Raw genomic sequence first — 54,412 nt, forward strand, 5'->3', positions numbered from 1 at the left:
CGCGTGCGCGAGCTGATCCAGGAGTGTCTCCTGGGATGAGCGCGCCGTTCGCCTTTCCGCCGAGCTTCCGGCGATCGCTGATCGCAATCGGGGCGACCGCGCTCTTGTTCGCCTTCGCGCCGCTGGTGGCGGGCAGCTTCGCGCTACATGTCCTCACCATCAGTCTTTACTATGTGATCCTGGCCTCGAGCTGGAATCTGCTGGCGGGCTACACCGGCCAGTTCTCGCTCGCCCATCATGCCTTTGCCGCGATCGGCGCCTACACCTCGGGCCTGCTGGGTTACCACTACGGCATACCGGCCTGGATCGGCATTCCGGCAGGCGTGGCGGTGTCCGCCCTGTTCGGCCTCGTCCTCGGCCGTCTGGTGCTGCGCATGCGCGCGATCTATCTCGCCATTGCGACCTGGGCCTTTGCCGAGACGGTGCACATCTACCTCACGGCAGACTACCAGTTCACCCGCGGCGAGCTGGGGCTGTCGGTGAAGCCGTTGTACGGCAATGTCGATCCGCTGCCGTACTACTTCACGTTCCTCGTCCTGACGGCCGTGGTGCTGGTCGGCCTCCGGGCCTTGATCGATTCGCCGCTCGGCTATTTCATGCGTGCCATCAAGGACGACGAGTTGCGGGCCAAGAGCCTGGGCATCGACACGACGCGCGTGAAGATCACTGTCTTCTCGATCTCGAGCGCGATCGCCGGTCTTGCCGGCGCGTTCTACGGTCACTTCATCGTGCTTCTGAGCCCCCAGATGATCGACTTCAGCGAGATGGCCAAGATCGTGATCATGGTTGTGATCGGTGGCTTTGGAACGTTTCTGGGGCCGGTGATCGGCGCGGCGCCGGTGCAGATGATCATGACCTACCTGCAGAAATACGGCGAATGGAATCTCGCGATCTTCGCGCTGGTGGTGATCGTGCTGATGCGCTTCAGCATGGAGGGGCTTGCCAGCCTGTTCGCGCCGCTGTGGCGGCGGATATGGGCGCGCAATGCGTGACACCGAATGGGACGTGGTCGTTGTCGGGTCGGGTGCGGCCGGCCTGTCGGCTGCCCTGGCGGCGTCGGTCGACGGGGCGGCGGTGCTCGTGCTCGAAAAGGCCAACGTGCTTGGCGGCACGACGGCGATGTCGGCCGCCGGCACCTGGGTTCCGGCCAACCATCATATGCTGGCGGCGGGCATCGAGGATTCTCCCGACGAGACCCTCACCTATCTGCGCGCGACGGCGCCGCCTGGCTGGCAGGAGACCGAGGACGAGCTGTGGCGGGCGCTGGCCGAGAGCTCGGCGCCCATGCTGCGTTTCATCGAGGACCACACGCCGCTGGTCTTCGAACTGGTCAACCATCCCGACTTCTACGTCGAGGCTCCGGGCGGCAAGCTTTTCGGCCGCATGGTCTCTCCGACCTTGATCAGCCGTTACAGGCTTGGAAGGTGGTGGAACCGCGTGCGCAAGTCGGTGAAGCCGCAGTTCTTCACCTACAAGGAGATGGTCGACGGCGTGCTGAAGGACCCCGTGCGTGCCGTGCTCAAGCTCGGCCCGTCGCTTGTCTGGCGCGTGGCCGCAGGGCAGGTGGGGCTCGGCAATGGATTGATCGTTGGCCTGACGAGCGGATGCCTGAGCCACCACTGCCGTATCCTGCTCAACGCCGATGTGAGGAGGCTCGTTCTCGACGGTGGCAGCGTCACCGGGGTGGAGGCGATAGTCGACGGCAAGCGTACCAGCTTCCATGCTCGCAAGGGTGTGGTGCTGGCGACCGGCGGCTTCGACTGGTCCTCTGACTATATGCCTCGATACTTCCCGGGCATCGAGCTCATCGGCGCACCGCGCACCAACACCGGCGACGGGCAGCGCATGGCGGCCGAGGTCGGGGCGGCGCTCGCGCACATGGATCAGTCCAACATCGCGCCGGCGACCTTCACGCGATACGAAGGCCAGCGGCATGCGCAACCGCTCTACGAGACCTATGCGCCACACTGCATCCTGGTGAACCGCGAGGGCAGGCGGTTCGTGAGCGAAGGCAGTCCGGCGCTGGGCGCGGCGATCGACGAGCGCGGACCGGACGGCAAGCCGAAGCACATCCCGGTCTGGCGCATCTTCGATTCGCGCTACGTCAATCGGCTGTCGACGATGTACGCGGCCAAGGATCCGGCGTTCGTGCGCACCGCCGATACGATCGAGGCGCTCGCAAACAAGATCGGCCTCGACCCGCAGGTGCTGAGGGCGACGGTGGAGCGCTTCAACGGCTGGTCGAAGGAGGGTGTCGACCGCGATTTCCATCGCGGCGAGACCGCGTGGGAGCGGTACTATACGAAGGACCGCGCGCTGGCGACGCTCGAGAAGCCGCCGTTTCATGCGGCGCCCTTTCTCTACGTCAGCCTCGGTACCAAGGGCGGCACGCGTACCAATCGCCATTGCGAGGTGCTGCGTCCGGACGGGAGCGTGATCGGCGGCCTTTATTGCGCCGGCATCGCCATGGCCAGTCCCATTGGCACGAAGGCGGTCGGCGCCGGCACCACCATCGGTCCTTGTCTCACTTTCGGCTATATCGCCGGCAAGGCGATCGCTCGCCGCAACGTGTAGGGCGCGCCCGTCGGCCGCATGCTAGCGTGCGGCATGCTCGGACGCCTGCCGGCCTTGCTGGCCCTTCTTCTGCCGCTTCCGATCGCAGTGCCGGCGCAGGCGCAGCCCGCGTCGCCGCCCGACTGCGCGGCCGATGTCGGTCTCGGGGCCGAGGGCGGCCTGAAAATCGCCGTCGACTATCGCTGCCGGTCCGACTCGCCCATCACCTTCCGGACAGCCGGCGAAGCGGCGACGGCGCACATAATTGGCGTTGCCGATGGCGGCGGCCGGTCGCTGCGGCGGTCGGCTGGCGCATGGCAGATCGAGCCATCGAATGGCAGGGTCGAGCTGCGCTATCGCTTCGATCTGATGGCCTATGCGCGGGATGTCGACTCGCCCACCATCGCCATTGCGCGCGGCGATGGCGTGCTCGCGCTGCTCGAAGGCTGGCTGCTGGAACCGCGCGGCTTTTCCCGTCTGCCTGTGATCGACATCCGCGTGAAAGCGGCCGATGGGCTTTCCTTCGCCTCCGGCCTGACCAGGATGGGCGACGCCTGGCGGCTGCAGGGAACGCCGGTGCGCTTTGCGGGCTACGCCGCATTGGGCAAGTTTGCGCTGCAGGAGATCCCCGTGCCGGCGCCCGGCTCGCTGCGTCCCGGACAGGCGAGAAAGGAGGGCGTGCTCCGCCTTGCGATGCTCGACGGGTTCTCGGAGCAGGGCCGCGATGATCTCGCCGACTGGGTGCGGCGCACGGCCGAGGCGGAAGCGAATTACTGGCGCGGCTTCACCGCTGACCGGCTGATGCTCGCAATCGTTCCGATGGACATGGCGCGCAGCGTCGGCTTCGGCCGTACCGTGTCGGGTGGCGGCGCCACCATCATGCTCGAGGTGGGCCGGCAGGTCGACAAGCGCCGCCTCTACGATCAATGGACATTGGTGCACGAGCTGATCCATACCGGAATGCCCTACGTCGAAGGACGCGGCACATGGCTGATGGAAGGCGCGGCAACCTACGTCGAACCCATCATCCGCGCCCGCGCCGGCTGGAAGACCGAGGACGAGGTCTGGAAGGAGTGGATCGAGAACATGCCGCGCGGTGTGGCCGTCTTTGATGCCGGCCTCATGAACGCGGTGGGCCAGCAGAACTACTGGGGCGGCGCGATCTTCATGCTGTTGGCCGATCTCGGCATCCGCCGCGCGACCGGCGGCGCCAAGGGGCTGGAGGATTGCCTGGGCGGCGTCCTGTGGAGCGGGCTCGATGCCACAACGCGCGTGACTGTCCAGGGCTTCGCCGCCGCCTGCGACCAGGCGACGGGCAGCAACGTGATGAGCGAGCTGGTACGGCGTCACTACGCGGCGCGGGAGCCGGTCGACCTCGCAGCGCTCTGGAAGCGGCTTGGCGTGACCGAGGCGAAGGGCCGTATCGTCTACGACGACAAGGCGCCTGACGCCGAGTGGCGCAAGATGATCGTCATGGGGCCCGCCAATCGGCCGCGCTATCCGGTGAAGCTGCCATGGCAGTCGTAAGGCGATGAAAGGCGTGTGGCTCGAGGACCTTGCCTGGCCCGAGGCGAAGGCGTGGTTCGCGGCCGATCCGGTGGTGGTTATCCCGGTCGGCGCCGCTGCCAAGGCACACGGCCCGCACCTGCCGCTCAAGACGGATGCCCTGACGGCGCGGGCGCTCGCCCAAGCGCTGATCGAGCGCTTGCCGGTGATCGCCGCACCTGTGCTGGGCCTGGGCTTCTATCCGGCCTTCAGCTCGTTCGCCGGCAGCCAGCATCTCGGCGCCGACACCTTCAAGGCGGTCGTGGGCGAACTGATCGCTGGCCTCGCGGCGCAGGGTGCGCGCCGCGTCGCGCTCCTCAACACCGGCGTCTCGACCGAGAAGCCGCTCGATGAGATCGCGGCGGCCTTCGACGACGTGCTCGTCCTGCATATGCGCCTCATGGGGCGGTCGGCCGAGGCGCTGATCGAAAAGAGGGAAGGCGGTCATGCCGACGAGCGTGAGACTTCGGTCGTGCTGGCGCTCGAGCCGCGCAGCGTGCGCCTGGACAAGCTCGCGCTCGACGGTCCGTTCGAGGCCACCGGCGCGACCGGCGATCCGACGCGCGCCACTGCGTTCAAGGGCGAACGGATACTCGCCGCCCGCCTCGACGACCTCGTCGCCGCGCTCGTGAAGCGCTGGCCGGATCTTTCATAGGAGCGCGCCGCAATAAATCGCGCCACTGGAGCTCACCGGCCAAGGGCAGACCCTCGGGAACGAGCAAGTGCTTTTTTGGTAAGGCTGTGTCATCCCGAGCGGAGCGAGGGATCTTTGGTCGGCGTCGCGAAAGATCCCTCGCTCCGCTCGGGATGACACGACACTGGTTGGCGGCTGATTTTGTTTCTTGTTGGTGGCGCGCTCCTTTGAGTTCATTGGAACGCGCAACTCCAGTTGCGCTCACGTATGCGAGGATGCGCCAGGGAGACTACTGCCGCTGCTCGTCGGCGATCCGCTTGTTCAGGGTCCAGCGGAAATGAGCGAGCGGTGCGTCGGCGCGGATCGCCAGCATCTTGAAGTCGGGATCGACGTCGACGACCACCTGCTGGTCCTCGATGATCGCCTTGTCCTCCAGGAAGCCCTCGACCATGCTGTCGTGCAGCGAGCGCGCGATGTCGGGATCGTGCAGATCGTAGTTGTGCAGGTAGTTCCAGAAGAAGTGCGTGGTGCGCTCGGTCTCGGGCGTGATGAACTGGCAGTTGCGATACTGCTTGGCGCTGTTGCTGACGCTGCCGTTCACGCCCATGCCGGCCGGCGAGAAGCCGGTCTCGAGGAAGAAGATTCCGGGAATGTACATGGTGCCCACGTTCCAGCGGTCGACCGGGTCGTCGTTCTTCACGACCTTGCGATGGAAGGGCGGCGGAGCGGCGTTCATATGCCCGCGCCTGACCCGGAATCCCCAGTCCGCCTTCTCGATCTCGGCCGGCTTGGTCTTGTAGGCATATTCCTCCGAGCCGCCCAGCGTATTGGTGTGGACGAAGGCGAGGTGCGCGAAGTCGCTGAGATTGTCGACGATGAAGAGATAGTTCGCCTTGTAATGAAGATAGTCTGGGATGCCGCGCCAGCCGGGATCGCGCAGATAGGGGAAGTCGACGATCTTCGCCGGATCGGCTTTCTCCCTGTCGCCCATCCACACCCAGATGAGCTGGTCGCGCTCGAGCACGGGAAAGCTGCGCACGCCGAGCTTGGGCGGGATCGTATCCTGGCCCGGGATCTGGATGCACATCCCGTCGGCGTCGAACTTCAGCCCGTGATACATGCAGCGCAGGCATTCGCCCTCGCGCCGGCCCTTCGACAGCCTGGCACCGCGGTGGCAGCAGCGGTCTTCCAGCGCCACGACCTTGCCGCTCTCGCTCTTGTAGAAGACGATCGGCTGATCGCAGATGGTGCGCGCCAGGAGCTTGCCGTCGATCAGCTCGTAGGACCACGCCGCGACGTACCAGCAGTTCTTCAGGAACACGGCCAATTCCTCCAACTCTTGTGTGCAATTCAGGGCCAGGAAAAAACCCGAGTCAATGTCAGCGCCGCTCGAAGTCGATGCGTTCGTCGACGGGGAGGTCGCCGAGATGGCGGCGCAGACAGTCGAGGCCAAGCTCGGCGGTACCGATGCGAACCCAGTCGCGGCCACCCACCAGACGGGCCTGCCGCGCGACCGTGCCGGCCGAATCGGCAATGGCGACGAAGATCGTGGCACCGAAATCAGGCCTGTCGGCGCCCTCGTCGAGCTGCATCAGAACGGCCAACGCATGGCTTGCACCGCTCTCCTGGCGTAACCCGGTCGCGACCCGAACGGCCGCCTCCTTGGAGGCGCCACCCGCCGGTAACATGCGCGTGATCGTGCCGCGCTTGAAAACCATTTCCGCTCCGGGCAGCGGCGACAGGCGGGCAGCGATCGCACCGCCGGTGAAGGTCTCGGCCACGGAGAGCGTATGACCGCCCGCGACCAGAGCGGCGACCAGCCCGCCTTCCAGCGTTTGATCGTCCTCGGCCACCACGAAGTTGCCGAGGCGACGCCGCACCTCGGCCTCGACCGGAGCGAGCTTGCGCACCAGATCCTCGGCATCGGCGCCGCGCACGGCGAGCTTGGTCTCGAGCTCGGGATAGTGAGCCTGGAAGCCGAGCTTGATCTCGCCGTCGATGGCGAGGCCGGGGATGCCGGCCAGCATCTCGTCGGCGCGCGACTCGCCGATGCCGAAGGTGTGGAAACGCTTCAGCCGCGTGACGCCGGTGATGCCGCCGAGCTTCAAGAGTCGGGGGATCACCTGCTCGTCCAGCATGCGCCGCATCTCGCGTGGCACGCCTGGGGTGAAAAAGAAACGCGCCTTGCCGATGGTGACGGCGAAGCCGCAGGCCGTGCCGATCGGATTGTCGATCAGCTCTGCTCCCTCGGGCAGCATCGCCTGCTTCTTGTTGTTGACCGGCATCACCCGCCCGCGGCGGGCGTAGGACTCGGTCATACGCTGCAGCCAGTGCTCGCTCAGCACCAGCGGCACGCCGCAGGCCTCGGCGGCCACCTCCTGGCTGAGATCGTCGACAGTCGGGCCGAGTCCGCCGTTCACGATCACTGCATCGGCGCGCGCCGCGGCCTGGCGGAAGGCGGTCAGAAGGCTGGCTCGGTCATCGCCGACGGTCGTGCCCCAATGGACGTCCAGCCCCACCTCGACGAGGCGGCGGGCGATGTGGCCGTAGTTGGTGTTGACGGTCTTGCCGGTCAGGATCTCGTCGCCCGTGCACAGAATCTCCACACGCATGTCCGCCGGCTGCCTTTCCTTGGTGACATGTCAGTATCGCGACAAATGCGCTGCGCCTCCAGAGCTGTCGCACCCTACAATGCGCACCGAAGGGAGGGATGGCATGAGGGCGGGAAACCTTGGTCTGGTCGGCGCACCGTCGCTCGCGCTCGACAGCGACGAGCTGGCGCGCGACTACGAGCGGATCAGCGCCACGCGCCAGTTCCAGTCGGGTCAGCGGCTGGCGGCGGATCTCGGCATCCTCCCGGGCGAACGCGTGCTCGATCTGGGTTGTGGCACGGGCCTTCTGGCGGAGCACATTGCCGACATCGTCGGTCCGCAGGGCAAGGTGGTGGGCATCGATCCCCTGCCGCTGCGTATCGAGCTCGCGCGCAGCAAGCGGCGTGACAACCTCTCCTTCGAGGTGGGCGACGCCTATCACCTCGACATGCTGGCGGACTCCTCGCTGGATGTCGTGATCATGAACGCGGTGTTCCACTGGTTCCCCGAAAAGACCCGGCCGCTGCTCGAGTGCGCGCGCGTGCTGCGGCCGGGCGGACGTGTCGGCATCGGCACGGTGCTGAAGGGCCATCGCACCCGCATGCACCAGATCGCGAGCAGGGTGCTGGCCGAGCCGCCGTTCGACCGCTTCCCGCGGCCGCGTGCGCAGCTCACCTTCCCGGTCGATGCCGAGGAGATGCGCGCCTTCTTCGAGATGACGGGCTTCTCGGCCTCGCTGATCGAGGTGCGCGAGAGCACGCGCATGTGGCCTTCGCCGGAGGCGGCGATCCGCTTCTCCGAAGCCAGCTCCTTCGGCAATTTCCTGGGCCATCTGCCGCCCGAGCTGAAGGCCCGCGCCCGCACCGCCATCCGCCAGCGCCTGCAGGGCCTGATGACCGCCGACGGCATCATTCACCATGGCCGCCGGCTGGTGGCGATCGCTGTCCGACGGTAGCCCACTGACGTGAGTGGGCAGGGGATGACGCTCACTTCCGCGGCTGTCTCTCGACCGGGATCAGCGTGCGCGTCTCGACCACGCCGCCGCGCAGGACGGAGACGACCGTCTCCTTGCCGATCCGTGACGCGTTCAGCAGCCGCACGAGATCGTCCGCTCCTTCGACGGCGATGCCATCGAGCGACAGGATCAGGTCGCCTGCCAGCAGGCCCGCGGCAGCCGCCGGACCGCCCGGCACCACCTCGCTGATGCGGATGGCGCGCCTGCCGGCGCCCGTGGCAAGGCCGATGCGGCGCGGCAGCGGCACGGTCTCGGCGGCGATGCCGATATGGGCGCGGCGAACGCGCCCATGAGCGATGAACTCGCTCACCGTCACCACCGCCGTGTTCGACGCCACGGCAAAGCAGATGCCCTGGGCGCGAGCGATCATGGCGGTGTTGATGCCCACCACCTCGCCGGTGCTGGACACCAGCGGACCGCCCGAATTGCCGGGATTGAGCGCGGCGTCGGTCTGGATCACGTCGTCGATCAGCCGGCCAGACGTGGCGCGCAGGGATCGGCCGAGCGCCGATACCACGCCCGCCGTCACCGTCGATTCGAAGCCGAGCGGATTGCCGATCGCCACCACGAGCTGACCGCGCCGCAGCGCCTTGGAATCGCCCAGCACGGCAGCCGGCGTGCCGGCCGGCAGGTCGGTGCGCAGCAGTGCGAGATCGGTGTCGGGATCATCGCCCATCACGCGCGCCTCGCGGCTGGTGCCCTCGGCGAAGGTGAGCCGCATGCGCGTCCCACCGCCCACGACGTGCGAGTTGGTGAGCACCAGCCCGTCACCCGCGATCACCACGCCGGACCCGGTGCCGCCAGTCGGCCGTCCAGCCTCGGCCAGCCGCTCGACGCGCACCACCGCCGGGCCGACGCGGTCCACGACCGAGATCACCGCATGCGAGTAGGCGTCGAGTAGGGAGCTGTCATCTGGCGGACGGGCGTCGTCGAGCGGCATCGAAACCTCCGGGAAGGGAGGGGCTATATGGGGAGAGGGAAGCGAGATTTCATCCGCCAAAGGGGGGCCGCTCCGCTACTCCACTTTCACGTCGATGCTATAGCGGGCATTGCCGCGTGTGCTGCCGATGACGATCAGGTAGGTGCCGGTGCGGGGCAGACGGCCGCTCCAGCGCGTGGCGTCGTCGCCGTCGTCGGCCGCAGGCAGCGCCTTGCCAATGATCTCCAGCACGCCGTCGGGGTCGCGCTGGACCTTGGTCCCAGGCTCGTAGATCTGGAACACGGCATTGCCGTCCGGCGCGGTGATGGTGACAGTGAGCAACTGTCCCTTGGCGGCGGCGAGCGAATAGAGGTCGCGGTTGCCGCGCAGCACGTGGCCGCCGACGGTGCCGCCGGTCGAGCCCTTGGGGAAGAAGATCGGCCTCGCCTTGGGCGCGGGCTGCGGCGCCGGATCGGCGGCGAACGCCGGGCACAGGGACAACAGCAGCGCCAGCCCGACCGACAGAGCCAGCCTCATGAACGAAGCGCTACTCGGCGGTCGCAGTCTCGAACTCCGCTGGCATGGTGATCTCGAGCACCTCGAAATCGTCGGAGTGGGCGATCTCCTTGTGCTTGATGCCCGGAGGCTGGTAGACGGTCGAGCCGGCCATTAGCTTGTGCTCGCCATAGCCTTCGTACTCGAAGATGGCCCAGCCCTTCAGCACGTAGACGAACTGGAAGCTCAACGCATGCGTGTGGCGCGGCGCGTCGGCATGATGACCCGGCTTGGCGCGGATCACATGGGCGCCCACCTTGCCGCCCGTCAGCTTGTCGAGGCCGAGCGGCCGGTACTCGAAGAAGGGCCTCAGCCCGTCGGGCTTGAAGGAGTCCGGACCGAGATGATTCACGATCTCCGGCTTGGCGGTGGCATGGCTGTCTGGCATGGTCTTCTCCTGCATCGCGGCCGCAAACCTTTTGAGCTTAAGGCCTTAGCGGATTCTTCCTTTATTCATCCACAACGCCTAGAATGCCTCGCTTTCCCGCCTTTTGGCATCAGGAAAGCATATGGCCCATATCAGACTGAACACGCACCCCTCCCAGGGCGGCCAGGCGGCTCCCCCGGTGAACTGGGGTGCGCGCGATCCGGACTTGCGCGGACCGGTGGTCGGCACGGTGGCCGATCCGGCCAGGCGCAACGCGATCGGCGTGCATTCGGGGAGCTACGGCATCTATCGCGCGCTCGCGATCGCGGCGCAGGAACTGAAGCCCGGCCACCGCCCCGATCTCACCAATACCTCGCCGGCCGAGCCGATCGGCCCGTTCGAGAGCTGGTTCGATCCCCGGAAGATCGTGTCGCTCGATCCCTGGGGGCACATGGTGGCCGAGGTGTTCGCCGACAAGCTCGCGGCCGGCTGGGACATTCGCCCGACCATCGCCGTCACCAAGGCGCGCGTGCAGATGCCCGAGATCCGGGACGCCGTCGCGGCCGGCCGGCTGAAGCCCGACAACGATCTGCTGATGCCGAACGGCGATGTGCGCGTGACCAAGGCGGCGGTCGAGCCGGTATGGTGGCTGCCCGGCATCGCCGAGCGCTTCGGCGTCAAGGAGACCGACCTGCGCCGGACGCTGTTTGAGCACACCGGCGGCATGTACACCGAGCTCGTCACGCGTTCCGACCTCGAGATCTTCCTGCCGCCGATCGGCGGCTCGACGATCTACTTCTTCGGCGACGTGACGAAGCTCGGCAGGTCCGAGACCAGGATCGCCTGCCGGCTCCACGACGAGTGCAACGGGTCGGACGTCTTCGGCTCGGACATCTGCACCTGCCGACCCTATCTCGCGCATGGCATCGAGATCTGCATCGAGATGGCCCAGAAGGGCGGCGTCGGCGTGGTGGTCTACAATCGCAAGGAAGGCCGGGCGCTGGGGGAGGTGACCAAGTTCCTGGTCTACAATGCCCGCAAACGCCAGGCCGGGGGCGATTCGGCGGCGCAATACTTCAATCGGACCGAGTGCGTGGCCGGCGTGCAGGACATGCGCTTCCAGGAGCTGATGCCCGACATCTTCCACTGGCTCGGCATCGCGCGGATCGATCGCTTCGCGTCGATGAGCAACATGAAATCGGACGCCCTGCGCGCGCAGGGCATCGAGATCGTCGAGCAGGTGCCGATTCCCGACATCCTCATTCCCGCCGACGCCCAGGTCGAGATGGATGCCAAGAAAGCGGCCGGCTACTTCACGCTGACCAAGCCCGCGCTCGCCGATCTCGCCAAGGCCAAGGGGCGGAGGCTGACCGAATGATCTTTGGACCGCGGGCTTCCGGCCCGCCTCATGAGCGGGCTGGAAGCCCGCGGTCCGCATGAGCGATTCGATAGCTTATCTTCGCACTCCGGCGGCGATCCGGGAGCGGGCGGGTCAGATGCTCAAATATGTCGAGGACGGCCGCTCGCGCTGGTTCGCCCTCGATGCCGACGGTCTCGAGGCGGCCGTGCAGGCGACGCTTGCCGTCGCGCGCGAGCGGTTCGCCAATCCGGCCGCCATTCCCTTCCATTCACGCTGGCGGCATTTCGAGGCGGGCGGCCATGACCGCTGGGCAACGCTCGCCCCGAAGCTTGCGGGCCTGACGAGGGACGAGGTGGCGCGGCGCCGCATGGACCTTGCCATCGTCTCGGTCCTGCTCGATGCCGGTGCGGGCCCTGCCTGGTCCTACCGCGAGCCGGGCACGGGGGAGGCCTACGCGCGCTCCGAGGGGCTCGGCGTCGCGAGCTTCCACATGTTCGCGTCGGGCGCCTTCAGCCGCGACCCCAAGGGCGACCCGCTGCGCGTCGATGCCGAGCGATTGACGGCGCTGACGCCCATGGACATCGCGCTCGGCTTCCAGGTGACGGCGCACAATCCGTTGATCGGCCTCGAAGGCCGCACCGAGCTGCTGCGCAGGCTGGGCGGCGTCGGCCTGGAACGGCCGGGCGCCCTTTTCGACATGCTGCCGAGGGAGAACGGGAAGGTGAGAGCCGCCGACATTCTCGCCGCCGTGCTGGACGAGCTTTCGCCGATCTGGCCGTCGCGGCTGTCGCTCGACGGCCAGCCCTTGGGCGATGTCTGGCAGCATTCGGTCGTCGGTCTCGTGCCATTCCACAAGCTCTCGCAATGGATGTCCTATTCGCTGGTCGAGCCCGTCGAGGACGCCGGACTGAAAGTGGTCGAGCTCGATGCGCTGACCGGCCTGCCGGAATATCGCAACGGCGGCCTTCTGGTGGATTCGGGCGCGCTCCGGCCCAAGCAGCCGGCACTGCTGGGCAGGACCTTCTCGCCGGGCGACGAGCCGATCGTGGAATGGCGGGCGTTGACCGTGGCGCTGCTCGACCGTGTCGCCGAGCATGTGCGGATCCATCTGCGGATGGATGCTGCGCGCCTGCCGCTGGTGAAGGTGCTGGAGGCGGGCACGTGGTTCGCCGGCCGCAGGCTCGCCGCCCAATGCCGTGCAGGCGGTGGCCCGCCGATCGCCGTCGAAAGCGACGGCACCGTTTTCTGAAGCTGGGGAGAACCAATGTCCTTGCCGCATTCGATCCATGTCGTGTCGCATCCGCTGGTGCAGCACAAGCTCACCAAGATGCGTGACAAGCAGACCTCGAGCGCCAATTTCCGCCGGTTGCTGCGCGAGATGGGGCTGTTGCTGGGCTACGACGCCACGCGCGACCTGCCGCTGGTGCAGACGCATATCGAGACTCCCATCGCGCCGATGGACGCACCGCTGCTCGACGGCAAGAAGCTGGTGATCGTGCCGATCCTGCGCGCCGGGCTGGGCCTTGCCGAGGGCCTGCTCGACCTGATGCCGCTCGCCCGCATGGGCCATGTCGGCCTCTATCGCGATCCGCGCACGCTGCAGGCGGTGGAGTATTACTTCCGCACCCCTGGCGACATCTCCGACCGCGACGTCATCGTGTGCGATCCGATGCTGGCCACCGCCCATTCCGCGATCGCCGCGGTCGATCGCCTGAAGGAGACGGGCGCGAGGCGCATCAAGTTCATCTGCATCCTGGGTTCCGAGCAGGGCGCGCGTACCTTCGCTGAGGTCCATCCCGACGTGCCGGTGTTCACAGCCGCCATCGATGCGAAACTCAACGATCACGGGTATATTGTTCCCGGCCTCGGCGATGCAGGCGACCGCCTGTTCGGAACGAGGTAAGGGGAGAAACGCATGAGCCCTGATCTCAAGTATCTTCTGTTTTCGGTAGTGCTTGCGTTCGTCCAGGTGCTGGTCGCGGCCATGGCCGCCCAGGGACAGGTTGGCCTCTCGACCCTCGCCGGCAATCGCGACAACGTGCCCGAGCTGACCGGCCTCGCCGGCCGCGCCAAGCGCGCGCATCTCAACATGGTCGAGAACCTGGTGCTGTTCGCGGCGCTGGTGCTGATCGCCGCCGCGGCCGGCAAGGCCAACGCGGCGACGGCGACGGGAGCCGCGATCTTTTTCTGGGCGCGGCTCGCCCACGCGATCATCTACCTGATCGGCATCCCCTGGCTGCGCACGCTCGCCTGGGCGGTGTCGGTGGTCGGCATGATCATGATCGCGGTGCAGCTCTTCTAGCCTTACATGCCGTGCGGAGGCTGGGCGGCGCCCATGCTTCCGACGGCGAGCTCGACATCGATACGGCCGGCCTTTTCGAAGGTGAGTGTCAGCGGCACCTGTGTGCCCTGCTTCAGCGGACCCTTGAGGCCCATCATCATGAGGTGAAGCCCGCCCGGCGCCAGCTTCACCGTGGCGCCGGGCGGAATCTCGAGCCCGTGCTCGACCTCGCGCATGCGCATGATGTTGCCGTCCATCTTCATCTCGTGGATCTGCACCCTGTCGGCCGCCGGACTGCTGGCGGAAACCAGCCGGTCGGGCGTCGTGCCCTCGTTGGTGATCGTGAGATAGCCGCCGCCGGTCGGCGCGGTCGTCGCCGTGGCGCGCGCCCAGGGCTGGCTGATCTCGAGTGCGCCGAGCTTGTAGTCGTGGGCGGCGGCGACGGCGGGCAGCAGCGCTACCAGAAGGCCCACGAGAGCGAGACGGAAGGACATCATGTCGGTTACCTCTTTGCTGGAAGTTGGTGTTCTGCCTGGGCATCGAGCCAGGCGCGTACTCTCGCGAGGTCGGCAACGCCGCGCAGCACGGTGACCGTGCCGTCACGGTCGATCATCTCAGTGCGGGGAAGCTCGCCCGCCCAGCCAGGATCGATCTCGTAGCGCAGCCGCTCGTAGAAGCGGTCGCTGAACGCCCAGCTTTCCGCAGATCCCAATCCGGCCCGGTCGAGCGTCGCGGCAAGCTGCCCGGATTGCTGCGGCAGCGGATCGGCGGCGAGCAGGACCAGCGTCAGGTCCTTGCGCTCGGCCATCAGCTTTCCCCAATTGGGAAGCTCGACGAGGCATGGCCCGCAGGTCAGGCCCCAGAAATGGACGACCGTCGGCTTGCCGGCATGCGCCGCGCGCAGCTTCGACCAGCTTCCGCGCTCGAACGGCAGCGGGTCACGCGCATATGCGGTCGTGGCGGCGACGCCAATGGCGCCCGCGAGCAGGGCGGCGAGAGCCAGGACTCTCATGGCTTGTTCTCCAAGGGAATGAGCCGATAGCCGTCGCTCTTGGTGAGCCAGGAAAGATACGTGCGATCCTTGTAGGCGACGAGCAGCGGATGATCGGAGGCATCGTCGGTCTCCGCCACGGTCTGCGGCGCGCTCCAGCTTCGACCGCTGTCGCGTGAGACTTCCCAGCAGACCCGCGTGCGCTCGCCGTCGAACTCCTTCCACACGAGACGCAGCGCCCTGCCGTCGGCGAGAAGATTGGGTCGCGCCGGCTGCCGCTCCGGTGACGACAGCGCCCGCGGCGACGCGAAGGGCGCATCGCCAGTGTCGGCGCGGGCATAGAACAGGCCGTGGCGTGCGCTGCCGTCGGTGAACCAGGCGGCATGGTAGGAACCGTCCGGAGCGATGGCGAGGCTGGGTCCTTGATGCGGACAGGCCTCGATCTTCCAGTCATCGACGCTCACGCGCCGCAGCGGTCCGGGTGTGGTCGGATTCGCGAAGGTGATCAGCGCATGATCTCGGACCGAACCCTCGAAGATATTGCGGAAGAGAACCGCCGGCCGGCCGGGACCTGCGAACGCGACGCTCAGCCGGCAGCATTCGCAAGTGTCGTCGGCGGCGATCCTGGCGTCGGTGAAGGTGGCACCGTCGTCGTTCGACCAGGCATAGGCAAGGGCGGCGCCGGCATAGGTCTTGCCGGCTGCCTTGGCGGCCGCGGCATGGCGCTTGTCGAGCCAGGCGGCGAACAGCCTGCCATCGGCGTCGATGGCCGTCGCCTGGAAGCGCTGACTGGTCTCGTCCGACGTGATCGGGCGCGGTTGCGCAAATGACACGCCGCCGTCGGTCGAGCGCGTGTAGTAGACGCGGCCGTTGAAGCGCTTGTCCTTGAAGACGGCGTAGCTGACGACGAGATGGCCGGCGTGGTCGATCGTGATCTGCGGACGCGCGTCCGGGCCCCAGTCGACATCGATCGGACCGGCTGTGACAGACACCGGCGTGCTGAACGTCTTTCCGAGATCGGCCGACCTGGCCACGACGACGCGGTCGGACTCGGCGCGCACGACCCAAAGCGTGCCGTCGGCAGCGAAGGCTGGGGTAGCCGTGAAGACCTCGTGCGCACCAGCCATGGCGCCGTCCATATCGTGCTGGTGAGGCTGCGCGGCGGCGGTACCGGCGACCGAGAGGCCGGCGAGGGCGATGGCGACAAGTCTGCGCATCGTCGATCTCCTGTCAGAACGAGGCCCGGAGGCCGCCTGCGATCGTGAACGGCATGCCGAGCGTCGGAATGGCGCTCGCATTCACCACCGGCCCCTGGAACGAGGTGAGCGTGTAGCCTTGCGCCAGGTACTGGGTGTTGAACAGGTTCTGGACGATGCCGTAGAGCTCGACACCCTTCCTGATCGTGTACGAGGCGCCGAGGTCGACCAGCGTTGCACCGTCGTTCAACTGCGTGTGGCCCGTGTCGTTCCAGTAGGGAGGGAACGACTTCAGGTTGAGGTTGAGCGCCAGTTCCGGGATCGGATGCCATTCGGCGCCAAGATTGAGCATCCAGCCTGGGACCTGGCCGAGCTGCACGCCCGTGAAGGCAAGCGCGGGGAAGTTCGTGCTGGTGAGTTGGGCCGTAGTCTGCGTGAGGTTGGCGCTGAGCCTGAGCTCGGGCAGCACCTGCCAGCCGGCGATGATCTCGAAGCCGCGGAAATTGGCGTTGCCGATGTTGTTGTACTGATTGACGGTCGTGAAGGCGGGCCCGAGGCCGGCCGCGGCGACGAATGGGGCGGCGCAGGCGGCATTGGCGTTGCAGACCTTGGTGAAGTCGATGAAGTTCTCGAGGTCGTTGTTGAAGAAAGTCGCCGACAGGCTGACGTTCCGCCAATTGAAGTCCAAGCCGACTTCCTCGCCGGTGTTGGTCATCGGCTTCAGGTTGGGATTGGTCGTGGTGAAGCTCGTCCCGGCGGCAAAGCTGCGATACATCTGGTTCATGCCCGGCGCGGAGAAGTTCCGATAGGCCGCGCCGCGCAGCACGAGCTCGTCGGTGACGTAGTACTTGAAGCCGATGCGCGGGTCGAAGCTCGCGGCGCTCGAATCGGGGATGATGTTGGTGGCGCCCGAGCTGGCCACGAACTGGCTGGCGTTCACCGCCTGGTAGAAGTCGCCGCGCAGGCCGACCGTGACGTCCAAGGGGATGGCGGTCAGCCTCCACGTGCCCTGCGCGAAGATGCCCTCAAGCCGATGCTCGCCGCGATTGACGAAGGTCGAGGGGGGAGCTGTGGCGCCGGCGAACAGGTTGATGTTGTCGGTGACCTGGATGCGGCGGAAATCGACGCCGATCTTCACGTCTTTGATGTGCTCGGTGTCGAGCTGGTAGAAGACCGATCCGCCCTGGTTGCTGTTGGGCGCGGTCTCGGTCTGGCTGACGAACTGGTTGAGCGCGGTGACGTTGTTCAGCGTGTAGGAGCCGCTGCTGGCGTTGATGGTGCCGAAGACACCGCCGCCGGCCCAGCCGCTGAAGTTGATCGCCGACGTCTCGTCGAGCTTGTAGCTGCCGCCCACCAGCAGACGGTAGCTGGACCACTGATTGTGGGCGAGCGACCAGACGAGCCCGTCCTCGTAGGCCTGGTGGTAGTAGGCCTTGGTGAACAGGGAGAGGTCGTCGCTGGGGGTGAGATAGGTCGAGAAGGCGACATTGTCGACCTTGGACGCCGTCGCCACCAGGTTGGCGTTGCGGTACTGCGGCGGCGTGAGGTTGTAGCCCGCGCTTTGTTGATGGCTGTAGGCGAGGCCCGCCTTGACGCGATCGTTGAGGACGATGGAGCCGCTGGAATCGGCGTGGAGCGTGTCATGGCTGCCGTAGTTGACGTCCAGGGAGGCCCCGGTGCGGTGCGGCTGGCGGGTCACGATGTTGATGACGCCCCCCATCGCCATGTTGCCCCACAGGCTGGTCGCACCGCCCCCGCGGATGACCTCGATCCGGTCGATCGAATCCTTGGAGACGACGCTCCAGTCGACGGTGCGGAAATAGGGGTCGTTGATCGGCACGCCATCGACCATCACCAGGGTGTTGATCGTCGTGCTCGAACCGAAGCCGCGGATGTTGAAGGGCTGCCCGGTCGGATGAAGCTGTCCGGTCGGCACGGTGAGCGTCCAGACCCCGGGAATTCTGTTGACGATCTGGTCGACCCCTGTTTCCGGCATCGTCTGGATCTGCTGGCGCGACAGGACCGTCGTGCTGACGTCGAGCTTCTCGAGATCCGAGCCACGCGCGGCACTGACGGTCACCGGCGGCAGGACGACCGGTGGCGACGAACTTGGCGGTTCGGCGGGTGGCTTCGATGGCCCTTCCTGGGCATAGGCGGGCGCCGGGACCACGGCAAAGCCCGCGAAGGCGGCAAGACCAGCCGCACGGAACGACAACATGGATTTTTCCTCGACGGACAAACGATCGCAGCGCCTTTCGGGCGTTGCGGCTTCAGGTGTCAGGCGAGGAAGGGCGGGGCGCGTGGTTGACCCGGACCGTCGCGGATGCCGGTGGCCGTAAGCCGATCGGCGGTCCGCAAGATGACCGTGGCGGTGCTTGGCGGCGCCACCACGGCAAACGTCGTCGGCGGTGCGACGAACGCGATCGCGTGGGCGAGACCCAGGCAGCAGCCGTGTGAATCGATCGTGGCGGGTGGGGAGCTCTTGTCACCGGCGTCGGGATCGGCGGCCGAGGCGCTGCAGACGACGTTCCACAGGGTCGTGGCCGGTCCGTCGCGCATCAGCGCGGCATGGGCAAGCGGCTGCAGGAAATTGAGCGTGATCGCGAACAGCGCCACGGCCAACGCCGAGGCGCGCCAGCCCGACGGGGAGCGTCCACGATCCATGATCGAACTATGGGCCGCCGCCCGCCGCGGCGAAAGGGCCAGCTTGTCGCTGGATCGGCCGGCCGTCAGACGGCGGTCCAGCCGCCGTCCACAACCAACTCGGCGCCCGTCACGTAGGAGGATTCATCGGAAGCCAGGAACAGGATGGCATAGGCCACCTCGTCGACCTCGCCGGCGCGGCCGAGCGGCACGCCCTTCAGGGTCTTGGCCCGCATCTCGGGATCGGCCGTACGGCCGGAGGTGCGCATCGGCGGCATCAGGCCGGGATGGACCGAATTGACGCGGATGCGATCCTTGCCGTGCTGGGCCGCCCCCGCCTTGGTGATGAGCCGCACCGCGCCCTTGGAGGCATTGTAGCCGACATGGATATAGCCCTGCCCCACGAGGCCCGAGATCGAGGAGAGGTTGATCACCGATCCGCCGCGGCCCGTCTTCTTCATGGCCGCGATGCCATGCTTCATGCCCAGGAAGACTCCGGTGGCGTTGACCGCCATCAAGCGCTCCCAGGCCGGCGTGTCGTAGAGATCCTGCTCGGCCGATCCGCTGATGCCGGCATTGTTCACCAGGACGTCCAATCCGCCGCCGGCCGCCTCTATGCGGCCGATGGCGGCGCGCCACTGGTCCTCCCGGGTCACGTCGAGCGGCAGGAAGACCGCTTTGCCCCCGGCCTTCTCGATCTCGGCGACCACGGCGGTGCCTTCGCGCTCGAGCTGGTCGGTGACGAAGACGGTCCGGGCGCCTTCCCGGGCGAAGAGCCGGGCGGTCGCCGCTCCCATGCCGCTCGCCGCACCGGTGATGAGGGTGACCTTGTCCTTGAGACGCATCCTGACCTCTCCTCATCGAGTTTCGTCCGGCCGGACCAGCGCGTCCGTCCGTCACGGTCCCCGGCGCCAACTGTGGCCGGACCGTCATTGACGATGTGCGCCAGTGCTGTTCTGATAGCGCATTGCACGCATCTTGCAACATAGCGAGAGCGCAGGGCGGGACGGCTCGAGGATGGGGTGTGCTATGAACGAACGTGAATTGCGCCGTTTGATCGGCAAGGTGAGGTCGGGCGGCCTTTCCCGCCGTGGCTTCGTGCAGAAGATGCTGGCGGTCGGCTTGACGGCGCCGATGGCGACGCAGCTTCTGGCCTTGTCGGGCGTGGCCATGGCTCAGAGCCCGTCGACCTACAAGCCGACCAAGCGCGGCGGGGGCGGGGTCCTCAAGGTATTGTGGTGGCAGGGGCCGACACTCCTCAATCCACACTTCGCCGTGGGGACCAAGGACCAGGACGGGTCGCGGGTATTCTACGAGCCCCTGGCCGGCTGGGATCCCGATGGCAACCTGAAGCCGGTGCTGGCGGAGGCGATTCCCGGCCGCGAGGACGGAACCTTGGCGGCCGACGGCAAGTCGGTGACATGGAAGCTGAAGAAAGGGGTCACCTGGCACGACGGCAAGCCCTTCACCGCCGACGATGTCATCTTCAACTGGCAGTACGCGAAAGACCCGGCCACGGCGGCGGTCACGATCGCCAGCTACAAGGACATCATGGTCGAGAAAGTCGACGACCACACCATCACGATCAAGTTCGACAAGCCGACGCCGTTCTGGGCGGACGCCTTCGTCGGCTCGCGCGGCATGATCATCCCCAAGCATCTGTTTGCCGATTACAGCGGGGCGAAATCGCGCGAGGCGCCGACCAATCTCAAGCCGGTTGGCACCGGCCCCTACAAGTTCAAGGAATTCCGCCCGGGCGACATCGTGCGGGGCGAGATCAACACCGACTATCACCAGGAGAACCGCCCCTATTTCGACGCGATCGAGATGAAGGGCGGTGGCGACGCGGTATCGGCCGCACGTGCCGTGCTGCAGACGGGTGAGTTCGACTTCGCCTGGAACATGCAAGTCGAGGACGAGATCCTCATGCGCCTCGAGAAGGGCGGGAAGGGCCACGTCGTCATCTCGCAGACCGGCAACATCGAGCATATCCAACTCAACAACACCGATCCCTGGACCGAGGTCGACGGCGAACGGTCGAGCCTCAAGACGAAGCATCCCACGCTCTCGGATCCTGCGGTCAAGCAGGCGCTGTCGATGCTGGTCGACAAGCAGTCGGTGCAGAAATACATCTACGGTCGGACCGGGATCGCGACGGCGAACTTCGTCAACAACCCCGAGAAGTTCCGTTCCAAGAACACGCACTACGAGTTCAATATCGAGAAGGCATCCGAGATTCTCGAGAAGGCCGGCTGGAAGAAGGGATCCGACGGGGTCCGCGCCAAGGACGGAAAGAGGCTCAAGTTCGTCTACCAGACCTCGATCAACCAGCCGCGCCAGAAGACGCAGGCGATCGTCAAGCAGGCGTGCCAGAAGGCCGGCATCGAGATCGAGGTGAAAGCGGTGACGGCGTCGGTATTCTTCTCGTCCGATGTCGCCAATCCCGACACCTACACGCACTTCTACACCGACCTGCAGATGTACACGACGACCATGACGCAGCCCGATCCCGAGCTGTTCATGAACCAGTTCTGCTCGTGGGAAGTGGCGACCAAGGCCAACAAGTGGCAGGGCCGCAACATCACCCGCTGGCAGAACAAGGAATACGACGACAACTACAAGGCGGCCCAGGTGGAGGTCGATCCTGTGAAGCGCGCCGCGATGTTCATCAAGGCCAATGACATGGTGATCAACGACTATGTCGTGATCCCCGTCGTCGCCCGCCCGGGCGTGGTCGCCATGGGTTCGAAGCTCCAGGCAAGCATCAGCGGCTGGGACAACAACACCTGGGATCTTTCGGACTGGTACAAGGAGGCGTGACGGATATCGCCGCTCCGCCTGCGGACGTAGCCTTGGTTGCGAGATGGATTTGGTCAGGCCGCGCTGCGGAGGCATGAAGTGTCCCGGCAATATCTGATCCGGCGCCTGCTGATCGCGATCCCGAGCCTGCTCGGGATCAGCATCGTGCTGTTCACCGTGCTGGCGCTCGCGCCGGGCGATCCGTTCAGCGAGCTCGCCAGCAATCCGGCCATCCCGCCGGAAGTGGCGGCGAGCCTGCGCGCCAAGTTCGGCCTCGATGACCCTGTATGGACCCGCTACGTCCATTGGCTGATCGCCATGCTTCATGGCGACTGGGGCTTCTCGTTCGCCAGCCGCATGGACGTGGACACGCTCATCCTGCAACGGTTGCCGACCACCCTTATCGTCATCGGCGCGGCGCAGATCCTGGCCATCCTCATCGCGTTGCCGGTCGGCGTGCTGGCCGGCACGCGCCCCTATTCCATCTTCGACCAGGTCGCCAACACGCTGGCCTTCATCGGCTTTTCCTTGCCGACATTCTTCACCGGGCTGCTGCTCATCCTGGTCTTCTCGATCCGGCTCGACTGGCTGCCCATGGTCTATCGCGCCGACCTGAGCGCCACGGGCTGGCAGTGGTTGGTGGCGGAGATCAAGCAATCGATCATGCCGGTGGCGGTTCTCGGCCTGTTCCAGGGCGCGTCGCTGGTGCGCTACGTGCGATCGTCGGTGCTCGATGTCGTCCGGCTCGACTACGTCACCACCGCCCGATCCAAGGGCGTCGGCGAGCGCAAGGTGATCACGCGGCACGTGGTCCGAACGGCGCTCATTCCGGTCGTCACGCTGGTGGCGCTGCAGATGCCGGTGGTGTTCGGCGGGGCGATCGTGACCGAGCAGATCTTCCGGGTGCCCGGCATCGGTTCGCTGCTGATCTCGGCCATGCTGGCCAACGATACGCCGGTCGTCATGGCGGTCACCTTCGTCTTCGCCTGTCTCGTCGTCCTTTTCAACCTCATCGCCGATATCCTCTATGGCTGGCTCGACCCCCGCATCGCTTACAGTTGAGGCGCCGGCGGGCGCTTCCGCCGCCCGCAAGCCGAGACGAAAAGCCCGCTTCTCGCCCGGCCTCGAGGCGTGGCGGCGCTTCCGGCGGCACAAGCTTGCGATGGCAAGCTCGGTCGTGCTGCTCGCCATCATCCTCGCGGTCGGGTTCGGGCCGCTCGTCTGGCGGGTGCCGATCAACGAGATCGATTTCGCGGCCCAGTTGGCCGGCCCCTCCTGGACGCATCCCCTCGGCACCGACGATCTGGGGCAGGACATCCTGGCGCGCCTGCTCTATGGCGGCCGGATCTCGATCGCCGTCGGCCTCTGCGCGATGCTGGTCGCGGCGGTCGTCGGCGTGCTGATCGGCGCGATCGCGGGCATGTCGCGCGGCAGCGTCGACGCGGCCCTGATGTGGCTTGCCGACCTCTTCCTGTCCTTGCCGCAGTTGCCGCTGCTGCTCCTGATCATCTACCTGTTCCGCGACGCGCTCACGAGCATCCTGGGGCCCGAGGGAGGGATCTTCGTCATGGTCGTGGCCGTGATCGGCGGCTTGCGCTGGATGCAGGTGGCGCGGCTGGTGCGTGCCCAGATCCTGTCCATTCGCGAGAAGGAGTTCATCGAGGCGGCTCGCGCGCTCGGCGCCTCGAAGCTGCGCCAGGTGGTCCGCCATATCCTGCCGAATGCCCTGGGCCCGGTGATCGTGGCCGGAACGATCGATGTCGCCGCCGCCATCATCGCCGAGTCGACGCTGTCGTTCCTGGGGCTGGGTTTTCCGCCGGACATCCCGACCTGGGGGCGCGTGCTGTTCGACGCCAAGGACACGCTCGACGTCGCGCCCCACTGGGCGCTGTTCTCGGGTGCGGCGATCTTCCTTACGGTGCTGTCCATCAATTTCATCGGCGATGGCCTGCGCGACGCGCTCGACCCGCGGCGCGTGCTGTAGGACCGCATGGCCGAGACGCTTCTGGACATACGCGGGCTGAAGACGTGGTTTGCCACCGACGACGGCATGGTGCGCGCCGTCGACGGCGTCGATCTCAGGATCGAGCGCGGCGAGACGGTGGGGGTCGTCGGCGAGTCGGGGTGCGGCAAGACCGTGACTGCCCGCTCCATTCTGAAGCTGATCGACATGCCGCCGGGCCGCTTCGAGGACGGCCAGATCCTGTGGAAGGGGCGGGACCTCCTGCCGTTGAGCGCGGCCGAGATGGACAAGATCCGCGCGCGCGAGATCGCCATCGTCTTCCAGGAGCCGATGACCTCGCTCAATCCGGTGTACAGCGTCGGCGCACAGATCGCCGAGGTGCTGCGCGAGCATGAGAAGCTCACGCGGCGGCAGGCGATCGACCGCGCGGCCGAGATGTTGGCGCTGGTCAATATTCCCAACGCCAAGGCGCGCGTGCACGACTACCCGCACCAGTTCTCCGGCGGCATGCGCCAGCGCGTCATGATCGCCCTGGCGCTCTCCTGCCGGCCCAAGCTCCTGATCGCCGACGAGCCGACGACGGCGCTCGACGTCACCATCCAGGCGCAGATCCTGGAGCTGATGCAGGAGATGAAGAATCGCTTCGGCATGGCGATCATGCTGATCACCCACGCCATGGGCGTGGTCGCCGAGACCTGCCAGCGGGTGGTGGTGATGTATGCCGGCAAGGTGGTCGAGGAGGCGCCGGCCGCCGCCCTGTTCGGCGATCCGCGCCACCCCTATACGCAGGGCCTGATCCGCTCCATTCCCCGGGTCGATCGGGCCGCCGCCCACAAGGAACGGCTCGAAGCCATCCCGGGCACCGTGCCCAGCCTGCTCGACCCGCCGCCGGGCTGTCGCTTCGCCCAGCGCTGCCGTTTCGCGACCGAAGCCTGCCGGCAGGTCATGCCGCCGCTCAAGCAGGTTGGACCCGGTCATTTCGTGCGGTGCGTGCTGTGAGCGGCGAGACGCTTCTTTCCGTCAAGGGGCTGCGCAAGCACTTTGCCGTCAAGGGCGGCGTCTTCGCGCGCGAGGTCGAGCGCGTGCACGCCGTCGACGGCGTCAATTTGGACATCGGCAAGGGCGAGACGCTGGGGTTGGTGGGCGAGTCGGGCTGCGGCAAGTCGACCACCGGCCGGTGCATCCTGCGGCTGATCGAGCCGACCTCCGGCGAGATCTGGTTCCAGGGGGCGGACGTCACGCGGCTGGGGGGCGATGCGCTGCGTTCCCTGCGCCGGGACATGCAGATCATCTTCCAGGATCCCTACGCGTCGCTCAATCCGCGACTGACGGTGGGCGCCATCATCGGCGAGGCCCTGCAGATCCACCGGTTGGCCAGATCACGGCGTGCGCTCGAGGAGCGTGTCGTCGAGCTGCTCGAGACGGTCGGCCTCCAGGCCGACCACATGCGGCGGTTCCCGCACGAGTTTTCGGGCGGGCAGCGTCAGCGTGTGGGCATCGCGCGCGCGCTGGCCGTCGATCCCAAGCTGGTCGTCTGCGACGAACCCGTCTCGGCGCTCGACGTGTCGATCCAGGCGCAGGTGATCAACCTCCTTGAGGACCTGCAGGCGAAGTTCGGCCTCACCTATCTTTTCATCGCCCACGATCTCAGTGTGGTCGAGCATATCTCGACCCGCGTCGCGGTCATGTATCTCGGCCGGGTGGTCGAGATCGCGCCGTCACGCGAGCTCTATGATCGACCGCTGCATCCCTATACGGAAGCACTGCTCTCGGCCGTCCCGATCCCCGATCCGACGGTGAAGCGCAAGCGCATCATGCTGCAGGGCGACGTCCCCAACCCGATCCATCCGCCCTCGGGCTGCCATTTCCACACGCGCTGCCCGATCGCCCGTCCCGATTGCGCCCAGCGCGATCCCGAGCTGCGCGAGAGCCGGCCCGGCCACTGGGTTGCCTGCCACTATCGCGGCTGACGCTCAGATCCTGGGCGTGTACCTGCTGAGATCGTGGATGCCGATGCGCTTTTCGATCGCTTCGACCTTCTTTGCCATCATCTCGAAGCCGTCGGCGCCGAACCTGGATTTCTCTTCCCTCTCGAAGGTCTCGCCGAGCGCATCGAACTCGTCGGGCGTGACGAGACTGCGGACCGTCGGAAAGACATCGGTATCCTCGCGCGCCGCATGCGGCCGGTAGAGCACGATCGACGCCTCCATGGCGTCGATCATGGTCTTGCGGCGGCCGCTGTCGGTGCGCGCGGTCGGAGCGATCTGCAGGATCTTGTCGGTGAGCTTCCTCCCTGCCGCATGCTGCGTGGTCAGCACCTCCACGAGAGGCACCATGCGGCCCGCTTTCTTGAAGCGCGGGAAGAGGTGATTCTCCTCGAGCTTCTCGTGATAGTCGTGGACGAAGTCGCGCATCGTCTCCGCCGTCTGCAGGAAGACGGACGACTCCATGTCCTCGCCCTGGCCAAGGCGGCGCGCTCCCGATTCGTAGATGAGCAGGATGCGCCGCAGCACGCCGTGCTCGCGCATCAGATCCTCGGTCGGCGGAACCGGAGTCTCGGATTCGGCCGTGGTGCCGAGTCCCTTGCCGCGCTCGTCCGCGAAAGCCGGCAGGCCGGGAGCGAACCCGCAAATTGCGGCCATGCCGAAAAATCGCCGCCGGCGCACATCGACCTTCCTGCTCATGGCCGTTCCCTTCGCTGATGTTGCAGGCGTCACGGAACAAACGCCGTACTGCAGGCTCGGTTGCCTGCATGCCATGGTATCCTGGCGGCGCGCGATCGACTGTCGGGCCGAGCAGCGCGACCGGCTGCAAGAGCCTCTTTTCCTGCTGCTCTCCTAGCCCGGATTTCTCAAACCATCATCTCTGACGTCATGATCGGCGGGCAGTCGAAGATGGTGGCCCGCGTGGATGCGGCGAAGAGGGAGCGGGCGTGAACGCGGGCGAGCGGCAACACGCCGCGGGCTGCGACGCTATCTGGGCGAATGTGGCCTATGCGCTGTCTGGGTCGTCAGCGGGCGGCGGCAGCGAGTGAGATCCAGGCCTGCTTGAAGGAGCGCTGGTTGGGCCAGGCCGAGGCCATGGCGAGCCTGATGCGTCGCACGCTGATGGTGATCAGCGCCCCGATCTTGAGCAGCGCCAGGCGGATCGAGCCGCAGCTCGCCTGGGCGAAGCGGGTGTGCCTGAGCCCGATGCGGCGCAAGGCGCAGAGCAGCACATAAGCCATCGAGGCAAACCACAGGCGCAGCTGGTTGGCGCACATGGTGGCGGCCGAGGTACGGTCGGCGAACAGCTCGCCCTGGCACTCCTTGAGGCGGTTCTCCATGTCGCCGCGCGCGCAGTACAGCTTCTCGTAGATCGCCCGGGCCTTGCCGCCCTTCAGCGAGGTCACCACGAAGCGCGGGTTGGCCTCGCCGTGCGTCCATTCCGCCTTGGCGATGACCCGTCGCCTGCTGCTCCAGCTGTCGCGCGTCGACCACAGGAAGTCCTTGAAGCGGCGGGCCGGCCGACCGGTCCGCCGGCTTTCGGCCTGGGCGGCCGCCAACTCGGCCTCGATCTCGCCCGCCAGCCGAACGTTGCGCGCCAGGCCGAAGAGGTAGTCCACCCCGTTGGCCTCGCACCAGGCCATCAGCGACTCGCGAGCGAAGCCCGAATCGGCCCGCAGCAGGATTTGCACCCGTGGCCAGTGTCGGCGGAGCTGCGCCACGATCCGCGCCACCTCCTCCGCCGCCCCCGCCGAGGCATCGATGTTGGAGCGTCGCAGCTTGGCCGCCAGCAGATGACGGCCGCAGAAGATGTAGAGCGGCAGGTAGCAATAGCCGTCGTAGTAGCCGTGGAAAAACCGCCCCTCCTGCTCACCGTGCAGCGGATCGTCGGTGGCGTCCAGGTCGAGCACGATCTGCGACGGCGCCCGCTTGTGCGCCTCCACAAACACCGCCACGAACAGCCGCTCGATCGCCGCCGGGTCGTGGTCGATCTTGTGGTACAGCGAGCGCCCAGGCCCGCTCAGTTCCAGCCGGTTCAGCGTGCTCTTGCCGGCCACCGGCGCGCAGTCCCGGCGGCGCGCCGTGAGCTTGCCCGCCAGCACCGCAAACAGCCGATCGTGGCGCAGATGGTCGTGGTCGTTGAGGTCCTCGTAGCCCAGCGCCAGCCCGTACACCCGCTGCCCCACCAGCGTCCGCACCGCGTGCTCGACCAGCGACGGGTCTCGAAAGTCCCTAAAGCAGCCGGCTAACCGATCGATCAGTCCGAGCGCCCGATCCGTCGCTCCCAGCAACAGCCCGCCGGCGTCCGGTGTGATCGACCCGCCGTCGAACGACGCAACCACCGCCCGCCTTTCAACAGGTGCAAATCCAAACAAATCCGCAATACACTCTGTCGGCATCGGAGCGGCTTCCTTTCTCGGATAAAGTCGTTGTCGCAAAACAACTTTCTCAGAGTCAGCCCTCCGATGCACCTCTCTCCTTTGAGATATCCGGGCTAGTCCGACCGGCCGGACGGCCGGGGCAGGCCGAAATGATCCCGTAGCGTGCTGCCGTCGTAAGCGGTACGGAAGAGCCGGCGCTTTTGCAGAAGCGGGACGACCTCGTCGACGAAGACGTCCAGCATGGAAGGCAACAGCGGCGGCATGAGATTGAAGCCGTCCGCCGCGCCGTCCCTGAACCAGTCCTCGATCAGATCGGCGATCTGCTCGGGCGTGCCGGCCGTGGTGAAATGGCCGCGGGCGCCGGCGAGATAGGCGAGGAGTTGTCGGAGCGTCGGCTTCTCGCGGCGGACGAGACCCACGATCACCTCGGTGCGGCTGCGGGCGGCCTGGACCGTCTGTGGATCGGGGAAGTCCTCGGGCGCGAGCGGCTTGTCGAGCGGCAGATGCGAGAAATCGTGGCCCCCGAACCGTCCGCTCAACCGCTTGCGTCCGACTTCCGGATCGGTGAGGTCGTTCAGCTCGCGCACCATCCGTTGCGCCTCGCTCTCCGTGGCCGCGATCAGCGGGCTGAGGCCCGGCAGGATCAGCATCTGCTCCGGCGGCCGGCCTTCGGTTGCGGCGAGGGACTTCAGGTCGGCGTAGAAGTCCTGCGCCGTCTTCTTCTCCATCTGCGCCGTGAATACCGCCTCGGCGTGGCGGGCCGCGAAGCGGCGCCCGGTTTCGGATGAGCCCGCCTGGACGAATACCGGCCGACCTTGCGGTGTGCGCGGCAAGTTGAGCGGCCCGGCAACGCGATAGAACTTGCCCTCGTGGTCGATCGGCCGAATGCGGTCGGGCCTGGCGTACCGGCCGCTCGCCCGGTCGTCGAGCACGGCGTCGTCGGCCCAGCTGTCCCACAGAGCCTTGGCCACCTGCACGAATTCTTCGCCGCGCTCGTAGCGCTCGTCGTGGTTCACAAGGCCGGCGCCGCCGTAGTTGCGGGCTGCGGCGGCCAGCCACGTCGTGACGATGTTCCAGCCGACCCGGCCGTTGCTGATGTGGTCGAGCGACGCGAACTGGCGGGCGAGATTGAAGGGCTCGGCGTAGGTGGTGGATGCCGTGGCGATCAACCCGATGCGGCTGGTGGTCATTGCCAGTGCCCCGAGCGCGGTGATGGGTTCCAGCCAGTTGCTGGCCGCGTGACCCACCGTGTCCATCAGCGCCAGCGTATCCGCGAGGAAGATCGAGTCGAACAGGCCGGCTTCTGCGCGCTGCGCGAGATCGCGGTAGTAGCCGATGTCGCTGAGCGCATAGGGCGATGCCGCGGGATGCCGCCATGACGCTTCGTGGTGCCCGCGGCTCTGGATGAACAGGTTGAGATGCAGTTGGCGCTTCACGGCTCTTCGCTTCATCGAAAACGGATCGTCTCGATGGATACATTGCGCGGTGGGCCTCGTCGACGTCCCGCCGCCGAAACCGACCGACAGGCGGATCGCGCCGGCGAGAACGGCGGCAACAGGGAATGATCCGGCGCAATGCGCCGGATCGCAGACGGCCATCGGCACAAGGAGTACACGCTTGCCGACTGCCGCGGGTGGCGTGGCGTTCTACGTGAAGAGGAGACACCTGAAATGCCGAACGATCGCCAAACCGTCTCCGACGATCTGCGGTTGATGAACAGGCTGCTGATTCGAGCGGCGCAGGCGTTGGGCGACGAGGGGCAGCCCGAGCTTGCGTGTCGCATTGTCGCGGCTGCCTGGGCGGCACTCGTCGATGCGCGACCGGAGGAAGCCGAAGAATTGAACAGAACCCTTCACCGCCTCATTCATCTCAATCCGAAAGAGCGAAGCGAAACCCCCATGTCGGGCCTCGCAGCGACTTGACGTCCGCCACCCGACGGAAGCTTTCGGTTGGCGCCGCTGCAATTCCGTTGAACCATCAAGACCCGAAGCCGCTCACCCAGGAGTACGGACATGGCTCAAGATGTATACCCCGCCGCGACGCGCGAGCTGGCGGAGAAGCGCCGGGCACTTGCGCCCGAGACCGAGAAGGCATTCCAGGCGTTCAGTCGGCAGGTCTTCGCGGAAGGGGCGTTGTCGGCAAAGACCAAGCAGCTCATCGCCGTCGCCGTGGCGCATGTCACGCAATGTCCCTATTGCATCCGAGGCCACACCAAAGCGGCGCTTCGTCATGGCGCAACGCGTCAGGAATTGATGGAGGCGATCTGGGTCGCGGCCGAGATGCGGGCCGGCGGCGCATACGCCCACGCCGCGCTGTCGCTGGCAGCGATGGAAGAGGAGAGCCCGCCATCATCCGGTGGATGACGATCTCTGTGACCACGGTCAGCGTTTCCGCCTCTTGCCGCGGATCGGGTTGAAGCTCGCGCGTTCGATTTCGGCTGCCTGCCGGATCGCCGCAAGGATGCCGCCGATGACATCGGTCTCGGCGTCGATCGGGTGGACAAGATAGGCTGCCAAGGAGAATGCGGGCGCTCCGGCGCATTCTGCGAGCTTGCCGCAAGCGAGGTATGGGCGCACGAGGCGAGCTGGAAAATATCCGGCGCCCCCGTTCTGAAGTACATGTTGCAAGCCCAGCCACCCGATGTTGGCGGTGAGCGCCGCACCCTGGAAATCGGGAAAGCTTGCGCCGTGCCGTGCGAAGAACTCCGGCCCCCAATCGACATAGACGTATTCCGGCCCCGATCCCGGCCTTGCCCTTCGCTCGGTGGAGACAAGCACCAGGCGCTCGTCGAACAGGTGCTCGACCTTCAGTCCGGGCCGGCTTTCCGGCGTATACATCACGCCTATGTCGATATGACCTTCGATCAGGCCGCGCATGAGATCGCTCTCGAGGCCGATTTCGGCCCGCAGCGCGACGTCGGGTGCGTTCCGCAACAGACGGGGAAGCAGAGTCGTAAGGAACTGCTCCCACAGGCCGAAGCGCGCGCCGATGGTTACGCTTGCCCGGAAGCCATGCGCCACGCCGACATCGTGGCGCGCCTGCTCGACGGTGCGAACGAGGGTGGCAGCATGCTTCTGAAAATGTCGGCCGGCGGCGGTGAGCGTCGTGCCGCCCTTGTTTCGCACGAACAGCCGGCGTCCGAGTGCGTCCTCGAGCGTCCGGATCCTCGTGCTGACGGTCGACTGCGTGACATGCAGGCGTGCGGCGGCATTGACGAAGTTGCCGGCGGTCACCACCGCCAGAAAGGTGCGCGCCAGCTCGGTATCCATATGACCGTCCGATAAATCGGCTTTCTCGATATTATCTGCGATAATTACTCGCTTTGAAAATATAAACTTGCCATCTACCATCGTCGCATGATTGCCGCTCCGATCGCCGGTCAGCCCGAGGTCATCGACTTCCTGAACGAACTGCTGGAGGCGGAGCGCGCCGGCGCGCGGGTCGCGCTCGATACGGCGTGGGAAGCGGCGGAGCCTGCGATGGCCGAGATCATGCAGGGCATTCGACGGGACGAAGCCCGGTGGTGCGCGATGCTGCTGCGCCAGATCGAGCGAATCGGCGGCAAGCCCTCGCCGCGCACGGGACCGCTCCACGACGAGGCAATGGCGATCGAAGATCTCAGGGCGCGCGTCGTGTTCCTCAATCGCGGCCAGGGCCGGGTCGTGCGCAAGCTCCGTGAGATGATGCCGCGCCTGGAGGATCAGGCTCTCTATGCCGATCTCGCCCACATGCTGTCGTCGCACGTCGCGAACATCACGATCGCGAACTCGGCTCTGGGCTGACGATGGAGCCCCATGGCCGCGATCCCGAGTGGGAAGACGAATATGCCTCGCCGCCATGCTTCATGCACCGGACCGAGCCGAGGTCGGACCAGCCCGCGTTGCCGGACATCGGGCGCCAATGGGCCGACGTGAAGCGATGGCGGAAGGCCGAGCGGGCACGACTGGTCAAGGCGCGGCTCGCCATCGGGCCGGAAGACCGTCGCCGCTTCTCCGAAAGCATCGCGCGCGAGCTCGACCGGCTGCTGGGTGACGTTTCCGGTCGGATCGTCGGGGCCTATTGGCCTTTCCGTGGCGAACCGAATCTCCTGCCATGGGTCGAAGGTCTCCAGGCTCGCGGCATCGTTTGCGGCCTGCCGGTGGTGGTCGCGCCGCGCGCGCCGCTCGTCTTCAGGCAATGGCGTCGCCGCATGCCAATGACCCAGGGCGTGTGGAATATTCCGGTGCCCGCCGAGGGACCGAGCGTCGTGCCCGACATTGTGCTGGCGCCGGTCGTGGGATTTGACGGGGCTTGCTATCGCCTGGGCAATGGCGGCGGCTATTTCGACCGGACGCTTGCAGCTTTGGAGCGGCGTCCATACGTCGTTGGAGTGGGATTTGCCCGACTGAGAATCAGGACGATCTACCCGCAGCCTCACGATGTTCCGATGAATGCGATCGTCACCGAGGAAGGGACGACGAAACGACTTGCAACATCGAGCGGTTGTTGACCGAGGCCAGGGGGTGCCAATGGCCGTTCAGCGGAAAATGGCAGCAAAGCCTGTCAGGGATCATCCTTTCACCACCAGGCTCAATCGCTCAATAGAGCTCGATGATGCCGACATGGCCGCACTCGATCTCCTGCTCAGTCGCTGGGTCATTGCAAAAAAGGCCAAGGATCTCATCGTCGAGGGTTACGAATATCGGTCACTGCATATTGTCGAGAGCGGCTTCGCGATTCGCTACAAGCTGCTGCACAGCGGCAAGCGCCAGATCGTGAACGTCATCGTTCCGGGCGATATCATCGGCTTCCCGGCGTGCTTCTACGAGGATGCCGTCTTTTCGGTCGCGGCCCTTGGAGACATGAGCCTGCACCCTGTACCCCTCGACTCGTTTACCGATCTTTGCCTGAACAGGCCGAAGATTGCGACCGCGCTCGTCTGGTTCGCGGCACGCGAGGCGGCGATATATGCCGAGCACGTCATCGATGCCGGTCGAAGGGAGCCGCTGGAGAGATTGGCGCACTTTCTTCTGGAGATGTTGACGCGCCTGCAGGCCGTAGGCTGTGCGTCGGAACGCACCTTCGGAATGCCACTGTCGCAGGAAGGTATCGGCGACGTCGTGGGCTTGAGTGGTCCCCATGTCAACCGCATGCTCGGCGAACTCCGAAACCAGGGATTGGTTGCCGTGAACGGCCACCAGTTCACAGTCGTGGACATGGCGGCGCTGCAGATCCTGGGTGAGTTTCGCCCCGCCTACCTCGATCGCGTTCCGATCCGAGGCCGGTCGCTCCAGTGATCGAACTCGAATGCGAAGAGCGCGGTGCGGCCGCGGCTCATTGGGCGGCAGCGGACTTGCGCAGGGATTTCATCTCCTCGAACCTTCTGGTGACATCGCGCAAGGTCGCGGCAATTCCGAGTATGCGGCCGGTGCGGTCGCGGAACGGCACGATGGTGAACTCCACCGAGATGCGCACGCCGTCCTTGCGCAGGGCGGGGACGGCCAGGACATCTCCCGCTCCATAGCGCGTCCTCCCGGTCCGCACGGTCTGGGAGAAGCCGTTCCGATGCCGTTGGCGAAGGGGCTCGGGAACGATGCAGTCGAGCGGCTTTCCGGTCATCTCCGCTTCCGAAAAGCCGAAGATCCGCTCGGCCCCCTTGTTCCAGAAGCCGACCCGACCTTGGGCGTCGGCATAGATGATCGCATCGGGCGTTTCGTTCACAAAGGTCCGGTAGAAACGGTCGACATCGGGCGCCATGGTCCTACCGCGAGCGCTGCCGTCGCCGGACCGGCAAAGGCCTGGGGGTCAACCGGACATGGATCGGGATGAACAGCGCAGAAGCGAACGGCGCAAGGAGCCGTTTCCACCATCCACGCAGTTTGGCATCGCGGGTCGGGTTGGTTGGCATGGCAATCCTCCTTTCGAAGACAGCTCGTCACTCGCCCGACACTACTTGTCCGGCGGTTTGGCGCTCTGCCGCAAATCATTGCGTCGGCGCAAGGCGCCGCCTGGATCGAGGTCGCTAGACTGGAATGTGCAGCCCGCCGATGCGAAGGAGGAAGCAATGAACGCCAGAAGCAGGCACGTACGGCAAGCGATGGCTCCCGTCGAGTCGAAGCACGCGGGCCTATGGATCACGCTCGCCGTGCTGGGCATGTTCCTCGTCCTGGCGCTCGCGTTCTCCTACGTCGGATGGACGTCGTCGAGCGACGCCACCGGGCACCAGATGCAACAGATGTCGACATCGGGATATGTGGCGATGACGTTGGGCATCGTCGCCACGCTCGCGCTGGGCGTCGGTCTCATGACCCTTGTCTTCTACAGCAACCGCAAGGGCCACGACGAGGACGCCAATGCGGATCGCAGCAGGTAGCGATTCCGTGCTGCGCCGCTGCTATTTGAAGTCAGCGGCCTGCAGTTCGATCGGCCGGCCGTGCGGCGTACGATTCGCGGCATGGTTCCATGCATCGTGATAGCGCGCCATTGCCTCGGCGCTGGCGATGCCTTTCTCCGAAACGAGCTTCTCGAGCGCATTGAGCCAGTGTCGATAGTAGGTTTCGCCCGTGTCCGGATCGCCGGCAGCCTGCGCGCGCTTGATTTCAGCGCCAAGCGCCGCCGCCCATTCCGGCCAGGTGAACAATCCGCGTTCGTGCAAGGCGAGCGTCATGGCAAATGCCTGCGCCTCCCATGGCTCGCGAAAGACCGGCCCTTCGGTATCGCACGGAATGCCGGCCACTTCTTCCGGAACGCGACGGGCGGCTTCTGGATCACCTGTCATCGTGCTGTCGCCTGGCTGGATCGAGGTACGGCTCGAACGCCTCGACCGAGACGTTGAGGGTCGGGTCCGCCTCGGCACCCCACAGCTCGCGGCCCGAGAAGACCACGGTGTAGAGCCACTGCGGATCGTCACCCTTGCCCTGCGCCGAGGAGTCGGGAAACACATGGCTGCCGTTGATGCGTTCGATGGTCCCGATATGGCCGCGGACATATCGCGGCAATCGGGTGTGCGTCACCGGGTTGATGTTCTTCGCCCGGACAACGTCGCCCGGCTTGAAGATCGGCGAAGCCGACACCTCGCGCTGAAAGCTGCCGCGCGCCGTCACCCGGCCGACATCCTGCAGCGAGAAGGTGCCACGCGGCAGCGGCGGGCTCGGCCGCAGCGAGTGGCCGGCGGCAACCTCGTCGATGCCGATCATCTTGCGATCCAGCAGCAATTGCCGGAGCGCCAGGAACCACTTTCGATAGTAGGAGCTCGCGAGATAGACCGCCGGCGGCAGGGACTCGCGCGAAAAGCGCTGCATGTCGATGTTGACCCCGCCATTGGCGCCGACCGCGCGCGACATCGCCATGACGCGACCCTCCCACGGGTGATGGAAGGGCGGTTCGTTCAGCTCGACCTCGACCTTGCCGAAGCCGTCCATGCCGCCCATGTCATGCACGCCGTTCATGGTTCGGCCTTCGGCAAGCCGGTACCGATCATGCTGTCGCGCGTCACGATCTCCGCAAGGCGCTCCTCGCTCCAGCCCTCGGTTCCCGGCGGTCGCATGGGCAACACCAGAAAACGCGTCTCGGCCGTCGAATCCCAGACCCGAATCTCCGTCTCCTTCGGGAGCGTGACGCCGAACTCGGCCAGCACGCCCCGCGGGTCCTTCACTGTGCGCGAGCGATACGGCGCGGATTTGTACCAGACGGGCGGCAGTCCGAGCATTTCCCACGGATAGCAGGAACACAGCGTGCAAACGACCATGTTGTGCCGCTTCGGGGTGTTCTCGACGGCGATCAGGTGATCGCCGACGCGGCTGACATGGCCGAGTGCCCGGACCGCCTGCGAGGCATCGGCGAGGAGCGTCGCCTTGAACGCCGGATCGGTCCATGCCTTGGCGACGACGCGGGCGCCGTTGCGCGGGCCGATCCTGGTCTCGTAGGTCTCGACGATCGCGTCGAGCGCGGCCGGATCGACATAGCCCTTTTCGGTCAGGATCGTTTCGAGGGCGCGTACGCGAAGCTGCATCTCCGAAAGCTCGGAGCCGTGGTCGTGATCGTGATCGTCTCCAGCCATGATTAGCCAGTCTCCGGCAACTTGCTCCCGTCCGCATCGTAGTTCACCGCCTCGCCCGCACCAAGATTTCCAGATCGGCATCCGATGCGGCAATTGAGTCACGCCGGGGGCGCGGCGCCGGCCGCAAGTCGGCAGCGCGCCTTTGATGTATGTGAGCCGGACAGATATCATCGACATCCGATCGAGCGGCTTTGCCCGCGCTTTTCGCCATCGTGAACGTGAAGGCGAAGGCCCGCCAATCGTGGGGGAGAAATGGCGACAATCGAGACAGCGCTGACGAGGCTCCTGGGGATCCAGCATCCGATCCTGCTTGCGCCGATGGGCTCTGCCGCCGGAGGCAAGCTGGCCTCGGCGGTGACACATGCGGGTGGCCTCGGCATGATCGGTTCCGGCTATGCCAGCGAGGCCGCCATCCGCAAGGAACTGGCCGAGGCGGGCAATGCCCGTGTCGGCATCGGTTTCATCCTTTGGGCATTGGACAGGAATCCCTCGGCCCTGGATCTGGCGCTGGATGCGAAGCCGGCCGCGGTGATGCTGTCGTTCGGCGACCCTTCGCCTTACACGGCTCGTATAAAGGCGGCGGGGTGCAAGATCGTCTGTCAGGTGCAGACGCTGGAACAGGCAAGGCAGGCCGCGTCGGTGGGCGCCGATGTGATCATAGCCCAGGGACGGGATGCCGGCGGACATTCGGGCATGACGCGTGGCACGATCGGACTGGTGCCGGCGGTCGTCGATGCCGTCGGCTCGATTCCGGTCGTCGCCGCCGGCGGCATAGCGGATGGCCGCGGACTCGCCGCCGCGTTGTCTTTGGGTGCTGCAGGCGTGTCGATGGGCACGCGGTTCACCGCGACCCGCGAGTCGATGTGGGATCAGGCAATGAAGCAGAAGGCCGTTGCTTCGGGTGGCGATCAAACCGCGCAAACCCGCGTTTTCGACATCGTCCGTGCCGCCCCGTGGCCCGCCATCTATCCAGGACGGGCGCTGCGCAACGACTTCTTCGACCAGTGGCATGGGAGAGAGGAGGCCCTGGAGAGGCAGCAGAAGGACGCGGAAGCCGACTACCTGGCCGGCCCTGCCGATGACTTCGCGCGGCGCGTGGTCTGGGCCGGAGAAAGCGTGGACCTCGTGCGCGATATTCCCTCCGCCCGCGAGGTGATCGAAAGGATCGTGGATGAGGCGGCCTCGGTGCTGCAACGCGGCGCTACGCTGGTCCGCACGGGGTAGCCGCCGATTGCCCGCGCTTGGCCTATCGGGGCAGCCCTTGCCGGATCGTCGTCGGTGGCAGAGTCACCACCGCAGGCAATGGTAGGGCGCCAGTCATTCAAACTCCTGACAATATGTGATGCTGCATCAACGGTGGCGTGTGCGATCGATCTATGGCCTGAACTCGCCATCGTCGGAAATCCGCGGTTTCCGGGCCTTTTTCTGGCTCCGCAGCGCCGCTCAATTCGTCTTCGCGCTGATCAGTCGGGCGCCTTCATCAGCGGAGACGAGTTAGCGGCGGACTGGCTGCTCGGCCAGCCAGAATTCAAACTCCGCCAAGGGCAAAGCTCGCCGCCGCTAGCCGGCAAGACCCAACGCTGGACTGAGGAATGCGCCCGGAAGCGCGTATGAAAAGGTAACAAAAAATTTGTCGGGTTATTGACAACCCTCAAACGCGACACATATCGTGTCGCGTTTAGTGAAACCATGATCCTTCAAGAACTGTCGGATGCCCTTGGTGTCCGGCCCCGTCAGATCCGTTTCATGATCGCCGAGGCTGCCTGCCTCCGGCGAACGGCACGGGCCGGGCGGCCGACGCTTGACACGATGCATCGCTTGAAAGGGAGAGCGCGAATGGCCCGTTGTTCTGACCTTACGCCTGAAAAGCTGGATGAGTATCGAGCTTCCGGAGGCCAGATCAGGAAATGTCCGCCGATGGCCGTGCGAGGGGCCGGCTACATCGTCGAATACTGGCGGGGCAGCTTCTATCCCGTGATGCGGGGCGGAGAAGAGAAACAGCTCGGGGGAAACAAGGGCAGCCGGAAAGGGCGAGGGTTGAAACATCGCCGCGGCTAGAACGTATCTGTCAAAGCAGTACTCATGACCCTTCAAGAACTGTCTGACGCCCTTGGTGTCCCACCCCGTCAGATCCGTTTCATGATCGCTGAGGGCTGCTTACCTCCGGCGAATAGTACGGGCCGGGCCGCCGACGCCTATGACGAGAACCACCTCGCCAAAGGGCACAAATACGTCACGCTGCATCGCTTGGGGATGAAGCCGCAAGCGATAAAGGTGCTGATGGCATTCGACGATGCCATCCCGATTTTCCAGGGGCACGGACTGGAATTGCGGGTCGATCCATCGATCGCCCCCGGAACAATCGATCTCAAAGCCGCACTGTCCGATATCACCCGTGCGTTGCGTGTCTATCTGTCGAAGGAGAAACCGTCTTGAGCCTTTCTGCACTCGGCCATCCCCTAGAAACCCTCAGCGAAGGGGCGAACGCCGTGATCGATGGGGAGCCCCGTCCGTTGCCGCTCAAGGAAACGCGGATTCACGTTGACGTCTGCAATGGGCTTGCAACCGTCACGATAACACGCATTCTTGTGAATGTTGAGGACTCGCCGATCGAGGTCTTGCTCACCATCCCTACTCCCTTTGAGGCGGTGATGACTGGTCTTTCGGCGATAGTGGATGGCCGAAAACTCAACGCCGTCGCCCAGGGAGTGAGGGCGGCGCGCGCGACATATGAGGACGCGATCGACGGCGGCAAACTGGCTGTGCTGCATGAAGAGCCAATGCGCGGCATTCATATACTTTCTGTCAGCCAGCTGGCCCCCGGCAAAATGGTCGAAGTCACTGCAGAATTGACCATGCCGTTGGCTCTTCACCGGGACAGCCCCCTCCTGCGGCTCCCTTTCACGGTCGGTCAAGTTTACGGTCAGTCGCCGTTTCTTCCAGCCGACGACATCGCCGTCGATCCAGCACTCCGTCTTAGTGGCCGCTTGTCGATCTCCGAGATAGCTGGGAAGGCGGTTTTTGTGTCCGGCACCCCCGTCGAGCAAGGGATGACTATCCCGCTGTCTCAATCTCTCGAGCTTCTGTTCCTGGACCAGGCTTTCGGTGCGGTGGAAGGCCGCGACGCGATCGGGCGACGCGTCCATCTGATGCTGTCAGTGCCGCCAACCTCAGCCGGCAACCTCGACATCGCCATCCTCTTCGATCGCTCGGGTTCGACATCTAGCGCTGTCGGCATGCATCGTCTTTCAGTGCACGAGGCCATGAGCCGCGGCCTGCAATCGGCCCTCGGCACACTGAAAGGAGATGACCGCGCCGAGCTGTGGGAATTCAATGACGAGGCGAAACTCGTCACATGGCGGAGCGGGCAACCTATATTCAGCGGACCGCATGGCGGCACTCAGTTGGGCAATGCTATTGCTACGACACTGGCTAATCGCTGCAAGCCGATACTTGTTCTGACGGATGGGCTCACCTACGCGACCGAAGTGCAGGCGGCTGCGGCATGTCGCGCGCCGATCTTCGCAATCCTCGTGGGCGAGACAAGCCTCGATGCCATGGTTGGCCATCTTGCAGCGAGCACCGGCGGTCAGGCTTTCGTTGCCGCCGGTGACGATGTTGGGCCTGCTGTCGCGGCCGCGCTCGATGCCATGAGGCGGGGCTCAAAACCTTTGGACGGCAAAGTGTCGGGAGGTCAGCCGACAAATCTTCTGGCGATGCGCGGGGGTGTCTCGATCAAAGCCGATTGGTCCGTTGAAACCTCTGACGCTCCATGTGATGCGGTCGGCCGGTTCGCCGCCGCCCTTGCGTTGCCTCTCGTCAGCGAGGAACAGGCAGAGTCATTGGCGGTTGCGCATGGACTCACCTGTCATCTTACGAGTCTTGTCCTGGTCGACGAGGTGGGCGAAGCGCTCGGAGGTTTGCCTCTTACGCGCAAGGTCCCTCTTCCAGATTTCGAACGCCGTATTCCAAATTTCCATCGCCGTCTTCCAGATTTCGCAAGCGTCGACGGTGCCCACCCCCAACCACTCCCGGCATTTGCCCGGAAGGAGGGACATGGAGTGCGCTGGCGCATGTTGAGGTCATTTCTCGATATGTTTGAGGTGATGGCGATCATCGATTGGGACATGTTGGCGGATGCAATTGCCCGGCTCGACTATGCTGTTTGGCCAAAGTACCTGTCCGAATATGCAACCAGGATGGGCAAGCGCGACAGAATCAAGAAACTCGCCCACAAGACCAACCTCGATCCGAGGGCCGTTGCCGTTCTGCTCCTCGCCAAATGCGGTGCAGAGTGGAGCAGAGGCGCCGCCCGCGCAGCACGGTTCCTCTCGCGAGGACTTTCCAAGGAGGCTCTAGCGGCAATCGAAGAAGAAGCACGCCAGATGGGCCAGCGTTGAACATTCTGGCAACTGCTGTACCGTCACCTCAAATTGGAGCCTTGAGATGACTTCGCCGAAGAATGGAATTTCAGGACGCCGCATTCGCGTTTGGCGATCTGAAGATGTTGACAAGGAAACAAGGCAGAAGGATTCAACCCAATTACCTTCACCAAAGCCGACGATACCGGGGCGCAGAAATAACACATCCAACCCAACCACAAGACGCTGGACCAGAACGCCGAGTGGTGCGGCACGTTACGGCGGCTGGAGGGGATGAAGGCAAGATTCTGGCGCGATGAGGCGAAGGCGGCCTACAAGTTCGCTCGCACCATTCTAGCTGCGTTCATTGACAACAAGCGTCCGCAAGACATCAAGGCCCCCGATGGCTCGTCGTTTCTCTGGCCAACCGAGGAGCAAATCAAAGGCCAGCAGAAATCGTCGATCCGTCGCTGTTACTCGCTGTCCGTAAGGATCCAGAGAGGCGATGCCATTCTCAAAAGCGAGGCCTCAGCGGAATTAAGCTGGCTTGCGTGGGTCGGCCCCGCTGCCTGGCAAAAGGTTGACAATGACCACTTCAGATTCGTGAAGAAAGTCCTGGAGGCTGTGCGGGATGGCCAACAGCCTTCAGATATTCGTAAGCCGGACGGGGACTACTTTGTCTGGCCGACAACAGAAGTTGGGGTGGACGCCGGCGGCGGCGACGTTGATCCGCCAGTCGAGTTTGGAGTTCTCAGGGCAAGAGGGTATCGGGTGGGAAAAAGCGCGAAACCGACCTCCGAACGGTGGGTGACGCTTAGGCGCGTTTATGAGGAACCACTCGACGACTTGGCCCGCTCTGTTATCAATTTGGATGAGTGGGGCTATCCACGTTCATCCAGGAGACTTTGCAAGCTTGCCAACGCTATCGCTTCCTTCACGAGGAACATGAAGCGAAGGAGCGACGGCAGCGATTTGGCGGTGCGCCATTGGACAACGGATTTGAGCTATCTCAAGCGCACTTACTACGATGGCAAGCACGAACCTTACTTTTTGTGGCCTCAAGCTCCAGCGCAGGACTAATCCGCTCAGGTCGCCGTGGATCGATCTTGCATTGCCCGACCGTTGGTGTTGGTCGAATAGTTTCCGCGGCGCGCGTGTTCGGCTTCGCCAGTCTGCTCTACTTCGCGGCATAGGGATGTTCGGCGATGCCACATCAACATAAGCGCGTCGGAACCTTTGTGTAGCCACTGGCCGCGCTGCAACGACGCCTAGTTGCCGATGATCCAGGGCGCGCCGGACGCGATCGCGATCTCGCGCACCTTGGCGAGCAGGTTGGGGCCGACGGGGATGCCGGTCTTCATGCGCTCGGTCGCGATGCGGCGCTCGGGATCGCCCGCGACCTGGACCGGCTTGGCGGGATCGACAGGCCTGGTGGCGCGCAGCGTGTCACAGAAGGCGGCGACGTCGGCCCTGAAGTCGGCGATGTCGCGGAACATGCCGGGATCGAGCGCCAGGAAGAAGTGGCCGATGTCGATCGGGCCGGGCTTCGTATTGCGCGTCGGGTCGGTCACCATCAGGCCGCCAGACAACGCCGAGCTCAGGATGTTGACCATGGCGCCGAGGCCATAGCCCTTGTGGCTGCTGCCTTCGGGCGTCCCGCCCAGCGGCGTCATGAAGCCACCCTTGCTGACCTCCTTCGGATCGTTGCTGGGCTGGCCGTCCCTGGTGACCAGCCAGCCGGTCGGTGCCGGCAGATTCTCGTTCGCCTTGTTGCGGATCTTGCCGGCCGCCACGGTCGTGGTCGCCATGTCGAGCAGGAAGGGCTGGCCCGGCTTGCCGGGTGCCGCGAAGGCGATCGGATCGGTGCCGAGCCGTGCCTGCGCGCCATTGGTGGGCGCCACCTGGATGCCGCTGGCCGAGGTCGTGACCATGCCGATCAGGTCCGATTCGGCCGCCATCAGCGCATAGAAGCCGCAGGCACCGAAGTGGCCGGAGCTGCGCACCGCCGCGACGCCGATGCCGGTCTTCCTCGCCTTCTCGATGGCTATCTCCATGCCTCGCCGTGCGTTGGGATGACCAAGCCCGCCGCCGCCATCGATCAACACGGAGACCGGCGTCTCCTTGACGATCTTCGGTTCGGCGCGCATGTCGAGCTTGTTGCTGCGCCGGCGCTCGTCGTACGGCGGCACCATCGAGATGCCGTGCGTGTCGATACCGTGCAGGTCGGCCCAGCTCATGATCTCGGCGGTGCTGGCTGCGGTCGGGGCCGGCATGCCCCACGCCTGGAGGATCAGCTCGAGCTGCTTGCGATGAGTCTCGTAGGACGCTGGCATTCGTTGCTCCTGGTCAACCGCCGGCCACGCCCTGCGCCTCGACGTAAAGCGCGTAGACGGACTGGCTGGCGGTCATGAACAGGCGGTTGCGCTTCCTGCCGCCGAAGCAGAGGTTGGCGCAGCGTTCGGGCAGCAGGATGCGGCCGATCAGGGTGCCATCCGGCGCGAACACCGCAACGCCGTCCTGACCCTCGCCGCCCGAGAAGCCCGCCCACACATTGCCCTCGGTGTCGACGCGGATGCCGTCGGCAAAGCCCGGCGAGGCGTCGAAGAACAGCCGGCCGTTGATCGCCTTGCCGTCGGCGATGTCGTAGACGTGCGTGGTGCGCGTGCCGTCGGGCGTGTCGACGACATAGAGCCTCGATTCGTCGGGCGAGAAGGCAAGCCCGTTCGGCCGCTCCATGTCGCCGACCGCGATGGTGAGCTTGCCGGTCGCGGGATCGAGCTTGTAGACGCGGTACGGCATCTCCTTCGGCGCCTTGTCGCCGAGATAGTTGCCGCGGATGCCCGCGCCGTTGTCGCTGAACCAGATCGTGCCGTCGGACTTCACGATCACGTCGTTCGGCCCGGTGAGCCGCGTGCCCTCGAAGTTGTCGGCCAGCACCGTGACCGTGCCGTCGTGCTCGGTGCGGGTCAGCGTCCGGCTGCCGAGCTCACAGGTGATCAGCCGGCCCTGACGGTCGCGGGTGTTGCCGTCAGGATAGCCCGCGGGATTGCGCAAGGTGGCGACCGCACCGCTGATCTCGTCCCAGCGCACCAGCGCATCGTTGGGGATGTCGGAGAACAGCAGGTAGCGGCCATCGCCGTAGTACGCCGGGCCCTCGGTGAATCGGAAGCCGGTGGCGATGCGCTCGATCGCGGCCATCGGCACCACCAGATGCCGGAAGCGCTTGTCGAGCACGACGACGTCGGGATCGGGATAGCGGATGGGCGCTGAAGACTCCCAGCGCGACGGACCTTGAGCCATAGGGGTACTCCTCCGCGCCGGAGTGGACACCGATACGTCGCCGTCTGCAAACTGCGGTGAAGAGATCGGATCGGGAGAAATCGCATCATGAAAATCGACTTCACGGGCAAGAAGGCCATCGTCTGCGGCGGGAGCCGCGGCATCGGCAAGGCGATCGCGCTGGGCATCGCCGAGGCGGGCGGCGACGTGTCGATCTGCGCCCGCGACGTCGCTACGCTCGAGAAGACCAAGGCCGAGATCGCGAGCCACGGCCACAAGGTCCATGTCGCGAGCGTCGATCTCGCCAAGGGCGATGCAGTGCGCACCTACGTGAAGGAAGCGGTCGCGGCGCTGGGCGGGCTCGACGTTCTGGTCAACAACGCCTCGGCCTTCGGCAACACCGACGACGACCAGGGTTGGACCTCGAGCCTGCAGATCGACATGCTGGCGATCGTGCATGCCACGCAGGAGGCGCTGCCGGCGCTGCAGAAGTCCAAAGGCAGCGTGGTCAACATCTCCTCGATCTCGGCGCATCATCCCGCGGCGCGCCAGCCGCCCTACGGCGCGATCAAGGCGGCGGTGATCCACTACACCACCACCCAGGCGGCGATGTACGCCAAGGACCTGGTGCGGGTGAACTGCATCGCGCCGGGCTCGATCGAGTTCCCGGGCGGCGTGTGGGATCGCCGCAAGACCGAGAACCCGACGCTCTACGACACCACTCTGAAGTCGATCCCGTTCGGCCGCATGGGCCGGCCCGAAGAGGTAGCGAACGTGGCGCTGTTCCTGGCCTCGCCCCTTGCCTCCTGGGTGACCGGCCAGACGATTGCCGTGGCGGGTGCGCAGGGCCTTTAATGGCGGCCGTGCAGCCGAAGAACTCGCAGATCAGCGCGCATCTGGCGGTGCGGCCGGACTGGCTGGCCAGCCCTGATGCTGGGTGCGTCGGTGAGAAAGGTGCTGGAGGCTATGATCGTGGCGGGCGGCGGCCGGTTCCGAGGCATCCGCTACATCGCCTCCATGGATGCCGATCAAGCCGCCTGGGGCGCTACTGCCGTTCGGCCGATGGGCCTGCTGCTCGACAAGCGCGTGCGCGAAGGATTCGTGCAACTGGCGCCGCTCGGTCTCAGCTTCGACGCCTGGATCTACCATCCGCAGCTCGGCGATCTCGTGCGCTTTCCCGAGAAAGCCGATCTGTTCCACGGAACCGCATCGCGATTCTATCGGCTCGACATTTGAGGGAGTCCCGGATGAGCCCCATCATCGTCACGCCGATCGCCGGCTCGCTTGGCGCCGAGGTGCGCGGCGTCGACCTGCTCACCATGGACAACCAGACATGGGCGACCGTCCATCAGGCTTTCCTCGACCACAAGGTGATCGCAATCCGCGGCCAGGATCTCGGGCCGCAGGATATGATGGATGTCGGCGCGCGCTTCGGTGAGCCGAACCCCTACCCATTCGTGAAGGGGCTGGACGGCTTCCCGTTCCTGTTCGACGTGATCAAGGAGCCGGGCGAGCAGCGCAATTTCGGCGGCGGCTGGCATTCGGACACGACCTACATGAAGGCGCCGCCGATGGCGACGCTGTTGTACGCGCTCGAGACGCCGGCCAAGGGCGGCGACACGCTCTATTGCGACATGGTGGAGGCCTACAATTCACTGTCGCCAAAGATGAAGGAGATGCTCGGCAGCCTGAATGGAGTGTTCAGCGCCGGATTGAAGAGCTCGGGCGGCCGTTCGCTGCATCACGCCCAGATCGGCGGCATGAAGGTGACTGCAGGCGAGATGGCGGACTCCTATGAGGCCGTGCATCCGATCGTCCGGACCATTGAGGAGACCGGCCAGAAGGCGATCTACTGCAGCAAGGTCCACACCACGCACTTCGAGGGCATGACCGGCGATGAGAGCCAGCCGCTGATCGACTGGCTGGTGAGCCATGCGACGCGGCCGGAGTTCACCTGCCGCGTGCACTGGGAGCCCGGCACGCTGACGGTCTGGGACAATCGCCGCGTGATGCACAACGCGATCAACGACTATCACGGCATGCGCCGCCATATGCGGCGACTCACCTCGGGGCCGACCATTCCGCTTTGACGCGCCATGGGCCGGTAGGGCTCGCTGGCCGACTTGCGTTCCAATACGCGCCGTTCTTCGGGAATCCTAGAGCGACTTCACCATGTGGACCCGGATGTGGGGATCGAGGCCGTGGTCGGGCGGGCCGCGGCCCACGATCTCGAAGCCATGCCGGCGGTAGAGGCGAATGTTGGCCTCCGCCATCTCGGCGGTCTCGAGCGACAGGCCGCCAAGGCCGCGCGCTCGCGCCACATCGTCGATCCGCTGCAACAGCCAGCTCCCGACGCCGGTGCCCTGTATCGCCGGATCGACAGCGATCTGGTGGATGTAGAGGTCCTTCCCCCGTGGTTTCGTTCTGACGACACCGACGATGCGTTCGCCGTCCAAAGCGACGTAGGCGTCGCCGCGCGCGAGTTCCGCCTCACCTCGCGCCCACTCTTCGGCAAAGCGGGCAGATCCCTCGGCTGGCCACTCGCGCCCCAAAGCGCGGACATAGGGCGTGAAGGCTGCGCGTATGACGCGCCAGACCTCTTCGGCCTCCGAAGGCATCGCCGTTCTGAAGGTCAGCACCATGGACGCACAATACCAAACAAAACGCCCGCCAGTGCGGCCGGCGGGCGCGTCGTTCAATCCGTGAGAAGAGGCCTACGCCCTATCTAAACCTCGCTCAAGGCGATCTCTCTCGCCGGATGCATCGCAACGTGATGTCGTTGCAGAGCAACAAGTCAGTAAGGTGATCACACTTTCGCCGCACCGCAACGTCGTACCTGGCGAGAAAGGGCCGATTCCCGTACTCTATTCCAGATGGTCTCAGCAATCCGTTAGACCGCTGAGAGTGGTTGGTAGGCCCGGCAGGATTCGAACCTGCGACATAACCGTTATGAGCGGCTCGTTCTGACCACTGAACTACGGGCCCTCCGCAACCGGCACGGCCGGGCCCGCTTCTTACACTATTCGGCGGGCGGCACGAACATATAGCCGACACCGCGCACGGTGCGAATGACCGTGGGCTTGTCGGGCGAGGGCTCGATCTTGCGCCGGATGCGGGTGATGCGCAGGTCGATCGCCCGGTCGAACGGGTCGCGGGCGCGATGGCTGGTCGTCTCCAGGAGCCAGTCGCGGCTGAGCGGCCGGTTGGGGTTCTCGGCGAAGATCTTGAGGAGGTCGAATTCGCCCGCGGTGATCGCCACGTCCGCGCCGGCATCGTCCTGCAGCGTCCGCTTGGCGAGATCGAGCATATGGCGCCCCATGCGCACGCGCTCGATCATGGACGGCGTCGCCTTGTGTGCCGACCGGCGCAGCACGCTCTTGCAGCGCGCCAGAAGTTCGCGCGGCTCATACGGCTTGGACACATAGTCGTCGGCGCCGCTCTCCAGCCCCAGCACCTTGTCGACCGAGTCCCCGGCCGCCGTCAGCATGATGATGCCCACCCGCGTGCTGCTCTCGCGCAGCCAGCGTGCGAGCGCGAAGCCGTCGTCCTGGCCCGGGAGCTGGACGTCGAGGAGCACGAGGTCGGGCATGGCCCGGGAGACCTGGCGGCGCATCTGCGCCCCGTTCTCGACGGCGATCACCCTGAGATCATGATTCATGAGGTAGGTCTCGGCGGCCTTGCGCTGAAATGCGTCGTCCTCGACCAACAAGACGGAAGGCTGTTGCATGGCTTGATCCGGAAATTAATAAAGTCTATGCCTATAAAATACCACTATTTTGCAATAATTTATAGTCCATTCTTAAGGTTTTTGATACATTAATGGGTCCTGCTAGGGGCCAGACACAATATGTTGGCATCCGCTCTTTCCCGGCTCGGGCCGCATGTCGCTCGTCCCTGAGACCACCGGCGCGTCGGCCATTTCACCGCTCGAGGTGGCCAACCCGGCGCAACAGGAGGCTTTCGTCCGCGCCGAGCTGATCCGCCGGCTGTTCGACGGTTCCAAGCAGTCGCGCTACTTCTCCTTCGTCCTGTGGCCGGTGATCGCCGCGATCTACTGGCGGCAGGTCGATCTCCTCGAGTTGCTGCCGCCGTTCGTCGCGCATATCGGCGTCACCGTCGCCTTCGACATCCTGCGGCGCAACTTCGCCCGGACCAATCCGCCCGACGAGGAGGTTGTTCGCTGGGGCTGGTGGTTCGCCGCGCTCTCTTTCCTGGCCGGCGCTTGCTGGGGCGTGGCCGGCTACATGCTCGCGTCCCGGGATTACGAGCTGCAGCGCATGCTGCTGGGGCTGGTCCTGCTCGCCACCATCACGACGGCCGTGCCCATCCGATCGGCCCATCCGCCGACCTTCTACACTTTCTCGATCGCGACCACGGCGCCGCTTCTCTTCGTTCTGCTCACGGCCTCCGATCCCTTCTACCAGCTCGTCGGCATCGCCGGCGGCGCCTATGTCGGCCACCTCATGGCCTATGTGCGCGACGTGCACCGCTGGCAATACGACAATATCGCGCTCGCCTACCAGAAGGAGGAACTGGCCCAGCGCCTGCAGGTCGCCTATGACGAGGCGCGAACAGCGCGCGATGCCGCCCTGGCGGCCAAGGGCGAGGCGGAGAAGGCCAACCAGGCGAAGTCGGTCTTCCTCGCCACCATGAGCCACGAGATCCGCACGCCCATGAACGGCGTTCTCGGCATGATCGACGTGCTGGAGCGGACGCCGCTCACCGCCGAGCAGCGCGACGCGCTCGGCACGGTGCGCTACTCGGCCTCGGCGCTGTTGAAGATCATCGACGACATCCTCGACTTCTCCAAGATCGAGGCCGGCCGCCTCGATCTCGAGCGCATCGAGGTCTCGACTGTCGAGCTGATCGAGGGCGCGGCCGAGACGCTCGCCCCGCAAGCCGCCGCGAAGGGCGTCAAGCTGATCGCCTATGTCGCCGCCGGCGCGCCGGCGCGCATGATGGGCGATCCACTGCGCCTGCAGCAAATCCTGTTCAACCTGCTGGGCAATGCGCTGAAGTTCACCGAGAAGGGGTCGGTGCGGCTGACGCTCGAGCGGTCGGACGAGAGCACGCTTTGCATTCGGGTGGCCGATACCGGCATCGGCCTCACGCCCGAGCAACGCGAGAAGCTGTTCCAGCCCTTTGTCCAGGCCGACAATTCGACGACACGCCGCTTCGGCGGCACGGGACTCGGCCTCTCCATCGTGCAGCGGCTGGCCGAGGCGATGGGCGGGACGGTATCGGTGGAGAGCACGCCCGGCGTGGGTTCCGCCTTCGCGGTAACCATGCGCCTCGACGAGGTGCCGTGCGCTCCGGACAGCCCGCAACCGCTAGAAGGGCTGATGCTCGCCTTGTCGTTGCCCGATCCGGATGAGTCGCGGGCGATCGCGCGCTATCTCACCGCGGCGGGCGCCAGGGTGGGCCTCGGCGTGCCGGGTACGCCTCCCTTCACCGGCCTCCGCCTGATCGAGGCCGGTGCCCCCGAGCGCCGGGTGACGCTGATCGACGGTCCTGCGCCGGTGACCGGCGCACCGCGGCAGGGGCTGCCGCGGCCTTGGCGGCGCGACAGTCTCGTTCGCGCCGTTCTGCGCGCTGCAGGACGGGCGCCGGTCCGCACGCGCGGCACCGACGTGCCGGCGGCGCCGCAACGGACGGGCGGGCATGTGCTGGTGGTCGACGACAACTCGGTCAACCGCAAGATTCTCGCACGTCAGCTCGAGCTGGCCGGTGCCTCCACGGACACCGCGGCAGGCGGCGACGAGGCGCTCGAGCTGTGGCGCAAGCGGCGCTACGATCTCGTGCTCGCCGATCTGCAGATGCCCAGCATGGACGGCTTCGAGCTGGCGCGGCGCATACGCCAGAGCGAGCAGGCCGACCGGCGCGAGCGCACGCCGATCCTCGCCATCACCGCGAGCGCGCTGGAGGAGCACGAGCAGCGGACCCGGGCCGTCGGCATGGACGGGCTGATCACCAAGCCGATCGGCATCGAGCAGTTGCGCGCGACCCTGGACATATGGCTGAAGGACACCCGGACGGAGCAGGTGACATGAGCGAGGCATACGATCGCGGCAGGCTGGTCGAGCTATTCGGCGAGGATCCGGAGGCGCTGGCCGAGGTCGAGCGGGAGTTCCTCGATACGGCCCGGGAAGCGACGCGCGAGATCGAGGGGACCGAGGATCCTGCCGCCATCGCGCGGGCCGCACATCGCCTCAAGGGCGCCTCCGGCATGATCGGCGCCGTCGCGTTGCATCAGATCGCGGAAGCCGTCGAGCAGGCGGCCAGGGCGCATGATCTCACGACCGTGCGCCGCATGCACGACGTCTTTCGCCACGAGGTCCAGCGCGTCGCCAGCCAGGCCGGTCTGACGATCGAATAGCCCTCGCCCGACCGAGTGCCCGCCTGAACGCGCCGAAGGGTCGGCTCCTGGAGAAGCGTCAGCGCCGCGGGCGCAGCAGGATCGTCGACGAGTAGGAGAGCAGCGGCTTGCCGTTCTGCTCCAGGAGGCCGCGCAGGAAGGCGAGTGTCCTGCCGTGGCGTGGGACCTCGACGCGGGTCGTGAGCGGCGAGAGCGCGTCGCCGGCGGCCAGGAACTCGGCGGCGAAGGAGACGGTGCTGGGCGCCATGCCCGTGACCAGCCCCGCCGCACGCGTCACCGCCGAATCGGCGAAGCTCATCATATAGCCGCCATGCAGCACGCCGCCCGAATTGCACATATGCGGGAGCGTCGGCTGGACGAGCGTCGCGCCATCCGCTTCCTTGCGCGCATAGGACGGACCGATATGGCGTGAGTACACGCTGGCATTGGCCAGGAGGTCGAAATCGGCGGGCACGGTCTGTGGCGTGACGGCCACCGCTGCTCGCGCCGCCTCCTTGCGCGCCATCGCCTTGTCGCGCGCGACGTGCCGGCAGACGCCGGACCAGAGCGCGACGATGCGGCCTTCCTGCGTGATGCTGCCGCGTGCGAAGGCGAGCCGTCCCGTGACCTGCAGCGGCTCGCCGCGCGCCTCTAGTGGCGGGCCGATCCGTCCTGCGTTCAGGAACTCGACGGCGATGCTGACCGTCATTGCAAACGAGCTGTTGCTGCCGCCGTCGGCGGCCCGCCCGGCGACCAGGCAAAGCGCATAGTCGGCGAAGGTCAGAACCGCGCCGCCATGAACACCGCCAGCGTAGTTGGCATGACGCGGCTCGGTCGGCAGCACGCAGTGCACGCTGTCCTTTGCCCGCGCATCGCCGTCGATTCGAAAGTAGAACGGACCGGTGTGGTCCTCGAACGGATCGGACGGCACGAACGTCGAATAGCGCGCGAGATCGATCGCGGCGGGAGTGGCAGTATCGGGCATTCCGGTCGGCTCTTGTGAAACGTCGGGAGCGGGCTCTATTAGAGGAATTTCCCCCGACGACAAAGAGCCACGGAGCGAAACCGCATGACGCCTGCTGCGCACAAGATCGAAGTCCGGCGCGAGCAGCGCGAGAAGGGTGCGGTCGTCCATGTGGTCTACGACTATTCGCGGCGGCTGAACGTGCTGGGTCCGCCGGCGCTGCACGATCTTGCCGACACCTTCCATACGCTGGCCAAGGACGATGATCTGCGGGTCGTCGTGCTGTCGGGGGCGGGCGGGCGCGCCTTCATCGGGGGCGCCGACATCAATCACATGGCGGCATTGCGCCAGGGCGAGGAGGGTCGTGCTTTCATCACCCTGATCCACAAGCTCTGCCAGTCGATCCGCGACTGCCCCGTGCCGGTGATCTGCCGCATGGAAGGCTATACGCTGGGCGCAGGCCTCGAGGTCGCGGCGGCGTGCGACATGCGTATCGCATCGGACAACGCCTTCTTCGGCATGCCGGAGGTGAAAGTCGGCGTGCCGTCGGTGGTCGAGGCGGCATTGCTGCCCCGCCTGGTCGGCTGGGGGCGCACCGCGCGGCTGCTGCTCACCGCGGAGACGATCGACGCCGCGGCGGCCGAGGCCTGGGGATTGGTCGAGGAGGTGGTGCCGGTGGCCGAACTGGACGCGGCAGTGGAGCGTTCGGTGCAGGCCATCGTCGAGGCTGTCCCCGCCGCTGTGCGCAGCCAGAAGCGGTTGATGCGCCGCTGGGAACGGCTGTCACTCGACGAGGCGGTGCAGGTGGGCATCGACGCCTTCGCGCAATCCGTTGCCGAGGGCGGGCATCTCCAACCCATGGCAGAGTTCGTCCACCGCAAGAAGAAATAGCCGTATTTTATTGATGTAAAATCGATTTCTTCTGTGGGCCTTTCCTCTTGCGCGGCCGACGTCGCGAAACCAGATAGACGCGGTTTCCGCTCGCGCCCATGAGGTGGCAGCGGCAATGGCTTGCGGGGCGTCCTATTTTCACTCTGAAATCCGTTGATCGACAAAATAATATCGTTCGATTGACACAGTTTCGCCGTGCGTATAGAGAGCCGCGCTGCACTGCAGAGCGGATTGCATGAACCACAGCGCATTACGGCAACGACCGGGCGCCTATGCCCGCGGCGAGGACACCCGCCGGCGCATCCTCGAGACGGCGCTCGAGATCTTCGCCGCCGTCGGCTACGAGGGCGCCAGCACCCGGCATCTCGCCGAGCGTGCGGGCGTGAACTTGCCGGCTATTCAATACTATTTCGGCAGCAAGGAAGGCCTTTACCGCGCCGTCATCGAGCAGATCGTGCAGCACAACGAGGCACGCATGGCGCCGCTGGCCTTGAAGGTTCGCGCCGCGCTCGCCGGTTCCGAGACCCCGCGCGCGGAGCTGCTCGATCTCCTGTGCGAAATGCTCGAGGCGTTCGTCGGCCTGATCGCCGGCGGACCGCAAAACGAGAGCCGGCGCCTGCTTTATGCGCGGGCCGAGATCGAGTGCACGGCCGGCCTCGAGCTCTTGCACAAGACGGGGATGCGCCAGATCTTCGAGCCCTGTCTTGCGCTGGTCGGCCGGCTGCTTGGCCGCTCGGTCGAGGATCAGGCGGTCGTGCTGCGCACGGTGGCGCTGCTCGGCCAGGTGACGATCTTCTGCAATCGCGGCGTGCGCGAGGCGCTCGGCCTCGAACTCTTCAGCGAGGAGCGCGTGCGGGCCGTCCAGGCGCTGGTGCGCTCCCAGACCGAGGCCATCATGCGCGACGCCATGGCGGCGTCGTGCCAGACCGAACCCAGGGCGGACCATAATCGATGACGCGTTCCACTTCTTCCCTGTCGCGTGCCGCCCGGCGCGCGGGTCTCGGTGTCCTTGCGCTGGCAAGTCTCGCCGCCGCGGGCGGCTGCGCGATCGGTCCGGATTTCAAGCGGCCCGCCAAGCCCACGACGACCGGCTACACGCCGGAAAATCTCGTTCCGACGACGGCATCGGCGGGCATCACCGACGGCGGCGCGGCGCAAACCTTCGATCCCGGCGCGGATATTCCCGGCCAGTGGTGGGAGCTCTATCGCTCGCCCGAACTCAATACGCTGATCGCTGAGGCGCTCAAGGCCAATCCCGACCTCGATGCCGCGCAGGCCTCGCTGCGTCAGGCCAATGAGCTGCTCTATGCGCAGCAGGGCACGTTGTTCCCGACCTTCAGCGCCAATGGCCAGGCCCAGCAGCAGAAGTTCAACGGCGCGAGCACGGGTCAGCCGGGTCTCGTCCAGGTGTTCGGTGTCACCACCGGCTCGCTCAACGTTTCCTACAACCCGGACATCTGGGGCGGCGCGCGGCGGTCGGTCGAGGCGCAGGCGGCGCAGGCCGAGGTCGAGCGTTTCCAGCTCGAGGCGACGTACCTGACCCTTACGTCCAACGTCGTCGTGGCGGCAGTGAACCTCGCCTCGTTGCGCGCCCAGATCGCCGCGACCGAGGACATCATCCGGATCCAGACCGATTCGCTGCGCGTGGTGCAGACCCAGTTCGACCTGGGCGGTGCGGCGCGCTCGGACGTGCTGCAGCAGCAGGCCACGCTGGCATCCACCCAGGCGCAGCTTCCGCCATTGCAGAAGCAGCTCGCCCAGCAGCGCAACCAGCTCATGACGCTGCTCGGCAAGCCGCCGACCGAGGATGCCGGGCAGGGGCTCAGGCTCTCCACCCTGCATCTGCCGGAGCAACTGCCGCTCAGCCTGCCCTCGCAGCTCGTGGAGCAGCGGCCCGACGTGCGTTCGGCCGAGGCGCAGCTCCACGTCGCGAGCGCCAATGTCGGCGTGGCCGAGGCGGCGCAGTTTCCGCAGTTCCAGATCACCGGTCTGTGGGGCGTTGCATCGGCCGGCTTGAGCACGTTCTTCATGCCGGGCTCGGGTGTCTGGAATATCGGCATCAGCCTTGCGCAGACGCTGATCGACGGCGGCCAGCTCGAGCACAAGAAGCTCGCCGCGGCGGCGGCCTACGACAAGGCGGCCGCGCAGTACCGCAGCACCGTGCTCTCGGCGTTCCAGGACGTGGCCAATGCGCTGCGTGCCTTGCAGTCCGACGCCGACACGCTGAAGGCGACGGTGCTGGCCGAGCAGACGGCGCAGGCCAGCCTCAATCTCGCGCAGCAGCAGTACCAGCTCGGCGCGGTCAACTACCTGACGCTCCTGAACTCGCAGCAGCAGTACCAGAACGCGCTGGTCAACCGCGTGAAGGCGCAGGGGCAGCGCTATGCCGACACCGCGGCGCTGTTCCAGGCGCTGGGCGGCGGCTGGTGGAACCGCAACGACGTCAGGCCCGAATCGAACGGCAAGCCGGGCGGCATCGTCAATCTGCCGCCGGTGCAGGACATCAAGCCGCCCCGCGCGGGACACTGAAGGACGAACGCTATGATCAAGCGAATGCTCATCATGTTGGTTCTGGTCGGGGCTACCCTGTTCGGGGTCTTCGGCTTCAAGAGCTTCGTCGACGGCAAGATCAAGGAAGCCATGTCGGGCATGGGCAACCAGCCGCAGACGGTGGCCACGGCGGTCGCGCAGTTGACCGACTGGCAGGCACAGGTCGAGGCCGTCGGCTCGCTGCGGGCAGTCAGAG

General features: G+C 65.8%; 58 protein-coding genes and 1 tRNA gene (2 of these 59 running past the window's edge). 34 read left to right on the plus strand and 25 right to left on the minus strand.

What is annotated here, in order from left to right; all coding sequences use genetic code 11:
• The 5 genes in view from OJF58_RS17040 to OJF58_RS17060 are tightly spaced (at most 33 nt apart) and all read left to right on the plus strand, a layout consistent with a single transcriptional unit that may run on beyond the window.
• On the plus strand, positions 1 to 39 hold the final stretch of the coding sequence (locus OJF58_RS17040; protein WP_300778911.1) for an ABC transporter ATP-binding protein. The gene continues 693 nt to the left of window position 1, outside the view; the window shows 39 of its 732 coding nt (coding positions 694-732); its start codon lies beyond the left edge, outside the window; it ends in the stop codon at positions 37 to 39.
• Positions 36 to 992: a branched-chain amino acid ABC transporter permease gene (locus OJF58_RS17045; RefSeq protein WP_300778912.1), complete on the plus strand. Its 957-nt coding sequence runs from the start codon at positions 36 to 38 to the stop codon at positions 990 to 992. The genes OJF58_RS17040 and OJF58_RS17045 overlap by 4 nt, the downstream gene beginning before the upstream one ends.
• On the plus strand, positions 985 to 2,574 hold the full coding sequence (locus OJF58_RS17050; RefSeq protein WP_300778913.1) for an FAD-dependent oxidoreductase: 1,590 nt from the start codon (positions 985 to 987) through the stop codon (positions 2,572 to 2,574). Before OJF58_RS17045 ends, OJF58_RS17050 begins: the two co-directional genes overlap by 8 nt.
• Positions 2,575 to 2,607: 33 nt before the next feature.
• Positions 2,608 to 4,080, plus strand: a complete 1,473-nt coding sequence (locus OJF58_RS17055; RefSeq protein ID WP_300778914.1) for a hypothetical protein — start codon at positions 2,608 to 2,610, stop codon at positions 4,078 to 4,080.
• Between the two features lie 13 nt (positions 4,081 to 4,093).
• Complete coding sequence (locus OJF58_RS17060) at positions 4,094 to 4,753, plus strand: creatininase family protein (RefSeq protein ID WP_300778915.1); 660 nt, start codon at positions 4,094 to 4,096, stop codon at positions 4,751 to 4,753.
• 268 nt (positions 4,754 to 5,021) lie between these two features.
• On the opposite strand, the gene OJF58_RS17065 is transcribed toward OJF58_RS17060, so the two are convergent.
• Both OJF58_RS17065 and OJF58_RS17070 read right to left on the minus strand, forming a co-directional pair.
• Positions 5,022 to 6,053: an aromatic ring-hydroxylating dioxygenase subunit alpha gene (locus OJF58_RS17065; RefSeq protein ID WP_300778916.1), complete on the minus strand. Its 1,032-nt coding sequence runs from the start codon at positions 6,051 to 6,053 to the stop codon at positions 5,022 to 5,024.
• A 58-nt stretch (positions 6,054 to 6,111) separates the two neighbouring features.
• Complete coding sequence (locus OJF58_RS17070; RefSeq protein ID WP_300778917.1) at positions 6,112 to 7,344, minus strand: CinA family nicotinamide mononucleotide deamidase-related protein; 1,233 nt, start codon at positions 7,342 to 7,344, stop codon at positions 6,112 to 6,114.
• 103 nt (positions 7,345 to 7,447) lie between these two features.
• Between OJF58_RS17070 and OJF58_RS17075 the strand changes: the two genes are divergently transcribed.
• Positions 7,448 to 8,278, plus strand: coding sequence for a methyltransferase domain-containing protein (locus OJF58_RS17075; RefSeq protein WP_300778918.1), 831 nt, complete (start codon positions 7,448 to 7,450; stop codon positions 8,276 to 8,278).
• 31 nt (positions 8,279 to 8,309) lie between these two features.
• On the opposite strand, the gene OJF58_RS17080 is transcribed toward OJF58_RS17075, so the two are convergent.
• From OJF58_RS17080 to OJF58_RS17090, 3 genes are all read right to left on the minus strand, one after another.
• Positions 8,310 to 9,278: a trypsin-like peptidase domain-containing protein gene (locus OJF58_RS17080; protein ID WP_300778919.1), complete on the minus strand. Its 969-nt coding sequence runs from the start codon at positions 9,276 to 9,278 to the stop codon at positions 8,310 to 8,312.
• 75 nt (positions 9,279 to 9,353) lie between these two features.
• A complete protein-coding gene (locus OJF58_RS17085) occupies positions 9,354 to 9,794 on the minus strand; it encodes a hypothetical protein (RefSeq protein WP_300778920.1) in 441 nt (146 codons plus the stop codon).
• Positions 9,795 to 9,804: 10 nt separating this feature from the next.
• Positions 9,805 to 10,200, minus strand: a complete 396-nt coding sequence (locus tag OJF58_RS17090; protein WP_300778921.1) for a cupin domain-containing protein — start codon at positions 10,198 to 10,200, stop codon at positions 9,805 to 9,807.
• 121 nt (positions 10,201 to 10,321) lie between these two features.
• Here OJF58_RS17090 and OJF58_RS17095 point away from each other — a divergent pair, with 121 nt between their 5' ends.
• From OJF58_RS17095 to OJF58_RS17110, 4 genes are read left to right on the plus strand one after another with little or no spacing between them, the layout of a single operon-like run.
• Positions 10,322 to 11,557 (plus strand): GTP cyclohydrolase II, encoded by a 1,236-nt coding sequence (locus tag OJF58_RS17095; RefSeq protein WP_300778922.1) that lies wholly within the window; start codon positions 10,322 to 10,324, stop codon positions 11,555 to 11,557.
• Between the two features lie 58 nt (positions 11,558 to 11,615).
• Entirely contained in the window at positions 11,616 to 12,788 is a 1,173-nt protein-coding gene (locus OJF58_RS17100; protein ID WP_300778923.1) for a URC4/urg3 family protein, read from the plus strand.
• Between the two features lie 15 nt (positions 12,789 to 12,803).
• Complete coding sequence (gene upp, locus OJF58_RS17105; RefSeq protein WP_300778924.1) at positions 12,804 to 13,442, plus strand: uracil phosphoribosyltransferase; 639 nt, start codon at positions 12,804 to 12,806, stop codon at positions 13,440 to 13,442.
• A 12-nt stretch (positions 13,443 to 13,454) separates the two neighbouring features.
• Positions 13,455 to 13,841, plus strand: coding sequence for an MAPEG family protein (locus tag OJF58_RS17110; protein WP_300778925.1), 387 nt, complete (start codon positions 13,455 to 13,457; stop codon positions 13,839 to 13,841).
• A 2-nt stretch (positions 13,842 to 13,843) separates the two neighbouring features.
• Here the strand turns inward: OJF58_RS17110 and OJF58_RS17115 are convergent, their stop codons facing one another.
• From OJF58_RS17115 to OJF58_RS17140, 6 genes are all read right to left on the minus strand, one after another.
• Positions 13,844 to 14,317, minus strand: a complete 474-nt coding sequence (locus OJF58_RS17115) for a copper chaperone PCu(A)C (protein WP_300778926.1) — start codon at positions 14,315 to 14,317, stop codon at positions 13,844 to 13,846.
• Positions 14,318 to 14,322: 5 nt separating this feature from the next.
• Positions 14,323 to 14,832: a TlpA family protein disulfide reductase gene (locus OJF58_RS17120; RefSeq protein ID WP_300778927.1), complete on the minus strand. Its 510-nt coding sequence runs from the start codon at positions 14,830 to 14,832 to the stop codon at positions 14,323 to 14,325.
• Entirely contained in the window at positions 14,829 to 16,028 is a 1,200-nt protein-coding gene (locus OJF58_RS17125) for a sialidase family protein (RefSeq protein WP_300778928.1), read from the minus strand. Before OJF58_RS17125 ends, OJF58_RS17120 begins: the two co-directional genes overlap by 4 nt.
• 13 nt (positions 16,029 to 16,041) lie before the next feature.
• On the minus strand, positions 16,042 to 18,225 hold the full coding sequence (locus OJF58_RS17130; RefSeq protein WP_300778929.1) for a TonB-dependent receptor: 2,184 nt from the start codon (positions 18,223 to 18,225) through the stop codon (positions 16,042 to 16,044).
• Positions 18,226 to 18,284: 59 nt separating this feature from the next.
• A complete protein-coding gene (locus OJF58_RS17135) occupies positions 18,285 to 18,671 on the minus strand; it encodes a DUF2946 family protein (protein ID WP_300778930.1) in 387 nt (128 codons plus the stop codon).
• A gap of 65 nt (positions 18,672 to 18,736) precedes the next feature.
• A complete protein-coding gene (locus tag OJF58_RS17140; RefSeq protein ID WP_300778931.1) occupies positions 18,737 to 19,495 on the minus strand; it encodes a glucose 1-dehydrogenase in 759 nt (252 codons plus the stop codon).
• Positions 19,496 to 19,679: 184 nt separating this feature from the next.
• On the opposite strand from OJF58_RS17140, the gene OJF58_RS17145 reads away from it, so the two are divergent.
• The 5 genes from OJF58_RS17145 (at position 19,680) to OJF58_RS17165 (ending at position 25,382) form a co-directional block, all read left to right on the plus strand.
• Positions 19,680 to 21,470, plus strand: a complete 1,791-nt coding sequence (locus OJF58_RS17145) for a peptide ABC transporter substrate-binding protein (RefSeq protein WP_300778932.1) — start codon at positions 19,680 to 19,682, stop codon at positions 21,468 to 21,470.
• 78 nt (positions 21,471 to 21,548) lie between these two features.
• A complete protein-coding gene (locus tag OJF58_RS17150) occupies positions 21,549 to 22,511 on the plus strand; it encodes an ABC transporter permease (protein ID WP_300778933.1) in 963 nt (320 codons plus the stop codon).
• A complete protein-coding gene (locus OJF58_RS17155; RefSeq protein ID WP_300778934.1) occupies positions 22,477 to 23,433 on the plus strand; it encodes an ABC transporter permease in 957 nt (318 codons plus the stop codon). Before OJF58_RS17150 ends, OJF58_RS17155 begins: the two co-directional genes overlap by 35 nt.
• A 6-nt stretch (positions 23,434 to 23,439) precedes the next feature.
• A complete protein-coding gene (locus OJF58_RS17160) occupies positions 23,440 to 24,411 on the plus strand; it encodes an ABC transporter ATP-binding protein (protein ID WP_300778935.1) in 972 nt (323 codons plus the stop codon).
• Entirely contained in the window at positions 24,408 to 25,382 is a 975-nt protein-coding gene (locus OJF58_RS17165) for a dipeptide ABC transporter ATP-binding protein (RefSeq protein WP_300778936.1), read from the plus strand. The genes OJF58_RS17160 and OJF58_RS17165 overlap by 4 nt, the downstream gene beginning before the upstream one ends.
• A 3-nt stretch (positions 25,383 to 25,385) precedes the next feature.
• Here the strand turns inward: OJF58_RS17165 and OJF58_RS17170 are convergent, their stop codons facing one another.
• The 3 genes from OJF58_RS17170 to OJF58_RS17180 form a co-directional block, all read right to left on the minus strand.
• Positions 25,386 to 26,096 (minus strand): hemerythrin domain-containing protein, encoded by a 711-nt coding sequence (locus OJF58_RS17170; protein ID WP_300778937.1) that lies wholly within the window; start codon positions 26,094 to 26,096, stop codon positions 25,386 to 25,388.
• 326 nt (positions 26,097 to 26,422) lie between these two features.
• On the minus strand, positions 26,423 to 27,796 hold the full coding sequence (locus OJF58_RS17175; RefSeq protein WP_300778536.1) for an IS1380 family transposase: 1,374 nt from the start codon (positions 27,794 to 27,796) through the stop codon (positions 26,423 to 26,425).
• A gap of 95 nt (positions 27,797 to 27,891) precedes the next feature.
• Positions 27,892 to 29,229 (minus strand): LLM class flavin-dependent oxidoreductase, encoded by a 1,338-nt coding sequence (locus OJF58_RS17180; protein ID WP_300778938.1) that lies wholly within the window; start codon positions 29,227 to 29,229, stop codon positions 27,892 to 27,894.
• Positions 29,230 to 29,448: 219 nt separating this feature from the next.
• On the opposite strand from OJF58_RS17180, the gene OJF58_RS17185 reads away from it, so the two are divergent.
• Together OJF58_RS17185 and OJF58_RS17190 are read left to right on the plus strand one after the other, a co-directional pair.
• Positions 29,449 to 29,700, plus strand: coding sequence for a hypothetical protein (locus tag OJF58_RS17185; protein WP_300778939.1), 252 nt, complete (start codon positions 29,449 to 29,451; stop codon positions 29,698 to 29,700).
• 90 nt (positions 29,701 to 29,790) lie between these two features.
• On the plus strand, positions 29,791 to 30,141 hold the full coding sequence (locus tag OJF58_RS17190; protein ID WP_300778940.1) for a carboxymuconolactone decarboxylase family protein: 351 nt from the start codon (positions 29,791 to 29,793) through the stop codon (positions 30,139 to 30,141).
• An 18-nt stretch (positions 30,142 to 30,159) separates the two neighbouring features.
• Here OJF58_RS17190 and OJF58_RS17195 read toward each other — a convergent pair whose 3' ends face one another.
• Positions 30,160 to 31,047 (minus strand): LysR family transcriptional regulator, encoded by an 888-nt coding sequence (locus OJF58_RS17195; protein ID WP_300785304.1) that lies wholly within the window; start codon positions 31,045 to 31,047, stop codon positions 30,160 to 30,162.
• An 87-nt stretch (positions 31,048 to 31,134) separates the two neighbouring features.
• Between OJF58_RS17195 and OJF58_RS17200 the strand changes: the two genes are divergently transcribed.
• From OJF58_RS17200 to OJF58_RS17210, 3 genes are read left to right on the plus strand one after another with little or no spacing between them, the layout of a single operon-like run.
• Positions 31,135 to 31,560 (plus strand): DUF6306 domain-containing protein, encoded by a 426-nt coding sequence (locus OJF58_RS17200; protein WP_300778941.1) that lies wholly within the window; start codon positions 31,135 to 31,137, stop codon positions 31,558 to 31,560.
• A 2-nt stretch (positions 31,561 to 31,562) separates the two neighbouring features.
• Positions 31,563 to 32,267, plus strand: a complete 705-nt coding sequence (locus OJF58_RS17205) for a 5-formyltetrahydrofolate cyclo-ligase (RefSeq protein WP_300778942.1) — start codon at positions 31,563 to 31,565, stop codon at positions 32,265 to 32,267.
• Positions 32,268 to 32,286: 19 nt separating this feature from the next.
• Positions 32,287 to 33,054 carry a Crp/Fnr family transcriptional regulator gene (locus OJF58_RS17210; protein ID WP_300778943.1) on the plus strand — a complete coding sequence of 256 codons (768 nt, stop codon included), beginning with the start codon at positions 32,287 to 32,289 and terminating at the stop codon, positions 33,052 to 33,054.
• Between the two features lie 37 nt (positions 33,055 to 33,091).
• Here the strand turns inward: OJF58_RS17210 and OJF58_RS17215 are convergent, their stop codons facing one another.
• Positions 33,092 to 33,514: a PAS domain S-box protein gene (locus tag OJF58_RS17215; RefSeq protein ID WP_300778944.1), complete on the minus strand. Its 423-nt coding sequence runs from the start codon at positions 33,512 to 33,514 to the stop codon at positions 33,092 to 33,094.
• 307 nt (positions 33,515 to 33,821) lie between these two features.
• On the opposite strand from OJF58_RS17215, the gene OJF58_RS17220 reads away from it, so the two are divergent.
• On the plus strand, positions 33,822 to 34,130 hold the full coding sequence (locus OJF58_RS17220; RefSeq protein ID WP_300778945.1) for a hypothetical protein: 309 nt from the start codon (positions 33,822 to 33,824) through the stop codon (positions 34,128 to 34,130).
• 21 nt (positions 34,131 to 34,151) lie between these two features.
• Here OJF58_RS17220 and OJF58_RS17225 read toward each other — a convergent pair whose 3' ends face one another.
• The 3 genes from OJF58_RS17225 to nthA are packed head-to-tail and all read right to left on the minus strand — an operon-like array spanning position 34,152 to position 35,816.
• Positions 34,152 to 34,535, minus strand: coding sequence for a nitrile hydratase accessory protein (locus OJF58_RS17225; protein WP_300778946.1), 384 nt, complete (start codon positions 34,533 to 34,535; stop codon positions 34,152 to 34,154).
• A complete protein-coding gene (gene nthB, locus OJF58_RS17230; protein ID WP_300778947.1) occupies positions 34,525 to 35,205 on the minus strand; it encodes a nitrile hydratase subunit beta in 681 nt (226 codons plus the stop codon). The genes OJF58_RS17225 and nthB overlap by 11 nt, the downstream gene beginning before the upstream one ends.
• Positions 35,202 to 35,816, minus strand: a complete 615-nt coding sequence (gene nthA, locus OJF58_RS17235) for a nitrile hydratase subunit alpha (protein ID WP_300785306.1) — start codon at positions 35,814 to 35,816, stop codon at positions 35,202 to 35,204. Before nthA ends, nthB begins: the two co-directional genes overlap by 4 nt.
• A gap of 252 nt (positions 35,817 to 36,068) precedes the next feature.
• On the opposite strand from nthA, the gene OJF58_RS17240 reads away from it, so the two are divergent.
• From OJF58_RS17240 to OJF58_RS17255, 4 genes are all read left to right on the plus strand, one after another.
• Positions 36,069 to 37,040: a nitronate monooxygenase gene (locus OJF58_RS17240; protein ID WP_300778948.1), complete on the plus strand. Its 972-nt coding sequence runs from the start codon at positions 36,069 to 36,071 to the stop codon at positions 37,038 to 37,040.
• 858 nt (positions 37,041 to 37,898) lie between these two features.
• Complete coding sequence (locus tag OJF58_RS17245; protein ID WP_300778949.1) at positions 37,899 to 38,252, plus strand: MerR family transcriptional regulator; 354 nt, start codon at positions 37,899 to 37,901, stop codon at positions 38,250 to 38,252.
• On the plus strand, positions 38,249 to 40,216 hold the full coding sequence (locus OJF58_RS17250) for a VIT domain-containing protein (RefSeq protein ID WP_300778950.1): 1,968 nt from the start codon (positions 38,249 to 38,251) through the stop codon (positions 40,214 to 40,216). The genes OJF58_RS17245 and OJF58_RS17250 overlap by 4 nt, the downstream gene beginning before the upstream one ends.
• 255 nt (positions 40,217 to 40,471) lie before the next feature.
• Complete coding sequence (locus OJF58_RS17255; protein WP_300778951.1) at positions 40,472 to 41,257, plus strand: hypothetical protein; 786 nt, start codon at positions 40,472 to 40,474, stop codon at positions 41,255 to 41,257.
• A gap of 188 nt (positions 41,258 to 41,445) precedes the next feature.
• On the opposite strand, the gene OJF58_RS17260 is transcribed toward OJF58_RS17255, so the two are convergent.
• Positions 41,446 to 42,510, minus strand: a complete 1,065-nt coding sequence (locus OJF58_RS17260; protein ID WP_300778952.1) for an Ldh family oxidoreductase — start codon at positions 42,508 to 42,510, stop codon at positions 41,446 to 41,448.
• Between the two features lie 13 nt (positions 42,511 to 42,523).
• A complete protein-coding gene (locus tag OJF58_RS17265) occupies positions 42,524 to 43,477 on the minus strand; it encodes an SMP-30/gluconolactonase/LRE family protein (protein WP_300778953.1) in 954 nt (317 codons plus the stop codon).
• An 87-nt stretch (positions 43,478 to 43,564) separates the two neighbouring features.
• Here OJF58_RS17265 and OJF58_RS17270 point away from each other — a divergent pair, with 87 nt between their 5' ends.
• From OJF58_RS17270 to OJF58_RS17280, 3 genes are all read left to right on the plus strand, one after another.
• Complete coding sequence (locus OJF58_RS17270; protein WP_300778954.1) at positions 43,565 to 44,311, plus strand: SDR family NAD(P)-dependent oxidoreductase; 747 nt, start codon at positions 43,565 to 43,567, stop codon at positions 44,309 to 44,311.
• A 99-nt stretch (positions 44,312 to 44,410) separates the two neighbouring features.
• Entirely contained in the window at positions 44,411 to 44,692 is a 282-nt protein-coding gene (locus tag OJF58_RS17275; protein WP_300778955.1) for a hypothetical protein, read from the plus strand.
• An 11-nt stretch (positions 44,693 to 44,703) separates the two neighbouring features.
• Positions 44,704 to 45,546, plus strand: coding sequence for a TauD/TfdA family dioxygenase (locus OJF58_RS17280; protein ID WP_300778956.1), 843 nt, complete (start codon positions 44,704 to 44,706; stop codon positions 45,544 to 45,546).
• 66 nt (positions 45,547 to 45,612) lie between these two features.
• Here OJF58_RS17280 and OJF58_RS17285 read toward each other — a convergent pair whose 3' ends face one another.
• From OJF58_RS17285 to OJF58_RS17295, 3 genes are all read right to left on the minus strand, one after another.
• Entirely contained in the window at positions 45,613 to 46,155 is a 543-nt protein-coding gene (locus OJF58_RS17285; protein WP_300778957.1) for a GNAT family N-acetyltransferase, read from the minus strand.
• A 210-nt stretch (positions 46,156 to 46,365) separates the two neighbouring features.
• Positions 46,366 to 46,441: transfer RNA gene (locus OJF58_RS17290), tRNA-Ile, on the minus strand.
• 34 nt (positions 46,442 to 46,475) lie between these two features.
• On the minus strand, positions 46,476 to 47,183 hold the full coding sequence (locus OJF58_RS17295) for a response regulator (protein WP_300778958.1): 708 nt from the start codon (positions 47,181 to 47,183) through the stop codon (positions 46,476 to 46,478).
• Between the two features lie 154 nt (positions 47,184 to 47,337).
• On the opposite strand from OJF58_RS17295, the gene OJF58_RS17300 reads away from it, so the two are divergent.
• Together OJF58_RS17300 and OJF58_RS17305 are read left to right on the plus strand one after the other, a co-directional pair.
• Positions 47,338 to 49,506, plus strand: a complete 2,169-nt coding sequence (locus OJF58_RS17300; protein WP_300778959.1) for an ATP-binding protein — start codon at positions 47,338 to 47,340, stop codon at positions 49,504 to 49,506.
• Positions 49,503 to 49,832 (plus strand): Hpt domain-containing protein, encoded by a 330-nt coding sequence (locus OJF58_RS17305; protein WP_300778960.1) that lies wholly within the window; start codon positions 49,503 to 49,505, stop codon positions 49,830 to 49,832. Before OJF58_RS17300 ends, OJF58_RS17305 begins: the two co-directional genes overlap by 4 nt.
• Positions 49,833 to 49,890: 58 nt before the next feature.
• Here the strand turns inward: OJF58_RS17305 and OJF58_RS17310 are convergent, their stop codons facing one another.
• A complete protein-coding gene (locus OJF58_RS17310) occupies positions 49,891 to 50,796 on the minus strand; it encodes a PaaI family thioesterase (RefSeq protein WP_300778961.1) in 906 nt (301 codons plus the stop codon).
• Between the two features lie 84 nt (positions 50,797 to 50,880).
• On the opposite strand from OJF58_RS17310, the gene OJF58_RS17315 reads away from it, so the two are divergent.
• The 4 genes from OJF58_RS17315 to OJF58_RS17330 all read left to right on the plus strand — a co-directional run.
• A complete protein-coding gene (locus OJF58_RS17315; RefSeq protein ID WP_300778962.1) occupies positions 50,881 to 51,666 on the plus strand; it encodes an enoyl-CoA hydratase in 786 nt (261 codons plus the stop codon).
• 235 nt (positions 51,667 to 51,901) lie between these two features.
• Positions 51,902 to 52,621, plus strand: a complete 720-nt coding sequence (locus OJF58_RS17320; protein ID WP_300778963.1) for a CerR family C-terminal domain-containing protein — start codon at positions 51,902 to 51,904, stop codon at positions 52,619 to 52,621.
• Positions 52,618 to 54,195, plus strand: coding sequence for an efflux transporter outer membrane subunit (locus OJF58_RS17325; protein WP_300778964.1), 1,578 nt, complete (start codon positions 52,618 to 52,620; stop codon positions 54,193 to 54,195). Before OJF58_RS17320 ends, OJF58_RS17325 begins: the two co-directional genes overlap by 4 nt.
• Before the next feature lie 12 nt (positions 54,196 to 54,207).
• Positions 54,208 to 54,412: the 5' portion of an efflux RND transporter periplasmic adaptor subunit gene (locus tag OJF58_RS17330; protein WP_300778965.1), read on the plus strand. Its footprint extends 926 nt past the window's final position; 205 of the gene's 1,131 nt are visible here — the first part of the coding sequence; the start codon lies at positions 54,208 to 54,210; the stop codon falls past the right edge of the window.

The sequence above is a fragment of the Enhydrobacter sp. genome, from assembly GCF_030246845.1.
Classification (GTDB): Bacteria; Pseudomonadota; Alphaproteobacteria; order Reyranellales; family Reyranellaceae; genus Reyranella.

What these genes read in the sequence shown, in the direction of transcription:
- OJF58_RS17045 (WP_300778912.1), top strand. Translation starts at nt 36, where the DNA reads ATGAGCGCGCCGTTCGCCTTTCCGCCGAGCTTCCGGCGATCGCTGATC.
- OJF58_RS17050 (WP_300778913.1), top strand. Translation starts at nt 985, where the DNA reads ATGCGTGACACCGAATGGGACGTGGTCGTTGTCGGGTCGGGTGCGGCC.
- OJF58_RS17055 (WP_300778914.1), top strand. Translation starts at nt 2,608, where the DNA reads ATGCTCGGACGCCTGCCGGCCTTGCTGGCCCTTCTTCTGCCGCTTCCG.
- OJF58_RS17070 (WP_300778917.1), bottom strand. Translation starts at nt 7,344, where the DNA reads ATGCGTGTGGAGATTCTGTGCACGGGCGACGAGATCCTGACCGGCAAG.
- OJF58_RS17075 (WP_300778918.1), top strand. Translation starts at nt 7,448, where the DNA reads ATGAGGGCGGGAAACCTTGGTCTGGTCGGCGCACCGTCGCTCGCGCTC.
- OJF58_RS17080 (WP_300778919.1), bottom strand. Translation starts at nt 9,278, where the DNA reads ATGCCGCTCGACGACGCCCGTCCGCCAGATGACAGCTCCCTACTCGAC.
- OJF58_RS17085 (WP_300778920.1), bottom strand. Translation starts at nt 9,794, where the DNA reads ATGAGGCTGGCTCTGTCGGTCGGGCTGGCGCTGCTGTTGTCCCTGTGC.
- OJF58_RS17090 (WP_300778921.1), bottom strand. Translation starts at nt 10,200, where the DNA reads ATGCCAGACAGCCATGCCACCGCCAAGCCGGAGATCGTGAATCATCTC.
- OJF58_RS17095 (WP_300778922.1), top strand. Translation starts at nt 10,322, where the DNA reads ATGGCCCATATCAGACTGAACACGCACCCCTCCCAGGGCGGCCAGGCG.
- OJF58_RS17100 (WP_300778923.1), top strand. Translation starts at nt 11,616, where the DNA reads ATGAGCGATTCGATAGCTTATCTTCGCACTCCGGCGGCGATCCGGGAG.
- upp (WP_300778924.1), top strand. Translation starts at nt 12,804, where the DNA reads ATGTCCTTGCCGCATTCGATCCATGTCGTGTCGCATCCGCTGGTGCAG.
- OJF58_RS17110 (WP_300778925.1), top strand. Translation starts at nt 13,455, where the DNA reads ATGAGCCCTGATCTCAAGTATCTTCTGTTTTCGGTAGTGCTTGCGTTC.
- OJF58_RS17115 (WP_300778926.1), bottom strand. Translation starts at nt 14,317, where the DNA reads ATGATGTCCTTCCGTCTCGCTCTCGTGGGCCTTCTGGTAGCGCTGCTG.
- OJF58_RS17120 (WP_300778927.1), bottom strand. Translation starts at nt 14,832, where the DNA reads ATGAGAGTCCTGGCTCTCGCCGCCCTGCTCGCGGGCGCCATTGGCGTC.
- OJF58_RS17125 (WP_300778928.1), bottom strand. Translation starts at nt 16,028, where the DNA reads ATGCGCAGACTTGTCGCCATCGCCCTCGCCGGCCTCTCGGTCGCCGGT.
- OJF58_RS17130 (WP_300778929.1), bottom strand. Translation starts at nt 18,225, where the DNA reads ATGTTGTCGTTCCGTGCGGCTGGTCTTGCCGCCTTCGCGGGCTTTGCC.
- OJF58_RS17135 (WP_300778930.1), bottom strand. Translation starts at nt 18,671, where the DNA reads ATGGATCGTGGACGCTCCCCGTCGGGCTGGCGCGCCTCGGCGTTGGCC.
- OJF58_RS17140 (WP_300778931.1), bottom strand. Translation starts at nt 19,495, where the DNA reads ATGCGTCTCAAGGACAAGGTCACCCTCATCACCGGTGCGGCGAGCGGC.
- OJF58_RS17145 (WP_300778932.1), top strand. Translation starts at nt 19,680, where the DNA reads ATGAACGAACGTGAATTGCGCCGTTTGATCGGCAAGGTGAGGTCGGGC.
- OJF58_RS17155 (WP_300778934.1), top strand. Translation starts at nt 22,477, where the DNA reads ATGGCTGGCTCGACCCCCGCATCGCTTACAGTTGAGGCGCCGGCGGGC.
- OJF58_RS17160 (WP_300778935.1), top strand. Translation starts at nt 23,440, where the DNA reads ATGGCCGAGACGCTTCTGGACATACGCGGGCTGAAGACGTGGTTTGCC.
- OJF58_RS17170 (WP_300778937.1), bottom strand. Translation starts at nt 26,096, where the DNA reads ATGAGCAGGAAGGTCGATGTGCGCCGGCGGCGATTTTTCGGCATGGCC.
- OJF58_RS17175 (WP_300778536.1), bottom strand. Translation starts at nt 27,796, where the DNA reads ATGCCGACAGAGTGTATTGCGGATTTGTTTGGATTTGCACCTGTTGAA.
- OJF58_RS17180 (WP_300778938.1), bottom strand. Translation starts at nt 29,229, where the DNA reads ATGAAGCGAAGAGCCGTGAAGCGCCAACTGCATCTCAACCTGTTCATC.
- OJF58_RS17185 (WP_300778939.1), top strand. Translation starts at nt 29,449, where the DNA reads ATGCCGAACGATCGCCAAACCGTCTCCGACGATCTGCGGTTGATGAAC.
- OJF58_RS17190 (WP_300778940.1), top strand. Translation starts at nt 29,791, where the DNA reads ATGGCTCAAGATGTATACCCCGCCGCGACGCGCGAGCTGGCGGAGAAG.
- OJF58_RS17195 (WP_300785304.1), bottom strand. Translation starts at nt 31,047, where the DNA reads ATGGATACCGAGCTGGCGCGCACCTTTCTGGCGGTGGTGACCGCCGGC.
- OJF58_RS17200 (WP_300778941.1), top strand. Translation starts at nt 31,135, where the DNA reads ATGATTGCCGCTCCGATCGCCGGTCAGCCCGAGGTCATCGACTTCCTG.
- OJF58_RS17205 (WP_300778942.1), top strand. Translation starts at nt 31,563, where the DNA reads ATGGAGCCCCATGGCCGCGATCCCGAGTGGGAAGACGAATATGCCTCG.
- OJF58_RS17210 (WP_300778943.1), top strand. Translation starts at nt 32,287, where the DNA reads ATGGCCGTTCAGCGGAAAATGGCAGCAAAGCCTGTCAGGGATCATCCT.
- OJF58_RS17215 (WP_300778944.1), bottom strand. Translation starts at nt 33,514, where the DNA reads ATGGCGCCCGATGTCGACCGTTTCTACCGGACCTTTGTGAACGAAACG.
- OJF58_RS17220 (WP_300778945.1), top strand. Translation starts at nt 33,822, where the DNA reads ATGAACGCCAGAAGCAGGCACGTACGGCAAGCGATGGCTCCCGTCGAG.
- OJF58_RS17225 (WP_300778946.1), bottom strand. Translation starts at nt 34,535, where the DNA reads ATGACAGGTGATCCAGAAGCCGCCCGTCGCGTTCCGGAAGAAGTGGCC.
- nthB (WP_300778947.1), bottom strand. Translation starts at nt 35,205, where the DNA reads ATGAACGGCGTGCATGACATGGGCGGCATGGACGGCTTCGGCAAGGTC.
- nthA (WP_300785306.1), bottom strand. Translation starts at nt 35,816, where the DNA reads ATGGCTGGAGACGATCACGATCACGACCACGGCTCCGAGCTTTCGGAG.
- OJF58_RS17240 (WP_300778948.1), top strand. Translation starts at nt 36,069, where the DNA reads ATGGCGACAATCGAGACAGCGCTGACGAGGCTCCTGGGGATCCAGCAT.
- OJF58_RS17245 (WP_300778949.1), top strand. Translation starts at nt 37,899, where the DNA reads ATGACCCTTCAAGAACTGTCTGACGCCCTTGGTGTCCCACCCCGTCAG.
- OJF58_RS17255 (WP_300778951.1), top strand. Translation starts at nt 40,472, where the DNA reads ATGAAGGCAAGATTCTGGCGCGATGAGGCGAAGGCGGCCTACAAGTTC.
- OJF58_RS17260 (WP_300778952.1), bottom strand. Translation starts at nt 42,510, where the DNA reads ATGCCAGCGTCCTACGAGACTCATCGCAAGCAGCTCGAGCTGATCCTC.
- OJF58_RS17265 (WP_300778953.1), bottom strand. Translation starts at nt 43,477, where the DNA reads ATGGCTCAAGGTCCGTCGCGCTGGGAGTCTTCAGCGCCCATCCGCTAT.
- OJF58_RS17270 (WP_300778954.1), top strand. Translation starts at nt 43,565, where the DNA reads ATGAAAATCGACTTCACGGGCAAGAAGGCCATCGTCTGCGGCGGGAGC.
- OJF58_RS17280 (WP_300778956.1), top strand. Translation starts at nt 44,704, where the DNA reads ATGAGCCCCATCATCGTCACGCCGATCGCCGGCTCGCTTGGCGCCGAG.
- OJF58_RS17295 (WP_300778958.1), bottom strand. Translation starts at nt 47,183, where the DNA reads ATGCAACAGCCTTCCGTCTTGTTGGTCGAGGACGACGCATTTCAGCGC.
- OJF58_RS17300 (WP_300778959.1), top strand. Translation starts at nt 47,338, where the DNA reads ATGTCGCTCGTCCCTGAGACCACCGGCGCGTCGGCCATTTCACCGCTC.
- OJF58_RS17305 (WP_300778960.1), top strand. Translation starts at nt 49,503, where the DNA reads ATGAGCGAGGCATACGATCGCGGCAGGCTGGTCGAGCTATTCGGCGAG.
- OJF58_RS17310 (WP_300778961.1), bottom strand. Translation starts at nt 50,796, where the DNA reads ATGCCCGATACTGCCACTCCCGCCGCGATCGATCTCGCGCGCTATTCG.
- OJF58_RS17315 (WP_300778962.1), top strand. Translation starts at nt 50,881, where the DNA reads ATGACGCCTGCTGCGCACAAGATCGAAGTCCGGCGCGAGCAGCGCGAG.
- OJF58_RS17320 (WP_300778963.1), top strand. Translation starts at nt 51,902, where the DNA reads ATGAACCACAGCGCATTACGGCAACGACCGGGCGCCTATGCCCGCGGC.
- OJF58_RS17325 (WP_300778964.1), top strand. Translation starts at nt 52,618, where the DNA reads ATGACGCGTTCCACTTCTTCCCTGTCGCGTGCCGCCCGGCGCGCGGGT.